The organism is Salinivibrio sp. ML323, from assembly GCF_001995745.1.
GTDB lineage: Bacteria > Pseudomonadota > Gammaproteobacteria > Enterobacterales > Vibrionaceae > Salinivibrio > Salinivibrio kushneri.
Genome location: NZ_MUES01000001.1, coordinates 173015 through 230685, shown reverse-complemented (window position 1 = coordinate 230685; position 57671 = coordinate 173015). Strand labels below are relative to the sequence as shown.

Genomic DNA, 57671 nt, shown 5'->3' with positions numbered 1-57671 from the left:
GGTGCCGTTTTCACACCCCTATAGGGTGACAACCACTCACACCAATAAGAAGAGGTTATGCGCGTTTTTAATCGCTATTCCCCCAAGCTTGTCGCCAAACATGTCACACGATTATTCTCGGGTCGCGTCTATATTGCAGGAAGAGGCCGATTTGATTTTGATAATGGTTGGTTAAAAGCACCGGATCACGCTACCATCTGTCACTACCGAACCGTGAAGGAAGTTAACGGGTTGATTCGAGATGTGTATCAGGACGGGCTTCGAGAGCCAGAACAATCGGGCTCATTGCCGACCGCTTACTGACTTCGCCGTACCATACAAATAGGGGCTCGTCAGACGGGCCCCTGTTTGTTATTTAGATAAAAAGGACAGGCATAGCATACGTGCTTCCCCCTGACCCTTTAGTCTGCGTCTTGATCGCCTAACGTTTCTTCATAGCTTTGCGCATCGAGCAGGCTATCGATTTCAGACTCATCTGTCGCTTGAATCTGGAACAACCAACCATCGCCGTATGGGTCGCTGTTAACCAGTTCAGGGGCGCTATCTAGCTCTTCATTGACAGCCACGACTTGACCAGAAATGGGCGCATAGATATCCGACGCCGCCTTTACCGACTCTGCAACCGCACAATCGTCACCCGCATCAAAAGTGTCATCTTCATCAGGCAAATCGATAAACACCATATCCCCCAGCAGGGCCTGGGCGTGATCAGAAATGCCAATGGTAAATAGGCCTTCCCCTTCAGGGCGAACCCATTCGTGTGTAGCGGTAAATTTTAATTCAGATGGGATATCACTCATAATCTTGTTCCTTGTTACACCCAATGACAACTCACACCGTCAATCGGTACATTCAACATCTCTCACAACCTGATCGCATGCCGACTCGGCAATGGTCTTTGTGCTATTTAGCATATTCTCTGTTTTTCGCCAATTTCAGCCATCACGCAATCATCAAAAAGTGGTCGTGCGCGTCGTAGGCTTTGCCAGATCAGGCAGGTTCCCCTCCAACCCTAACGCCCGCGCCATAAACGGCTGCTTGGCGCCGGGCAAATGATTGACCGCACGCATGCCCACGCCACGGACGAGCTTTTTCATCGGATTATCGCCTGCGAACAAGCTGCGGAATCCTTGCATCGCCGCAATCATCTGCACCGCTTCCGCTTTACGCCAACGCTCATACTGGCGTAAGCCGGCGTAATGGCCAATATCTTTCCCTTTGTCGGCGAGTGACGTCAGTGTTTGCGCCAAAGCGGCCGCGTCGAGCATCCCCAGATTCACCCCTTGCCCAGCCAGAGGATGGATGGTGTGCGCCGCATCACCGACCAGAGCCAGGCGCTGCGCCGCAAAGTGTTGGGCATAACGCATGGTAAGCGGATAGCTAGCCCGCGGTCCCACCACCTCACATAGGCCGAGTTGCACATCAAACGCAGCGGTTAAGGCACGGTTAAAGGACGCTGAGTCCATCGCGACGTAATCCGTCGCTTGTTCTGGGGGAACAGACCAAACAATTGAACATAAATGCGGGTCTGAAAGTGGCAAGAAAGCGAGGGGGCCGTCCGGTGTAAATACTTGTCGTGCAACGCCCTGATGCGGCTCCACCGTGCGCACCGTCGCCACCACTGCATGATGACCATAGTCACGCTGTACTAGGGGGAAGTCGGCTTGCTCACGCACCCAGGATCGCGCTCCATCAGCCCCCACGACCAGTTTCGCCGTCACGCCGCCCCCAGACGCGAGTTGTAACCAGGTTTCGCTCTCTCCTTGCAGCATGGATTGGCATTGCGCTGGCATCAACACAGTCACATTGTCTTGCGTTTGCACTTTATCGAGCAAAGCCAACTGAATCACACGGTTTTCAACAATATGGCCGAGGTTTTGCTGGCCAAACGCCTGCGCATCAAAATGGATGTCGGCAAAACTGTCTTTCTCCCACACCCGCATCTGTTGGTAACTGGCCGCACGCCGTGAGGCGATGCCCGGCCAGACATCCAGGGTGCGCAGTATGTTTTCACTCGCTCGGCTTAAGGCAGAGACACGGTTCTCTGGTACGTCGTTTAAGGTCGTTTCCGGCGCTTTACCTTCTATCACCACCACCCGCAAATCCGTGTCGGCTAGAGAGGCGGCAAGTGTGAGCCCCACCATGCCGCCACCGACAATGGCCACATCGGCATTGATCATTTTCATCTCGGTTCTACCCATCCTATGGTGCGTTGCACAAGCGGTTGTTTCATACTCTCTAATGCTGACATTAATCCTAACCCGGCATTACGTGCCCCCGCCAGAAGCGGGCTATCATTGGAAAAGAGGTGAACCAACCCTGATGTCAATGCCACTGTGGCATCTCGGTCTGGTGTTCGTTGTTTGGCGTACGCCATCAATGTTGGCATCGCACCGATATCATCACCACGCGATGCCGCCTCCGTCAGCGTGTGAGCCAACGTCATCACATCTCGCAAACCAAGGTTAAAGCCTTGTCCGGCAATCGGGTGTAGGCTTTGTGCCGCATTCCCCACCACGGCCACACGATGACTCACCGGGCGAACCACTTGGTTAAGCGTCAATGGATACGCATGACGCTCTCCAACGTGCAGCAACTTGCCTAAACGCCAGCCAAACACCTGCTGCAGGCGATGAAGAAACGCATCATCACTCACTTGCATCAGCCCTTCTGCTTGCTCGGCTGTCATACACCACACCAACGAGCAACGCCCTTGCGACATGGGTAACAGTGCCACAGGGCCGGTTTGAGTAAAGCGTTCAAAGGCGTGGCCTTGATGAGGCAATGCGGTTGATACATTGGCAATCACTGCCACCTGGCCAAAATCGTGTTGCTGACGCGGAATATTAAGCTGCTGGCAACAAGACGAGCGCCCACCGTCAGCCGCAATGAGTAGCGAAGCAGTTAAAGATTGTCCCTGCTTTAATCGCACCGTTACCGCCGCCGGCGTTCGCTCAATCGCCATCACGGCATCCGGGCAAAACACATCGATCGCCTCGCGGTGTTGCAACTTTTGGTGAAGCACCGCTCCGGCATCCGCCAACTCGATAACTTGGCCAAGATAAGGCACGCCCTGCGACTGTGCGTCAATATGGGTTTGTCCGGCGTGACCACGATCAGACACATGAATATGCTGAATCGGCGTGCCAAAGGGGGCGAGTGAGTCCCACAGCCCTAAGCTCGAAAAGGCTGCACAACTGCCTTGTGCTAATGCGATACTGCGTGCATCGTAACCTGGGTGCTCGCGATGATCGGGCACCATCGCCTCGACCACGGCAATACGCAGTGTGCCGCCACTCAATGTGTCTAAGGCCAGTGCGGCAGTCGCCCCGGCCATTGCGCCGCCTGCGATCACTATGTCATAGGCTTTCATCCCACTCTTTCCTCACCCTGAGTCACTGACGCCTCAATCTGAACGCGTCATTGAGATTAATGCAATGTTTTAGGCGTATCGTCACTGTCCGGACGCGCCCCAAGTTCGGCATGCACCACCATGCTGCACACGCGCACATGCTCGACAACCTGCTCAAGCAACTCTGCTTGCTCTTGCATGTCGCCATCTTCATCGACACCCAGCTGCGCCACGTCTTTAAGATCGCCCAACGCTTCTGTCACATCCTTAGATAAGGTGCGACCTTTGGTTCCGATCAATCCCACTCCGGCTAAAAACGCGTTGATCCACTCCACCAGTGCTTCGGCTCGAGCCACGACACCGGATTGTTCGTCGTCAGGGACATAAATCTCTAAATCAAGATCACTGCCGGTAAGCTGTGCTTTTAGCTGGTGATAGCTTTGCATGGCAAGTGTCTTAGACTCTGTTGGCCACCCCATCCCTTGATGGGTGTAATCATAAAGCATGGTTAGCCAGCTACCATCTTCCAGCTCTAACCCGCCACTGAGCATGCCAGCGATTAAACCGTGCATTTCTGCAGGCGTTACCGCCAAACTATCAGCTCTCAGTGTGTCTGCTGTTGTCGCATAAGCGGGTAAACGGGTATCAGTCACAATCTTGCCCCTTGCTGTGCCATCAAAAATAAGAGGCTTAGTTTAGCATTTCACACCACTGGGCTGAATCATTGCGATTAAAAACGATCTCACGCCGATGCAACGGCCACGCGGTACATTGCGTGTTGGGTGGCTGGTTGATAAGCACAGTGTAAAGGCATCAACCAGCCAATCACGATGACAAGGATCAACCCACACCGGCGGGGGGCTTTCCTCTTAGCGAGCCAATTCACAGTTCTGTCTAAAAGCTGAAACACTCAGTGAATGATAGGCACGACTGCCGTCATATTATCGCCCTTAAAGGGTTGTTATTGTTAGACCTATGCGTCGTTTGAATACCACTTTTTGATTAAATTCGCGGCACCAGTGGCGGAGATGGTTTTCGATGTAGTGTATTCACCAGAATAATTGCTAGAATAGCGCCATATTACTGTGTACTGGGCCCTCGACAAATCGGGCCGTATGAGGAGCCAGCGTRGGACTATGAGCACACAACCGGTTGAAATTAAAATTCTAGATCGTCTTGTTCGCGTCAATTGTCCACCCGGGCAAGAGCAAGCGCTTAAAGATGCAGCAAGCGAGTTCGATCAACGGTTGCATCGGCTGGCTGAGCGCACTAAAGTAAGCAATACAGAACAGCTAATTGCCATTGCCGCTCTCAATGTTTGCCACGAATTAAATGATGCCAAACAGTCATTAGAGACACTGCAAGATCAGGTAACGCAACGGACCGCCCTGATGACATCACAACTCGATAAAGCAATGGCAGCGCAAGGATCGCAAGAATAACCCAATTCCCTGGGGTGTTTGTCAGCGGATCTACGTCCCTGAGCCGATAAGCAAAACTAAGGGTGCGTTGTTATAAGCTACTGAGCAAGCTCGGCATGCACCGAGAAGCCTACGGTTTATACTACCCACCCGCCTTGAACCAGCGGGTTCAAGGGCCATCGATCCCAACGGCACCCCGGGGTCCTCTTCACTACCCTTTGGCTAGCATCAAGGACAGTTATGCAGCCTAGACAACACATACGACACGCCATCCGTGACGCACGTCGTCAGCTCTCTCCTGAGCAACAAACGTTCGCCGCAGAGGCGGTGACCAAACGATTTATCGCACTGGCTGATGTTGAACAATCTACAAACGTTGCTCTGTACCTCTCTTTCGATGGCGAGCTAGATACAACGCCTGTCATTGAGGCGTGCTGGAGGGCGAACAAAAATGTCTACTTGCCCGTCATTCATCCCTTTAGCCGTGGTCACTTACTGTTTCTCCACTACACCCCGACCACCCCAATGCGGATTAATGGTTATGGGATTGCTGAGCCCCAGCTCGACATTCGCACCTTGATACCGAGTAGAAAACTCGACGTGATTGCCACGCCTTTGGTGGCGTTTGACGCAAAAGGACAACGCCTTGGCATGGGAGGAGGCTACTACGATCGTACACTCGGGTTATGTGCACCGGATGCGGTCGCGGTTGGGCTCGCGCATGATTGCCAGCAATGGCCCGCGTTACCGACCGAGCAATGGGATGTGCCTTTACCCCATATATTGACCCCCAGCCAACATTGGCAATGGCCAACGCGTATTTCGCGACCTAAACCCTGACGCCATCGATTGGCTTCGCTATAATCACGCCCAATCCCCCTAGATTCAGGAGTTAGCATGACCCAAGACGAAAAGAAAAAAGCCACGGGCGAAGCCGCGGTGGAATATGTCAAACCCGGCAGCATCATTGGTGTGGGAACGGGGTCGACCGTGAACTACTTTATTGATGCCCTCGAGCCAATTAAAGAGCAAATAAAAGGCGCGGTGTCTAGCTCAGAAGCCTCGACCGAGCGACTAAAAGCCTTGGGCATTGAGGTACTCGACGCCAATGAAGTGGCGAGTTTAGATATCTATGTTGATGGTGCAGATGAGATCAATGCACGCAATCATATGATTAAAGGCGGTGGTGCTGCCTTGACGCGTGAGAAAATCGTCGCGGCAATCGCAGACAAGTTTGTTTGTATTATCGACGACACCAAACATGTGGATGTGTTGGGTGAGTTTCCACTTCCCGTTGAAGTGATCCCTATGGCACGCTCTTATGTCGCGCGTGAATTGCTCAAGCTAGGGGGCGACCCGTGTTACCGTCAAGGTGTGATCACGGACAATGGCAACGTGATCCTCGACGTACACAATATGAAAATCCAAGATCCCAAAGGGTTAGAGGACGCCATCAATGCGATTCCTGGTGTGGTGACGGTTGGCCTGTTTGCCAATCGCGGCGCAGACATAGTGTTAACCGGTACCGACACTGGCGTGAAAAAAGTGGCAAACTGAGTGCATAACACAGCAAATCAAATGCTTACACCCCACGGGGAATAACAAAAAAGCCAAACGTTTGCGCTCAATGTAATCAATAAGTTAAAAGCACCTTTTTCAAGGTGCTTTTTTTATGGTCTAGAACGGATAATTCTTACCCCTTATGGGAATTTTTGTTATCTTGGTCACTGTTCTGATACCGGCACATCGCCTGCCCTGCGGTCTTTTGACGTAAAAGATCACGCTAATGACCAGGTCAATCAACCGCCACTCCTCTTCGCCACCCACGCGAGGGAATAAGGTACGATGCGCCCCGGCACTCAGGCGCAACATTGCTACCATTATTGTTTCTAAGGAAGAGAACAGCCCGCATGTCACACTATTCACTGGACAAGAATAAAATCAAAATCCTATTACTCGAAGGCGTCCATCCTACTGCTGTTGAAGCGTTCAAGCAGGCCGGATATACCAACATCGAGTACCACAAAGGCTCACTCACTGGTGAGGATCTCGAACAAGCTATCCAAGATGCACACTTTGTAGGGCTACGCTCTCGCACCCAATTAACGGAAGCTGTCTTTGCAAAAGCGAAGAAGCTGGTCGCGGTTGGCTGCTTTTGTATCGGCACCAACCAAGTCGATCTTGATGCAGCGGCCAAGCGCGGGATCCCCGTATTTAACGCGCCTTTCTCCAACACCCGCAGTGTCGCAGAGCTGGTTTTAGGTGAGATCCTGCTGCTCCTACGCGGGATCCCCGAAAAGAATGCTAAAGCGCATCGCGGCGAGTGGCAAAAGTCTGCTGACCGCTCTTTTGAAGCGCGCGGTAAGGTACTGGGCATTATTGGCTATGGCCATATCGGTACCCAGCTGAGCATCTTGGCGGAAAACTTAGGGATGCGCGTGTATTACTATGATGTCGACAACAAACTCTCGTTAGGCAACGCGATTCAAGTTAACTCGCTCACAGAGCTGCTTAATCGCAGTGATATTGTCTCGCTCCATGTCCCCGAGACGCCAAGTACGCAGAATATGATTGATGCCGAGGCCTTTGCCCGCATGAAACCAGGGGCAATCTTTATAAATGCCTCACGCGGCACCGTGGTCGATATCGATGCCCTATGCGGGGCGCTAGAAAGCAAGCATTTGGCCGGTGCGGCGATCGATGTTTTCCCAGTTGAGCCAAAAACCAACAAAGACGCATTCAGCTCTCCGCTACAAGCGTTTGATAATGCGCTACTCACACCGCATATCGGTGGCTCAACGCAGGAAGCACAGGAAAATATAGGCTTGGAAGTCGCCAGTAAGTTGGTTAAGTATTCTGACAATGGCTCGACTCTGTCGTGCGTCAACTTCCCTGAAGTATCACTGCCAGAGCATCAAGGCCGCTCGCGCTTACTGCATATACACGCCAACCGTCCCGGGGTGCTGACCAAAATCAATACAACGTTCGCGGACGAAAACGTTAATATCGCGGCACAGTACTTACAAACATCGTCGCAAATTGGTTATGTGGTGATTGATGTCGAAGACAGTGACCATGCCTACAAAGCACTGAAAAAGCTAAAAGCTATCGAAGGCACCATACGCGCGCGGATCCTGCACTGATTCGTGCCAGAAACGAAAAAAGCCCCGACTGGGGCTTTTTGGATGCTTGCTTGTTATACCTGGCAACACTTATTGCTCGTCGCGCAGAAATACCAACTCGTTGCCTTTTGAGTCCGCTTCACTGAAATAATAGCCTGCCACATTAAACTCTTTAATGTCTGCCACTGAACTCGCGCGCTGATCAATCAAATAACGCGCCATCATGCCACGTGCTTTTTTGGCATAGAAGCTGATCACCTTGTATTGACCGTTTTTATAATCTTTAAACACCGGGGTGATGATGTCGCCGTTAAGCACTTTCTTGTTAACCGCTTTAAAGTATTCATTAGAGGCAAGGTTCACCAATAGCTCACTGCCTTGCGCTGCCAAGTCATCATTCAGTGCCTCTGTGATGATATCTCCCCAGAACTGATAGAGGTTATCACCGCGTGGCGTCGACAACTTGGTGCCCATCTCTAAGCGGTAGGGCTGCATCAAGTCGAGCGGCCGCAACAGTCCATACAAGCCGGATAACATACGAAAATGATCTTGTGCCCAATCGAGGTCTTGCTCAGACATTGAATTGGCATCTAGCCCTGTATACACATCCCCTTTAAAGGCAAGCGCGGCGGGTCGTGCATTATTTGGGGTAAAAGAGGGAGACCATTCAGAAAAACGCACAGCATTAAGACTGGCGATTTTATCACTGACTTTCATCAGCGAGGCAATGTCTGCCGGCGTCAGCTGGCGGCAAACCTCAATCAACGCCTCTGAGTGTTCAGTCAGCTGAGGTTGGGTATAACGGTCTGTCGGCAATGGCGTTTCATAATCCAAGGTTTTTGCAGGAGAAACCACTATCAGCATGTTGCTCGCCCTTTTATTAAATATCTTTGCTAAGCCTATCATTCCCGCATAAAAAAACCACCGCCCGCCACCGCACATCGCACTGACCGATGGCTAACGTTTGGGGAGTGGCCATGCCTTATCATCAAGCTGACTGTGCAGATCAGGAAAACGACGACTGTCAAACACAGGCAGTCGCCCCAATGAACGTTGAGTGTGATAATCCTTTGCCAAACGCTTGACGATGCCCGATAACAAAAAAATCGCAATCATGTTTACCAGTGCCATCATCCCCATAGACGCATCCGCGAGGGTCCATACCAGCGGCAGTTCCGCCAGTGCCCCAAACATGACCATGCCCAGGACTAAAGCACGGAAGTACGGCAACGCCGGACGGCAACGATGATTGATAAACAACAGGTTAGTTTCTGCATACGAATAATTGGCAATAATAGAGGTAAAGGCGAAGAAGAAAATCGCGACGGCCACAAACTGCTCCCCCCAGTCACCCACTTGTGCGCTTAACGCCCGCTGAGTCAACTCGACTCCCGTGATTTCGCCGCCGGGAATGTACTCACCTGATAGCAGAATAATCGCTACGGTAGCGGTGCAGATCACCAAGGTATCGACAAACACGCCGAGCATTTGCACATAGCCTTGCGAAACAGGATGAGGCGGATAAGGCGTCGCCGAAGCGGCAGCATTGGGCGCTGACCCCATGCCAGCTTCATTCGAAAACAAGCCGCGCTTGATGCCTTGAATCATGCCCTGTGCCAAGGTGTAACCCAATGCCCCCGATGCCGCTTCGTGAAGGCCAAATGCGCTCTTTACCACCAGCATGAATACCGCAGGTACCTGCTCAAGATGGGTGACGACCACATACACGGATAACGACAAATACAGGAGTGCCATCACGGGCACAATCACTTCGGCCGTGCGCGCGATTTGGCGTAGCCCGCCATATATGATCAATCCGCTGACCAGCACCAATCCCGCACCAACATAGGCCGGCGGCCATGAAAATGCCACCTGTGCCGCTTGTGAGATAGAGTTAGCTTGCACCGAATTAAACACCAAGCCAAACGCCAGGATCAGCAATATCGAGAAAAGCACGCCCATCCAACGCATGCCTAACCCATATTCCATGTAATAGGCTGGACCACCGCGAAAATAGCCGTCGGGATCCCGCACTTTATACACTTGTGCCAGCGTGCTCTCGGCAAACGCTGTGGCCATGCCGAGGAATGCCATTAGCCACATCCAAAAAATCGCCCCCGGGCCACCCAATGACAGGGCAACCGCCACCCCAGCCATATTGCCCGTCCCAACACGCGCGGCAAGCCCGGTACACAAGGCTTGGAAAGACGAAATACTGCTCCCCTCACGACGTCGACTATGACGCATAACCGAAAACATATGAGAAAAGTGACGAAACTGAATCCCCCCTAATTTTAAGGTAAAAAAGATCCCGCCACCGATGAGCACATAAATGAGCACCGAGCCCCAAATCAGATCATTAATAAAAGTGAGTAGGCTCAATGGACTGTCCCTCGTCGTGATTCAGTAAGGATAATAGCGATGCGGCGCAATCTTCGCGTGAACCACCGCCTAGGTCAATTCAAACCCATCACGGCTGGGGCAACAGTCACTGATTTTAAAAATCAGTGATTGCAGTCTCATAAAAACTTCATCTGACTGCCACAAATGAGAAATACTTCAATTTTACGTTAGGGGGAGCTGTGGTATTTAGAAACTGACCGCAAGGTGAAAAAGAGGTGACTATGGAAAACATTGCCTTTAACGATCTATTCGAGCAAGACAAGCCACAACGCAACGGACGCGCAAAACCAGTCAAACGTAAATGGAGAGAAATTGAAGCGCTGAAAGACAAACAGCGGCTAAAAAAAGAATTGGAAGAAATCGATATTTTTGGCGATTTCTCTCAACTGGACCTCGATTAACTCACCCTCAACATAGGATTGTTAAAAGGTGCTCATCGAGCACCTTTTTTATCCCCCATCAGCGACTTCGCCTACTCCGTCTCGAGATAAGGCTGCCAATCAATGGGCATTTTCCCCTGCGCTTGCAACAGCGCATTGGTTTGTGAAAAGTGCTGACAACCAAAAAAGCCACGATGCGCTGACAGTGGCGACGGATGAGGCGCGGTGAGTACATGATRGCGCTGACGATCAATCGCTTTGCCTTTTTTCTGGGCGTGCGCGCCCCATAATAAGAACACCACACCTTGGCATTGTTGGTTTACCGCCTCAATGACACGATCCGTGAAGGTTTCCCATCCCAGTTTGGCGTGGGAGTGTGCCTTCCCTTGCTCCACGGTGAGCACGGTATTAAGCAACAACACACCTTGCTCTGCCCAGCTTTTTAAATACCCGTGAGAAGGTGGCGTAAAGCCTTCAATATCGGTGGCAAGCTCTTTGTAGATATTGACCAATGACGGTGGTGTTTTCACGCCTGGACGCACAGAAAAACACAGCCCGTGAGCTTGGTTCGGCCCGTGATACGGGTCTTGGCCCAGAATCACCACCTTGACGTCGCCCAGCTCAGTATAGCGAAAGGCGTTAAACACATCTTCTTTCGGTGGAAAAACCGTCACGCCATTGGCACGTGTTTGTTCAACATAGGCGAGGGTTTCGCGAAAGTAAGCTTGTTGTTTCTCATCAGCCAGCACTTGCTGCCACGTTTGCGCCTGAGTCATGGTTGCTCCTTTTGATCACATTGGCGCTATTCTAACGAGGCAGCTTGGCAAAATCAGTGTGTAGAACGATCTTTTGTTCGTTCGGTATGAGCGTGGTAATGACGCTGACAGCGGCCTTGTACCGCGCGGTTGGGGGCCGGTAAGCTCGCGCGAGTCATGGTTGGCTTAATCATGGTGCTTTCCTCATCATTATGGATTCATCGTAGACAATGAAATTTTAATGCCAACTTTACAAACGCAATAAAATCATACCATTAGCCAACATCCCGAACAGTATGAGCCGCAAAATGAGCACAAGTGGTGCAAATTTGCCTCTTTTTTGCGCACACACGCCGCTTTCTTTTGTAATTTTATTACTACAATTTTCATCAAAGTATTGCGCAAGTGCTAGTCGGGAGGAAGGGCGCGTGCTACAGTAACCGCATTAGATAAACAAAGATTGATATAAGATAAATATCATAACGTTAAGAACACAATAAACTTGATTTAGGTCAATAAAACCCCGCTCTAAAAAGGGTATATATAGACACTCAAAATGATGAAATCTTACATCATAAAAAGTCAATATCATAAAAGGGGATAGGCCATGATCACGGGTATTCAAGTAACCTCAGCAGCCAATGATGAACTCGTTAATTCTATTTGGTTGATCGATAAAGACACCGATCAAGCACGCTGTGTCTGTGCCAAACAAGGCTTTGAAGCGGATCAGGAAGTTGCCCTATCTTCTTTGGGTGAATTCGATTACCGCGAAGTAAATATCGAAACACAAGCGGTCAACGAAGGCGGTCAGCACCTTAATGTCAACGTACTCAAGCGTGAGACACTGGAAGATGCGGCTAAGCACCCAGAGAAGTACCCACAGCTAACGATTCGTGTCTCTGGCTATGCGGTACGCTTTAACTCACTGACGCCTGAGCAGCAGCGTGACGTAATCACCCGCACCTTTACCAGCTCCCTATAAGAAGCGGTTCAAGGCAAACCTGAGTGTGTGTCAAATAAAACAGCCCGCAATCGCGGGCTGTTGTTGTATTAATAATCGCGATAACTGGCTAAGCCTTAACCATTCACTTCAAGCAAGTAGTCTCGTAGCGTTTGGAAATCAGGCTCTTGCTCGCGTGAAAGCAACGTCATTTGCGCATGCTTCGCCAGCGGCCCAGGTAGGGGAATATCTTTACCGAGGATCGCGTCAACCGATTCTTTAAATTTGGCCGGATGGGCGGTGCACAAGAAGATCCCCTCTTCTCCTTCTTCAAGCTGTTCCGCCAGCAATCGGTATGCAATCGCACCATGAGGCTCGCACAAGTAACCGGCCTGAGAGAGCGACTTTAAGCTCTCAGCCGTTTCTTCATCGTCAGCACGCCCTGAGGCAAGTTCACTCAGCCTCCACTGCTCACGGCGGAAAAGCTCTTCGATACGTGGCCAGTTGTTGGGCTGACTCACATCCATCGCGTTGGACAAGGTGGCGACCGTTTGCTGCGGTGCCCACTCGCCTGAATCGAGATACCGTGGCACCGTATCATTAGCATTGGTACCCGCAATAAAGCGCTTAATCGGCAGTCCCATCGCTTTAGCAAGCAACCCTGCGGTAAGGTTACCAAAGTTACCACTGGGCACCGATATCACCACCTGATCGCGTTTATGCGCAGGGAGCTGCGCCACCGCCTCGAAGTAGTAACAAATCTGGGCCATTAAGCGGCTAATGTTAATGGAGTTCGCTGAATTAAGGCCAATGGCCTGACGCAGCTCGCTATCATCAAAGGCTTGCTTGACCATGCTTTGGCAATCATCAAAAGTGCCATTGATCGCGACCGTATGAATATTGCCGCCAAGTGTACAAAAGAGTTTTTCCTGCAGCGGACTGATTTTGCCTTTCGGGTACAAGATGACCACGTCGATATTATCAATACCGTAGAAGGCGTGGGCAACCGCCGCCCCGGTATCCCCAGATGTCGCCGTGAGGATGGTGATCTTTTTACCATCCGATACCGCTGCCAGCGACTGCGCCATAAAACGGCCACCAAAGTCTTTAAAGGCCAATGTCGGACCATGGAAAAGCTCTAGCGCATGAATATGGTCATCCACTTGTTTAAGTGGCGCAGCAAAGCTAAACGCATTGCTAACCAGTTCACTCACTTGGCTTTTTGGCAGCTCATCACCAATTAATGCAGATAAAATCTTGCTACTGCGCGCCACCAAAGGCATGGCCAGTAATGCCTCGATATCGTCAAAGTAGGGCAAGCTCTCAGGAAAAAATAACCCTTGCCCGCGACCGAGCCCTTGCTGGACAGCTTGCGAGAATGACACAGTTTCACTGTGATCTTTGATGTTGTATAGCTTCATGCCTGACTTCCTATTTCTTTTGCGCCCTGTCCATCAATGCGACATACATGAACAAAGCCATCATTATTTTGTACATAGTGCTCTCGCAACCACTGCGCTAACCGCTCTGCCACCTGTCGATCATCACAAATGCTAAACAGCGTCGGTCCTGACCCCGAAATCCCTGTGGCTAATGCACCACAACTGGCGGCATAGTCGCGAGCGTCCGCAAATCCCGGTAACAGTTTTTGCCGATACGGCTCGGCAATCACGTCGCAAATTAAACTCGCCGCCAATTTAGGCTGTTGTGTGTGGCACGCGTGAATAAAGCCGCCGATATAGCGACCATGAGCGATCACATCTTGCCGACGGTACTGGGCGGGCAAGATGGTACGTGCTTCTGCCGTCGACACCTTGATGCCCGGATACGCCATCACCCAATACCAGTTTTCAAAGTGCGGCACCGCTTGACTGATCACCCCTTGGCTTTCCAGCATGAGCTGAACGCCACCCAAATAACACGGCGCGACATTGTCATAATGTAAGCTACCGGAAATGGACGCTTCCATCTCTCCCATCAGCGCTAACATGCGGCTCTCATCGAGCGCATGGTCATGAAAGCGATTTAACGCATCGAGCGCGGCGACAATCGAGCATGCACTGGAGCCAAGTCCTGATCCAATCGGCATATTCTTTTCAAGCACCATCGCCACCGGCTTCACCGCCAAGTCACGGGTTTTAAGTACCTCGGCATAGGCCAAGTACGCTTGATAAACGATATTATCCTGCTCGTTCGCAGGCAGCTTATCGATAAATCGGCCTTGGCAGCGCAATGAAAACGCCTGGTTTCCACCGTCTGCCACTTCTACCACATCACCCAATAAACTGCCGTCGATAGGGCTCACCGCTGCCCCCAAAACATCAAACCCGACACTCACGTTACCAATCGATGCGGGTGCATAAACACGGACTGCCATGACTAGACTCCTAACTTCCAACCTAGGGTGCGCATTAAGTCCGCAAACACCCCAGCCGCGGTCACGGCGGTTCCCGCGCCATAGCCTCGCAGCACCAAAGGAATCGGCTGATAATAACGGCTATAGAAGGCCAACGCGTTCTCACCCTCTTTGATTTTATTCATCGGATCATCATCGGATACGGCTTGGATTTTGACAAAGCAACGTCCGTCTTCAATACCACCAATATACCGCAAGACTTTGCCTTCTTTGGCGGCTTCCTCTGACCATTGTTTAAAATAGTCATCGGCTTGCGGCAAACGTGCCATGAAACTTTCGACATCGCCAGATTGATCAAAGCCAGGCGGAAGCGCAGGTTCAACCTCAACATCGTCAAGCTCAAGTTCCATGCCGGCTTCACGTGCCAGAATCAAGAGCTTACGTGCTACGTCCATGCCCGACAGATCGTCACGCGGATCCGGCTCGGTAAAACCGTTTTCACGTGCGACCTGGGTCGCCTCGCTAAAGCTGGCGCCATCATCTAACTTGCCGAAAATGTGGGAAAGCGATCCTGATAAAATCCCAGAAAAGCGTGACAGCTCATCCCCGGCCGCAATCAAGTTTTGTAGATTTTCAATCACCGGTAAACCTGCACCCACCGTGGTCTCATACATAAATTTGCGGTGAGTCGCGCGAGCCGCCTGACGCAACTGGTGATAGTAAGCCATGCTACTGGTATTGGCTTTCTTGTTGGGGGTGATCACGTGAAAGCCTGCACGCAAGAAATCAGCATATTGATCGGCGACCTGCTGATCGGCGGTGCAATCGATCAACACGGGGTTAATGATGTGATTGCGCTGAACCAGCTGGATCATCCCCGCGAGGCTAAATGTCGATAGGTGGTTGGGAAGTTCATCGCGCCAGCTATTCAAATCAATGCCTTGGCTATTCAGCCACATCCCTTTGCTGTTCGCTAAACCACAGACCCGCATCACAATGCCTTGTTGCTGGAGCTTGGCTTGCTGACGACGGATTTGCTCAATCAGCTCACCGCCCACGCCACCGACACCGACGATAAATACATCCAAGTGATGTTGGCTATTAAATAAGTTTTCATGACAGGCTTTAACCGCTTCAGAGACCCGCTCTGAAGGAACAACCGCAGAGATAGCACGCTCCGATGAACCTTGAGCAATCGCAACGATATTGACGTTTACTTCCGCCAACGAGGTGAAAAAGCGAGAGGCAACACCTTTCGAGGTGCGCATACCATCGCCTACCAAGGAGACAATCGACAAGTTATCCATAAACTCGACAGGCTCGAGCAGACCATCTTTCAGTTCAAGCTCAAAATGGTTACTCAGCACCTTATCGGCTTTTTCTTTGTCCCGGCTTTGAATACAAAAACTGATGCTGTATTCAGAAGAAGATTGGGTAATCAACACAATTGACACCCCCGCCGATGACATCGCACCAAACACGCGTGATGCCATCCCTACCATGCCTTTCATACCAGGGCCTGATAGGTTGACCATGCTCAGATCGCTCAACGTAGTGACCCCTTTAATGGCCAGCTTATCCTCACCACTGTCTTCGCCAATTAAGGTGCCTTCGGCTTGCGGGTTGGCGGTATTTTTGATTAAACAAGGGATGTGGAAGCGTGCGATGGGCGCAATGGTTTTGGGATGTAATACTTTGGCGCCAAAGTAAGACAGCTCCATCGCTTCTTGATAGCTCAGTGATTTAAGCAAGCGCGCATCCGGTACAAGGCGAGGATCACAGTTGTAGACACCGTCGACATCTGTCCAAATCTCGCAACACTCGGCACGTACACACGCGGCGAGTACCGCCGCCGAGTAGTCAGAGCCATTGCGTCCAAGGGTCACCAGCTCGCCGTGTTCGTTTCCCGCCATAAACCCTGGCATCAGGCCAATGTGCTTAGCTGGAACGGGTGATTGTTTGAAACGTTGCGATGAGGCTTCGATGTCCACTTCAGCACTGAGATGGCTCCCGGAAGCGGCAAAGTATGCCACTGGGTCGATATCAAATACCGCATAGCCACGCGCTTCGAGCAACGCATGCATTGCGGCGACTGATAAACGCTCGCCTTTGCTGACCACGCGCGCATAAGTGCTATCGGGACAAAGGCCCAACAAACTCATGCCATGCACATATTGACGAAGTTGGCCGAGACTACGCGTTAATTTATCGAAAAGTGGCTGGGTATCAAGGTTGGGTTGCCGCTCAGCAAGACCATGGAACAAATCGGCGAAAAGCTGCTCGAGCTCTTTAAGCGGCAACTCCGCTTCACCATGTTTGACCGTATTATCGACCACAGAAACGAGAATGTTTGTGACTTTCGCGGGGGCGGATAACACGGCAGACACATCGCTCTGCCCTTGGTTACTGACAATGATATCGGCAGCGCGACCGAAGCGCTCAGCATCGGCAAGCGACGTGCCACCAAATTTTAAAACTCGCATCCGTTTGGAACCTCTCTCTAAGATAAAAAAAAGCCCGTACCTGAGAAGGTACGGGCTTTTTTGGAAATTCTGTGCGTATCAGCCCGCACCAACACACGTTGTGCCAGTAATAATAATGGTGGTTGTGGTGGTCTGGGTGCTGATCGTTAGTTGCATGTGTGTTGCGCTTATCATTTGTTTTGTTTGATTCTCTCTAGGTGTATCGAATCATGTTGCTTAGGTCAACAAAAAAGTGATCCTGATTGCTTTTTCAACAAAACTCTGCGAGCTTGAACAAGGGAGCAACCTGATCGCAAGGAGCGCGAATGACCCAAGAAGCGATGGCTCAGTTAGTCGCCAATACCATTCTACAAGGCTCGGATGCTATGTATGGCCGGTTTCTCGATGTCACCTCCGGTGCGCAAGAGCGCTTTGAGCAACAAGACTGGAAAAGTGTTCAACAAGCGCTTAAAACGCGTATCCAGTTCTATGACCATCATGTTGGCCTTGTCAGTCAGCAGCTAGGTGCCATGCTGGGAAAAGAACATGCCACACGCTCCTTTCTAATGGCAGTCAAAGCCGCTTACGTCACCTTGCTTGATGACTACCCGCGATACGATATCGCCGAGAGCTTTTTTAACTCGGTTTATTGCCGGATCTTTGAACACCGCAACATCCGCCGCGATAAGCTATTCGTGCAAAGCTCCCAAGGGGGACGGATCCCTAAATACCCCACTCCCTTGTTAAGGCGCTTTCAATCGCAAGCAGGCATTTACGCCACTTTAGAGCGGATGCTCGATAGCACGCCGTTTACCCTCCCTTGGCGGGATAAAAGTGGCGATCTCAAGCGTATCACCCAAATACTGCAAGCACGGTTTGGTCCGCAGCTTACCATGAGCTTTACCCTCGAGATGGTGCGTCAGCCYTTTTTCCGCAACAAAGGCGCTTACCTTATCGGTCGACTCGATATGGCTAACCAACGTCGACCTTTAGTGCTGCCGCTGGCGATTTCCGAGCAAGGGGAGCTGTACATCGACGCCTGTCTTACCGACAGTGATGATGTCAGCATCGTGTTTGGTTTTGCCCGCTCGTACTTCATGGTGTATGCCCCTGTCCCGGCGGCATTGGTAGACTTTCTTAACCAGTTGATGCCCAATAAAACCCCCGCTGAGCTTTACACGGCGATCGGCTGCCAAAAACACGGTAAAACCGAGCTATATCGCGAATTTCTTTACCACCTGGATAACTCAGATGATTTATTTGATATTGCGCCTGGGGTTAAAGGGATGGTGATGTCAGTGTTTACCCTGCCTTCCTATGGGTTCGTGTTTAAAATCATCAAAGACAAATTCGCGCCACAAAAACAAATGACTCATGCCCAAGTCAGGGAAAAATACCGCTTGGTAAAAGAGCACGACCGAGTAGGGCGCATGGCCGACACCCAAGAGTATCGCAACTTCATTTTTCCGCGAGACCGTTTTAGCGATGCCTTGATTGACGAACTCCTCGAGGTGGCCCCCTCCTGCGTCAACGTCACCGACAACGAAGTGCGCATTCGTCACCTCTACATGGAACGACGGATGATCCCGTTAAATATTTATCTCGAGCAAGCCGAGCCGGACGCCATCACCCAAGCCGTACAAGAATATGGTGACGCGCTTAAAGAACTGGCCGCCGCTAATATCTTTGCTGGCGATATGCTGTTTAAAAACTTTGGCGTCAGTCGTCACAACCGAGTCATTTTCTATGATTATGATGAAATTTCTTACCTCACAGAGGTGAACTTTCGCCGTATTCCGCCGCCTCGCTACCCAGAAGATGAGCTGGCTGCAGAGCCTTGGTACAGTGTGGGCGACAATGACGTGTTCCCGGAAGAATTTCGCACGTTCTTACTGGTTAATCGCACCGTTGCCGACGAGTTTGACCGACTTCACCCAGAGCTGTTCGAAGCCAGTTATTGGCAGCAACTGCAAAGCCAGGTAAAGGCCGGGCATTTTCATGATGTTCGCCCCTACAGCGAAGAAAACCGATTAGGACATACGACGCTCTCAGCAAAAATGGCCTAATCGTTGCTTAGTCATCATGTGTTAACCGCACACTGGCGATTTACCGCCTTTGTGCGCCAATACAATGGCGAATCGTCAATACATTGACATATTAAACTATCGACCTTCTTCGTGAGGCGTGAGGCGTGAGGCGTGAGGCGTGAGGCAAAATTCGGCAGCAGTCTCTATTTTTTGTCTACACTGATCGCAGCGAATCAGCATCTTCGTAAACTGCGCTACGCCTAAAAAGAACAATGAGGCACAAGATTTGAGTATAAAACAATTAGGACTGTTGACCCTCGTCTTGCAAGCTGTGGCAGCACCTGCATGGGGCCATCCGTTCACTTGGCAAACGCTGCCGACAGGGATGTCTGATCACTTCTTTATTCAGTCTATCCCATCGGCGACACAAGGCTTTGACAGTTGGACCATTCAATCAGGTTATCGTTACCCACTCAGCAATGTGTCTGTTTATATGGGCACGCAACTGAAAAGCGAAAACGATCAACACACCACGCAACAGGGGTTATTAAGTGGGATTGAATACCGTTTTACCGACAAGCTGCGCCTTTCGAGCCAAATTAGCCGTGATAATGACGATACGCTGATCAACCAGTGGGGCGTAAGCAGTCGCTACCAGTTGAGTGAATCGATTGATGTCAATGCCGGGCTCGATGTCGAGTTTCGTCCCGAAACCTCCCCCGAATCGATTTACCAACTCGGGGTTGGATTGCACTTTTAGCTCGCGGCTCAGATTAGCCGGTCAGTGGCTCTGCACACACCACCACGCCATTAGCATCGGCGTATAGGTAATGCCCTGCCATCACTGATACCCCTTCAAGTGCCAACGCCACATCGACCTCACCTTGATCCCGTTTTTGTGTTTTAATTGGGCAGACACCCAAGGCTTTAATGCCAATCGGCAAGGTCGCTAACGTCGCCGCATCGCGAACCGGCCCAGCAATCACCACCCCTGCCCAGCCATTATCTACCGCACTTTGCGCGATAAGATCGCCCAGCAAAGCTCTATCCATCGCACCAGAGCCATCCACCACCAGCACTTGCCCTTCACCGCGGGTTGCCAGCATCGCTTTCACTTTGGAATTATCGTGATGGCAACGTACCGTGCGCACCCGCCCTTCAAAACAGCGCTTGCCACCATAGTCTTGCCACTGCACAGGTAGCCATTGCACCGCCTCTGGGTGGTTATCACATAAGTCCGGCAATTTATCGTCCATGATTCCTTTCTCCTTTTTTCGTCGTGAGGAAAATTTAGCGAGTGGGGGCCGTCAACAAGGATGAAAAACGCACGTTCAGTGATTGCGGTGTAAACGTATCCATCAAAACAGGCAACAACCACAAGCTATCATTCTCTATCCAATAGATAGCATTTTGCTGCCATTGTTGCGCCAATAACATCGCTTCGTGCTTATCTAAAGCAACCGCAAAACCCGGTTCATACCAACTCCCATCTGGCGCACCGCCATTCATTGGCCAATAGCGTATCCCTTGTTGCACCATGGCACTTTCCAGCTGATCATTACGCGATTGATTCTCTTTCTCAGATAAAGGTTGGCTACGCGGATTAAATGCGGTAAGAATAGCAAATACGTCGGCATCTGGCGCTTGAGGGGCGTGAAACGCGATCGATTGGTAAGTTTTCCACAATTCTTGCTGGTTATCAGGATCACACATTGTTTACACCTGCTCGTGACTCGTACTATGCTTAATGACTAATTATGCGCGAATATTCATAAAGTTAAGTTAAAACGCGTCGCTAACTGACACTTAACATGCTTTTGATTGGGGTCAATAAAGGATGAAAAAAATCATCAACCCTTATCCTAATATATTGTTAGCGTGCTGTTAAATGAATACAATTGGCGATAATTAATGGATATCAGAGTGATTGGCTTGGTGGTCAACGAACGCCGCCACGCCCCGTCTTAAGCTGGAACTCACGGTGCGTTGTCTAGCATCGACGAACACTTCTCTATGGATGGCGTGCCATATGTTAGTTGCGAGGTTCGCGGTAGACACTCCTCGCATTTTTGTAAATTTTTTTCACAGGCTAGGCGGTCTAGACTGTGAAGTGCAACCGGATTCTATTTAGATATTAGGTATCGCCAATGCAAACCCCGCAAATTCTGATTGTAGAAGATGAACAGGTCACACGTAACACGCTGAAAAGTATCTTTGAAGCGGAAGGTTACAATGTGTTTGAAGCCAGCGATGGCGACGAAATGCATCAAGTCCTGTCTAACCACCATGTTCACCTAGTGATCATGGATATTAACTTGCCAGGCAAAAACGGCTTGCTGCTCGCACGTGAGCTGCGTGAACAAGGCGACATGGCGTTGATGTTCCTCACTGGACGTGACAATGAAGTTGATAAGATCCTCGGACTCGAAATCGGTGCCGATGATTACATTACCAAGCCGTTCAATCCACGCGAACTCACCATCCGTGCGCGTAACCTGCTCACGCGTGCCATGAGCAGTGTCACCGACAGCGACGAGAAGCGTAATGTCGATGTGTATATCTTTAACGGCTGGACACTCGATATCAACAGTCGCTCGCTCATTAACCCGGAAGGGGAAACCTTTAAGCTGCCTCGCTCTGAGTTCCGTGCCCTGCTTCACTTCTGTGAAAACCCAGGCAAAATTCAGACGCGTGCCGAGCTGCTGAAGAAAATGACGGGCCGTGAACTAAAACCGCACGATCGTACCGTGGATGTCACGATCCGCCGGATCCGCAAACATTTCGAATCGCACAATGACACACCTGAAATTATTGCGACCATCCATGGTGAAGGTTATCGCTTCTGCGGTGAAATTGAAGAGCAATAACTTGCTTGAAAACGTGCGGTGAACGTCCCGCAGGATGCAAATAGAGAGCGAAAAGGCGCCTATCCAGCGCCTTTTCTCTTTTTAGACGGGTGAGTGTATCCACCTCAATCCCGGTTACTCTTGCTCATCTAACCAGGCTTTAAGCACATCCAGATCGTGCTGATAACCATCTTTGATTTCATCAATCCAATCAGCAATGTTTTCCCACCAAGCAGGTAATTCGGGGGATTGTGCTTTCTGCGCCACTTTTTGAATATGCTTGAGCCCCACTGATCCCGCGGCACCTTTTATCTTATGCGCCTCAGAGACAATGCCCTCTTGATCTCTTGCCGTCATATTCGAGTCGAGAATGGCGATGTACTCTGGCATGGTTGACTCAAACATTTCAATGCTTTGCTTCACAGGGTCTACCCCTACTAACGCCACGTAACCGGTAAGCATGTCCATATCGAGCAGTCGCTCTGCTTGTTCATTCGCAATAGGACGACTGGGCACAGGATCACTCGCTGTCTCGACATCCGTCATCGTAGTGGATGATAGCGCATGCTGTTCAATCACCTGATTAAGTGCACTCACACTAATGGGTTTACTGATCGCATCGTCCATTCCGTTGGCGAGATAGCTATTTTTATCATTGATAACATTGGCAGTCAGTGCAACTAAAGGGGGCAATTGTACGTACTGCTCACGCCAAGTGGCCGCGATATCAAACCCGGTCATATCGGGCAATTGAATATCGAGCAACGCCAGATCGAACGCGTCAGGCGAGAACACATCTAACGCCGATTGCCCATCACGGGCGACGGTCACCTGATGCCCCAGACTTTCCAGTAAACTGGTGGCAACGGTAACATTGAGTTCAATATCTTCTACCAATAAGATGCGTAGCGTATTCTCCACAGGTGCCAATGCCGGGGTCTCCGCTTCCCCAGGCTCGCTCAGTGGTACACGGAGTGTGACCGTAAAGGTACTCCCCTCGCCTTCTTCACTGTCGAGGGTAATATCTCCCCCCATCAAACGTGCTAATTTGCGCGAGACCGCCAAGCCAATCCCTGTACCAACGGCATGCAGGTTTTCTCCCGCCTGTTTGACTTGGTAATACATGGCAAAAATCTTGTCTTGTTCATCCGCGGGGATCCCGATGCCACTGTCTTCGACTTCGAAACATAAGTCGGCATGGTCCCCTGTCACGTCAGCGCTGACTGTCACGATCACACAGCCTTGCTTGGTAAATTTGACCGCGTTACCGACGAGGTTCCATAGGATTTGTCGCAGCCGCGTGGTATCAACCGCCACATAGTCAGGCAACTCAGTGACCCGTTCAAGTTCAAAGCGTAAGCCCTTTTGCTCGGCCATTAACTCGGAAATATTGTCGATTTCGGTGACAAATTCATTGAAGTCCACGCTGGTGGGATGCAGAGACAGGCGCTTGCGATCGGATTTATCTAAATCAATGATATCGTTAAAAATATTTCCCAGCGTGATCGCACTGACATAAATCGTCCGCAGATAATTACGTTGCTTATCATCCAGGTTTGACTCCAGCAACATGCGACTTAGACCAACAATCCCGTTAAGCGGGGTACGTAATTCATGACTAATGGTGGAAATAAACGCGGTTTTTTCTCGGCTCGCTTTTTCCAGTGCATCTTGGTAGCGCTTACGCTCGGTAATTTCTCGCCCAAACCCAAGCAGCCCAAGGTGCCGGCCATCTCGAGCAAAGAAAGGCACTTTACGTAATTCAAAATAGGCTTTACGCCCGTCTTGATATTCAAGCCATTGCTCATAGGTTATCGACACATTGGCATCAAACACTTGCTGATCGGTTTCTACCACTTTTTCAGCAATATCTTCGCGATAAACGTCCCAAGGTGTCAGCCCTTTGAGTGTTTTCTCGTCATAACCGGTTAGCTCTTCCATCGCTCGGTTACAGCCCGAGAACTGGCCATCAGCATTGCGGTAATAAATCAAATCCGGAGACGCATCGATAAAAGAGCGTAGTAACGCGGTTTGCTCTGCTAGCTCAAGCTGTGCTTTTTCACGCTGATAGACTTCGTTTTCTAGATCTTTAATCGCCTGCTGGCGCGCACTTTCTGCTTTCTCTCGTTCTTCAATTTCCGAGTTGAGTTGCTCAATATTTTCGGTCAGTTGGCGGTTGAGGCGCATATCACGCGCGCGCATCTCTTCCAACTTGGAGACCAGTTTTGATAACCGCTGACGAGACTCTTCCAGCTGATCGACCACCACCGACAAAAAGTAGACTGCCCACGGCGTGATCACTAGGCCAAAGAAAACCGAGCGGATGATATCAATATTTTGAACCGTGCCCTCAAGGACTAAGGTGATCCCCACTTGCACCACCACCGCCAGCGCCACAAGCGCTAAAGCCAGTAGCATGCTAAAACGTACAATCCCTAATTTGACCAGTAAGTCGACGTAATATTGGGCAAGGACTTTAAGTTGTTTCATATAGGCTTATTAACCGCCAGGTTCGAAGTGAATAGATTCAGCCACCGAGGCTCGTTGCGTGGTTGATGGGCGTGAATGAGACGCACCTTGCCGCACACTCACACGATTGCGGCCATGTCGTTTGGCTTGATATAACGCGCGATCAGCAAATTGTACCAAGTCACCATAATCTTGTTCCGGCGCTGGGATCATACAGGCCGCCCCCAGGCTCATCGTTAATTGCTGGGTTGATGCCGCATCCAAGTGCTCGATGTTCGCCGCCAATATCGCTTGCCTCGCCCTTTCGGCCACATCCATCGCGCCATTTAGCCCTGTTTGTGGTAAGACAATCGCAAATTCTTCCCCCCCATAGCGGGCAACCATATCCATCGGGCGATGAACGGACGATTTGAGCGCCTTAGCCACTTGCTGTAAGGCCCAGTCACCTTGCTGGTGGCCATAGTGATCGTTGTAAAGCTTAAAATGATCAATATCGCAGAGAATAAACGCAAGCGGTGTCTGCTCTCTGGCGTGTGAGCGCCAGAGTGTGCTTAATTGCTCGTCAAGACTGCGTCGGTTAGCCACTTGCGTGAGACTATCAACAAAGCTGAGATCTTGCAGTGCCATGATGGCATCGGCTAATTGTTGTTGTGTCTCTTTCCGTTCGGTAATGTCTCGTGCCATCAGCAGCACAGCCGGAGCCAAGGTCACCGGATCTTGAATGCGTGATTTGGTCACCTCATACCAAGTTTGCTCGCCCGTACCGGTTAAAATGACATCTTCATAGGTAATGGTTCCACCCGTTTCCAGCACCTGCTTATCGCGCGCTTTGTGCTGATCAAATATCTCCGGATCCACCACATGTTGCGCGGGAGCATTCTCGAGTGCGTCAATGGTGGTGCCAAGCGCATCCGCATACGCTTGATTGCAAGCAAGGTGGTAATAGTCTTGATCAAAAATGCCGATAGGGTCGACACTGGCTTGGAAAATCGCACTGAGCAAGTTACTTCGCTGCTCCAGCACTTGCTCAACCGAGTGACGTCGTTGTGCTTCTTTTTGTAACCGCTCCTGCATCTGATGCCAATTGGTCACATCATGGCTGATACTCAATGTGCCTATCACTTCCTGCTTGTCATTTTTTAGCGTCGTAATATTGGTTTCCAACAAGCAGCTTTCATCGTGAGGTTGTGTCGCCCAGGTACGCACGGTTCGCGGCTCAGAGAGCGGTTCACCGGCTTGCCAAAGCACAGCCTCCTGCTCACGTCCTTGCCAGAAACGATCAAAGGCGGCGTTCGTGCCTACCACATTGCCCTCCACATCCTGAAAACAGACAAGCTCCGCCAAGGAATTAATCACGCTTAAAAGCACACCTTGTTCTTGTTGCTGCAGGTGCCATTGCGTGTTGGGTTCAGAGGCAGAAAGTGAAATGAGCCAGGCACGCTTACCACAACAGCGGATCGGCAAGCCAGATAAGGTCACCTCAACCCGCACCCGATTTGCGCCCGGGGCGCTTACCTTGGCTTCAACATTAGAAAACGGCTGAGGCCAGCGCTGCGCCACAATAAAGGCGCGCACCGCTTGCTGCTGCTTTTCATTGGCGGTTTTAAATCGGTTATGGCTGCCTACCAGTGAAAAAGAGGCCACACAAGAAGCGTTGGCGTACAAGATATCACCATCATCGGCCGCGACAATCGCATGCGGCGTGTCTAACCCAGCCATGTACACCCGCCAATCGGATAACGCCAGTGTCGATCGACGCGCGCGCCACCCGTAACCGAGCAACACGCCTAACACTAGAACCAAGCTAAAACTAAAAAACCCCATGCCACTCCTGTCTGCCTAATGACTGTCCTTGATCGTATTGACGTAACGCCTCACCGGCGACGTATTTTGCCACAATTTTGATAGAACGCGTGATTGTCCTGTTCACAGCTTTGTGAATATCATTTGTTATTTTATTACATCAATCGACAGTGCTTTTTGCTATGAAAGAGAAGGCATATAACGCACCCTTCTTTATTTCTGCTCAAAGCTAGAATATCTACTCGAATTCACCTTTTATTTAATAATTATTTAACAAAATAGCATAATTGCGAATAGATATTATTTGGCATAATTTCGACAAAAAGAAGAATAATATCAGCAATTTACAATCAAGATGGACGTTGATTACTATGCATAAAGAATGCATATAAAAATTTGACCTTTGCAAGGTTTGCCGTTAATTTGGAAGGTCGCTGAATAGCGCTTTGCCCGTGCACTCTCTGTCAATCCATCGATAAAACAGTGAGTTAGGGAGTAAATGACCGACTTTTCTCGTTAAAAAATCACAACATAACGAGCGCAGAGTCACAAAGCGAAGCTGTTCAGAGTGGTCAGGAGGATCACGACAATAAATGCAATCACTGCGCGTAACGCAGTAGCAAGGGAGAATTGCAATGTCGCTGTACAACCCAATGTTGGAAAAAGATAACTGTGGTTTTGGCCTTATCGCCCATCAAGAGGGGGAGCCCAGCCACAAGCTGGTTCGTACTGCCATCGCTGCACTTGACCGCATGACCCACCGAGGTGGCATCAACTCTGACGGCAAGACAGGCGATGGTTGTGGGCTACTGCTGCAAAAGCCCGACCGCTTTTTCCGCCTTATTGCCGAACAAAATCAATGGAAGCTAAGCCGCCTGTATGCGGTCGGTATGATTTTTCTCAGTGCCGATCCGGCAAAAGCCCAACAAGCCAAACAACGCTTCGAGCAAGAAATCAACGCTGAAACACTCTCAGTGGTGGGATGGCGGACCGTACCGACCAACCCAGATGTACTCGGAGACATCGCCAAACAGTCTCAGCCTGTCATTGAACAAGTGTTTGTTAATGGTCCAGCAGGCTGGCGCGCACGCGATTTAGAGCGACGCCTGTATATTGCGCGCCGCCGTGCAGAAAAAGCCCTGGCAGACGATGCAGACTTTTATGTCACCAGCCTATCCACACAAACCATTGTTTACAAAGGGTTGTGTATGCCAGCGGATCTACCACGCTTTTACACCGATCTCGCGGATCTGCGCTTAGAGTCATCCATCTGTTTGTTCCACCAGCGTTTCAGTACCAATACCCAGCCACGCTGGCCGCTCGCCCAACCCTTTAGATACCTTGCCCACAACGGCGAGATCAACACCATTGAGGGGAACCGTCAGTGGGCGCGTACCCGTGCATACAAGTTTAACTCCCCTCTGTTGCCTGACTTACATCAAGCCGCCCCGTTTGTGAATGAATCAGGCTCTGATTCCTCAAGCCTCGACAACATGATGGAAGTTTTTCTCGCCGGCGGGATGGACTTATTCCGGGCGATGCGCTTACTGGTGCCGCCCGCATGGCAAAATCATCCAGACATGGATGATGAGCTGCGTGCGTTTTACGACTTTAACTCCATGCATATGGAGCCTTGGGACGGGCCAGCCGGTATTGTCATGTCAGACGGCCGCTATGCCGCCTGTAACCTTGATCGCAATGGCTTGCGTCCAGCGCGCTATGTGGTCACCAAAGATAAATTTATTACTCTCGCCTCCGAGATTGGGATTTGGGATTACGCGCCTGATGAGGTGTCAGAAAAAGGCCGCGTGGGGCCCGGTGAGCTTTTAGTGATCGACACCCGCGAAGGGAAGATTTGGCACTCGGGTGAAATCGATGATGAGCTAAAAAGCCGTCACCCGTATCGCGAGTGGTTAGATCAACATGTCCGTCGTCTTACCCCATTCGAAAACTTGGATCCTGATACCAGTGAACGCAGCCGAAACCTTAAAGATGCCCAGCTTAAGACCTATCAAAAGCTGTTTGGGATGTCGAATGAGGAAGTGGACCAGGTCGTCAAAGTGCTGGGCGATATTGGCCAAGAAGCCACTGGCTCCATGGGGGATGATACGCCCATGGCTGTGTTGTCGTCGCGTCCACGCTGTGTCAGCGATTACTTCCGGCAAAAATTTGCCCAGGTGACTAACCCACCGATTGATCCTTTACGTGAAAACCACGTGATGTCTCTGGCCACCTGTATTGGCCGTGAAATGAATGTGTTCTGCGAAACCGATGGCCACGCCGAGCGGGTCGCGTTTAAGTCTCCGGTGCTTTTGTTCTCGGATCTGGTGCAACTGCTCGAGCTAGACGATACCTATTATCGCAACACCATTTTAGATATCAATTACGATCCGAGTGAGAAAGATCTTCACCAAGCCATCCTCGATTTATGCGATCAGGCCGAGCGCTGTGTCCGTGATGGGACGGTTTTGGTGGTGCTTTCTGACCGCAGCATCAATAAAGAGACACTTCCGATCCCTGCCGCCATGGCCGTCGGTGCGGTGCAAAAGCGCTTGGTTAACCAAAACCTGCGCTGTGATGCCAATATCATTATCGAAACCGGCAGCGCCCGTGACCCGCATCAGTTTGCGGTGTTGCTCGGGTTTGGTGCCACGGCGGTTTATCCTTACTTAGCCTATGAAACACTGGCGAATTTGGTCGATATTGGTGCCGTCGATAAGCCTTATCGCGATGTGATGGTCAACTTCCGTAATGGCATCAATAAAGGCCTGTACAAGATCATGTCAAAAATGGGGATTTCAACCATTGCCTCTTATCGTTGCTCACAGCTGTTTGAGGCGGTTGGCTTGCACCAGGATGTGATTGAGCTTTGCTTTAAAGGCGTGGCTAGCCGCATTCAAGGGGCCAACTTTGATGATTTCCAACAAGATTTGATCAACCTATCTCGCCGAGCGTGGATCAAGCGCAAACCGCTTGAGCACGGTGGTTTACTCAAGTATGTCCACGATGGCGAATACCACGCGTACAATCCAGACGTGGTCACCAACTTGCAAAGCGCGGTGCGTTCTGGCGAGACCATGGACTACAAGACCTACGCCAACACCGTGAACCAGCGCCCTGTGGCGACCTTGCGCGATTTAATGCAACTGAAAAAAACCGCCTCACCGCTCGCGCTCGAGCGCGTAGAGCCAGCCACGGAGCTGTTCAAACGGTTTGACTCGGCGGCGATGTCTATCGGTGCCTTAAGCCCGGAAGCGCACGAAGCGCTGGCTATTGCGATGAACCGTCTTGGTGGCCACTCTAACTCGGGCGAAGGGGGGGAAGATCCACGTCGTTTCAATAGCGAGCGCAATTCACGCATCAAACAGATTGCATCGGGGCGCTTTGGCGTCACCCCCCATTACTTGACCAATGCGGATGTGCTGCAAATCAAGGTCGCGCAAGGTGCCAAACCGGGTGAAGGCGGACAACTGCCTGGCCATAAGGTCACCGCAGAAATTGCTAAACTGCGTTTCTCCGTCCCCGGCGTGACCTTGATTTCGCCCCCACCACACCATGATATTTACTCGATTGAGGATTTGGCCCAGCTGATCTTCGATTTAAAACAAGTGAACCCACAAGCACTCGTGTCAGTCAAGCTGGTTTCAGAACCCGGTGTTGGCACCATTGCCACTGGGGTCGCCAAAGCATATGCCGACCTGATTACTATCTCAGGGTATGACGGTGGAACAGGCGCAAGCCCGCTCACCTCGGTGAAATATGCCGGCAGCCCATGGGAATTGGGTCTCGCTGAAACCCAGCAAGCACTGGTTGAAAACGGCTTACGCCATAAGATCCGTTTACAAGTCGATGGGGGACTAAAAACCGGTTTAGACATCGTCAAAGCGGCTATCTTAGGCGCAGAAAGCTTTGGCTTTGGGACTGCCCCTATGGTGGCACTTGGCTGTAAATATCTTCGTATTTGCCACCTCAATAACTGTGCCACCGGGGTCGCGACCCAGGATGAAACCTTGCGTAGTGAGCACTTCAAAGGCCTTCCCGAGCAAGTGATGAACTTCTTCAAAGGCCTAGGGGAAGAAGTGCGCGAGCTACTGGCCGAACTGGGCGTGGAAAAGCTCACCGATCTGATTGGCCGTACCGACCTCCTGGAAGCCGTCGATGGCTTTACCGCCAAGCAACTGAAGCTTGATTTGAGCCATATTCTCGATGCGCCGACGCCATGGCCCGGTAAGACCTTGTATTGCAGTGAGCCTAACACACCATTTGATAAAGCCGAGCTGAACCAAGCACTACTTGGTGAACTGGGTGAAGCCATTGCCGCTAACCACAGTGCCAGCATCTACAAATCGGTTCGTAATACCGACCGTTCAGTCGGTGCCAGCTTGTCTGGCGCAATTGCCAAACGTTACGGCAATACCGGGATGGCTGCCAACCCACTGGATGTGCAGCTGCAAGGGACCGCCGGCCAGTCTCTCGGGGTATGGAATGCCGCGGGGGTGAACATCACCCTTATCGGGGATGCCAACGACTACGTCGGAAAAGGCATGAGCGGCGGACAAATAGTGATCCGCCCCCCTGTCGGCTCAGCATTTGCCAGCCACGAGTCCACCATCATGGGTAACACCTGCTTATACGGTGCGACGGGGGGTAAATTGTTTGCAGCGGGTAAAGCCGGTGAGCGCTTTGCGGTGCGTAACTCTGGCGTCCATGCCATCGTGGAAGGCGCGGGCGACAATGCGTGTGAATACATGACGGGGGGTGTAGTGGCCATTCTCGGTCGCACTGGGGTCAACTTTGGCGCCGGGATGACCGGTGGTTTTGCCTATGTACTGGATGAGCAGGGCGACTTCCATGCCCATATCAATCCTGAATTAGTCGAGGCACTGTCACTTGAGACACTCACTATCCATCAAGAGCATTTACGTGGATTGATTGCGCAACATCTTGAGCTGACCGGCTCGGATCGTGCACAACAGCTGCTGGATGCGTTCGATCATTGGGTTCACCGCTTCTACTTGGTTAAACCCAAGGCGGCAGATGTGAATACGCTGTTAGGCCATCAAAGTCGCAGCGCGACCGAGTTGCGCGTTCAGGCGCAGTAAAAAGGAGGGACCCATGAGCCAGAACATCTATCAGTTTATTGATGTACAACGCATTGACCCGCGTAAGAAAGCGATTGAAACGCGCAAAATTGAGTTCGTCGAAATCTACGAACCCTTCACCGAAAAGGAAGTATCAGCACAAGCCGATCGCTGCCTTGATTGCGGTAACCCGTATTGCGAATGGAAGTGCCCGGTACATAACTATATCCCTCAATGGCTGGAACTTGCCAACCAAGGGCGGATAATTGAAGCGGTAGAGTTATCACACCAAACCAATAGCTTGCCCGAGGTATGTGGCCGTGTCTGTCCACAAGACCGTCTGTGCGAGGGTGACTGCACCCTCAACGACGACTTTGGCGCCGTCACCATCGGCAATGTCGAAAAGTACATCACGGACAAAGCCTTTGAAATGGGCTGGAAGCCTGACATGTCACACGTCGAGTGGACAGACAAAAAGGTCGCCGTGATTGGTGCCGGCCCAGCGGGGCTCGCCTGCGCTGATGTGCTGGTCCGCAACGGGGTCAAACCCGTGGTCTTTGACCGCTACCCAGAAATTGGAGGCTTGCTCACTTTTGGCATTCCATCGTTTAAGCTCGAAAAAGATGTGATGCGACATCGCCAGCGCGTCTTTACCGAGATGGGCGTTAAGTTTCGCCTTAACACCGAAGTGGGCAAAGATATTGACATGCAAACCTTGGTTAACGACTACGATGCCGTTTTCTTAGGGGTAGGTACCTACAAGTACATGCGTGCAGGGCTGGCTAATGAAGATGCACCTGGCGTCTTTGATGCGCTGCCCTTCTTAGTCTCCAATACTTACAAGGTGATGGCACTGGATAACGCCCCACCGTTCATCGATATGGCCGGTAAACGTGTGGTGGTACTCGGCGGCGGGGATACAGCGATGGACTGTGTTCGGACCTCTATTCGCCAACAAGCCGCCAGTGTCACCTGTGCCTACCGTCGGGATGAGGAAAACATGCCTGGCTCGCGCCGTGAGGTGAAAAATGCCCGCGAAGAAGGGGTGAACTTTATGTTCAACCTGCAACCGCTGGGGATTGAAGTTGACGGTAACGGCAATGTGAGTGGGGTTACTGTGGTAAAAACCCAGCTCGGAGCGCCTGATGCCGCGGGTCGCCGCCGCCCAGAGCCGATTGAAGGCAGTGAGCATGTGCTGGAAGCGGATGCGGTGATCATGGCCTTCGGTTTCCAGCCGCACGCAATGGAATGGCTAGAACCCTACGACGTCGCTCTTGATGAGCGCGGGCGAATCCAAGCGCCCGCCAAAGGGGATATCTTATACCAAACCACGAACCCCAAAATTTTTGCCGGGGGCGATGCGGTGCGCGGCTCCGATTTGGTGGTAACGGCTATTGATGAAGGTCGCAAAGCCGCGGACGGCATCATGGACTACTTAGAAGTATAACGCGGGCGACATCCCGTTTGATATCCTTCACGTAGACATCGATGTTATCGATCCAGAAGTGCCTCGAAGGAGGCACTTTTTTATTGCCTCATGTACACTAACGGCATTTACACCAACAGGGTTATCAGCATGAAAATCGGTATTATTGGCGCCATGGAGCAAGAAGTCACTCTACTGCGCGACAAGCTGGAAAATAGCGCCACTCATCAAGAAGGCGGCTGCACCTTTTATACGGGCACTTTGCAAGGCCATGATATCGTGTTACTTCAGTCTGGCATCGGTAAAGTTGCCGCTGCCGTTGGTACCAGTTTGCTGCTATCACAATTCAAGCCCGATTGGGTGATCAACACAGGGTCGGCCGGTGCGTTTGAGCCTTCACTCAATCTGGGTGATGTGGTGGTGTCTTCAAAAGTCTGTTATCACGATGCAGATGCCACTGCATTCGGCTATCAAATGGGACAAGTGCCGCAGCAACCAGCAGTCTTCGAGTCCGATGAAGCGTTAATGCAACTCGCGGAAAAAGCCGTGGACAGCCAAACACATGTGGTGCGCGGCTTGATCTGTACCGCCGATACCTTTGTCCACACCGAGGCCCACCGCCAACATATCCATACCCACTTCCCAGATGCGGTGGCCGCCGAAATGGAAGCGGCAGCGATCGCGCAAGTGTGTGCCCAGTTTGCCACGCCTTTTGTGGTGGTGCGTGCTATCTCGGATGTGGTCGCCGAAAAAGAGTCACCCATGACCTTTGAAGAGTTTCTGCCGTTAGCGGCCAAAAGCTCATCGGCCATGGTGGAAAACATGGTCACAATGATCGACGCCTAATCGCACGCCCCCATGGATGATTTGCTCAATCCGCAACAATGGATGATCTACGCCGCCGACCAAGGACGCTTATGGGCACTGTGGTTGGCGGTATTCGTGCACTGGCTACTCCCATTGCCCGGTCAATACTCCCCGTTTCAATACTGGCGGCAGTATGCCGACTTGCTCGCGAGCCAAGTCAACAAAGACACAGACCCTAAGCGCCAGCGTAAGCTTGCCGGTGCGCTCGCCTTAATCTTGATGGGTGGCACCCTCGCGATTTTTTTAATCGCCACCCGCGAGCTGGTGTGGTCACGCCCCCTGTTCGATGCCATATTGCTCTGGCTCGCACTTGATTGGCGACCGATCGATAAGTTTGGCCATGCCATCGCCCATGCAATAGACCAACATGACAAAGGCGCAGCGCGCGCGTTGCTCGCCACCCGCGTCAACCGTGAAACCGAGTCTCTGTCATTGATTGGAATAGGGAAAGCGGCAGCGGAAACACTGCTTCTCGGCACCGCGCGACACTGTGTTTGCGTGATATTTTATTATTTGCTGGCAGGCGGCGTAGGTGCCTTGCTGTACACCAGCTTGGTACACCTTCACCGCGTTTGGACCCCAAGCCGCTTAAGCTACTACCCATTTGGCTTGGCCAGTGCCCGCTTATTGAACCTGTTGGATATAGTGCCAATGGGGCTGTTTGCGATGATCGTGGCAATGAGCCGTCAACCTTGGTCACACCTGAAAACCGGCTGGCAGCAGGGCAGACGCTGGCGAACGCTTGGATCAGGTTGGCTACTCGCCTGCGCGGGCAGTCGCTTCCAGCTCTCTCTAGGCGGCCCAGCCGTCTATCAAGGCACCAAGACCTTGAGAACCAAAATTGGCTATGGGGTCACCCCTGCTTGTTATCACCTTTTATTGCTGCGCTTGAAGTTAACCCACAGTGTTTTAATCTGGCTCGGGTTATGCTCTTTGGTTTTAATCGTTTAAGGACACTGATTGATGCCGCGTTTTCGTGCCCTTTTTACCCTTTTTCGCTTGCAAGCTTGGTGGCTTGTCTTGGCTTTAATATGGATGCCTTTTGCACACGCCACCCCGCTGCGAGTGATTAGCCTCGCTCCCCACGCCACCGAGCTAGCTTATGCCGCTGGGCTGGGTCCTAATATGGTCGCCGCCAGTGCTTACAGTGATTATCCGCAGCCAGCGCAATCGCTTGAACGCGTGGCCAACTATCGGGGCGTCAAACTCGAGCGCATTATCGCCCTGCAACCCGATCTTATTTTAGCTTGGCGCGGCGGGAACCCACCCAAACCTCTGGAAGCACTGGCGGAATTAGGCTTTACCATCCGTTACCTCAACCCCAACACGCTCAGTGATATTAGTCAGTTTATTCGCGAGCTTGGCGATTACAGCGAGAGCCCAGACATTGCCACGCGCAATGCCAACGCCTTTGATCAAAAACTGGCGCAATTAAACGCCCAATACCGCGATGCAGAGCCCGTTCCCTACTTTTATTTGCTCAGTGACACGCCTCTGATGACCGCCAGTAACCGCGCTTGGCCGAGTCAGTTATTTCGCTTGTGTGGCGGGAAAAATATCTTCGCCGATAGCGCCGCCGCCTATCCACAAGTCAATATGGAGCAAGTCATCACACGTACCCCCAAGGTGCTTTTCCACACGGGCGAGCAGCCACCAGACAGTTGGGATTCGATGGCCGACTTTCTGCCTAATACGACGCACCAGTTTACTTGGCCACTTAACCCGGATTGGCTCACTCGCGCGACCCCTCGCGCATTAAACGCGGCCGAGCAAATTTGTACCGCCCTCGATAAAGTCCGTCAGGCGCAATAGGATTTAGCATGACTCAGACCATGATTTTGTATTTATTCGACTTATTCGGTACGGCCGTGTTCGCGATTTCCGGTGTGCTGGTGGCGGGTCGTTTACGTATGGATCCCTTTGGTGTAGTGGTTCTCGCCTGTGCCACCGCTATAGGCGGCGGGACAGTCCGAGATATGGCAATCGGTGCCACACCGGCATTTTGGATTACCGACACCACCTATATTTGGGTGATATTGGCCACCTGTGTCGCCACTATGCTACTTATTCGTCACCCTCGCCGTCTTCCCTGGTACGTGTTGCCTTGCGCCGATGCTGTTGGGCTGGCGGTCTTTGTGGGTATCGGCGTCGACAAGGCCCTCAGTTATGGCGCATCTCCTTTGGTGGCGGTGATCATGGGCGTGATTACCGCCTGTGGTGGCGGCATTATTCGTGATGTGCTCGCGCGCGAAGTGCCTATGGTGCTGAGAACAGAAGTCTATGCCACCGCCTGTATTGCCGGCGGTATCGTTCACACCCTCGTCGTTCAAGTCAGCCCAGACACTGTCACGGCCTCTATTGTCGGTATGGTCACCACACTATTGATTCGCTTAGCGGCGATCCGCTGGCATTTATCGTTACCGCCGTTCGCACTAGACCGCTAAATAAAAAGCCCTTGCGTCATGGCAAGGGCTTTCTTAGTTGACGCATACAAGGTATTTAGCTGAGCGTCACCCGAGCAAACTTGCGCTTGCCCACTTGGTAAACGGCTTCACCGGCGGCTGGCACAAGCTTGGTATCTTCAACCTTTTCACCATCAATTTTCACCGCGCCTTGGCGAACCATACGCAGTGCATCAGAGGTGGAATTAACCAGCCCAGCTTCTTTTAACAGATTAGCAATTGCCATACCTTGCTCGAAGGTAAAGCTTGGCATCTCATCCGGCATTGCGCCTTTTTGGAAACGATTGACGAACGTTTGTTCAGCGGCATCAGCATCGGCGTCGGAGTGGAAGCGCGCGATGATTTCTTTGGCTAGCAAGATCTTAATATCACGCGGGTTTTTCCCGGCTTGTACGTCTTGCTTAAACTGCGCTACCTCCTCAAGTGGGCGGAAAGACAGCAGCTCATAGTAATCCCACATCAGATCGTCAGAAATCGACATGATCTTACCGAACATGTCATCCGGGCGCTCGCTTACACCAATGTAGTTATGTGCTGACTTAGACATCTTTTTCACACCGTCTAATCCAACCAGTAGTGGCATGGTCATCACCACTTGCGGGCTTTGTCCTGCTTGTTTTTGCAGCTCACGCCCCATCAGCAAGTTGAATTTTTGATCGGTGCCGCCCAACTCAACATCCGCTTCTAGCGCGACGGAGTCGTGCCCTTGAAGCAGTGGGTAGATGAACTCATGGATAGCAATGGCTTGGTTGCTGGTATAGCGCTTTTTAAAGTCATCACGCTCAAGCATACGAGCCACGGTAGAGCTTGCTGCCAAACGGATCATGCCATCTGTGCCCAGCTCTCCTAGCCATTTCGAGTTAAATTCGATACGCGTTTTCGCCGGATCCAGAATTTTGAACACCTGCTCTTTGTAGGTCTCTGCGTTTTGCAGCACCTGCTCACGCGTCAAAGGCGGACGGGTTGTATTTTTACCACTTGGGTCACCTACCATACCGGTATAGTCGCCAATCAAGAAGATCACTTCGTGGCCAAGCGCTTGAAAAGCTCGCAGCTTATTAAGGATCACTGTGTGACCCAGGTGGATATCGGGTGCGGTGGGATCCGCGCCAAGTTTGATGCGAAGAGGACGATCCTCTTTCAGCTTCGCCACCAGCTCGTCTTCCGGGATTACTTCATCTACGCCACGTTTTAGCTCTGCTAGCGCGGCTTCCAGGCTCGCCATAGTCTCTTGCTCCTACCCAATAGGCAAAAATGTGATAAACCGACATATTACTCGAATAGCGACAGTTTTTGAAACCAGTTAAACTGATAGAGTGTGTACAAGGTGCGCGCAGCGGCTGCCGTCAAAAGATGTATGTGGTCTTTGTGTCAGCCGTGTCAAATCTACTTCAGGGCATCATCCCCAATAAAACCGATTGGGTGTCTGACTGTCATAACTTTATTCGTAGTGATTCAACATAGTCTTCATGCCGTTAAATAAACTCGCAGCCTTACCCAAGTTACATAAACTCGTTATCGGTGCATTAAGCGCATTCATTGTCTTGTTAATGTTGGTACCAGACGGCGCCGATACGCCGCGCCCTAAACCTAATTTCGAACCGGGAAAGCATTACCCTTTACCGGTTGAGGCCGTCTCACTCCTGCCTCCCAAAGATGAGATGCCCGCGCAGTTTAAGCGCAATATCCACTGGCAAACCTATGAAGTACAGCCTGGCGAGAGCATGGCGCTATTGTTTAGCCGTGCGGGGTTAAGCCCCACCACTCTCTATCGTCTCGTCAATGCCGACGAAAGAACGCAAAGTCTCGCTTACTTAAATCCAGGCGATGAAGTACGTCTAGGGGTCGATGATGACGGCGAGCTGGTGCAGCTCATTCAACCACGAGGCAGTAACGAAACCCTGATCGTGAATAAAATTGATGAGAGCTATCAATCACGGCTGGAAACCAAGCACGTTGATACGCAGCTAAACTTTGCCCGTGCGACCATCAAGTCAAACTTTTGGCAAGCTGCTTCTGATGCTGGATTAAACCCAAATCAGATCATGCAACTCGCGGGGATTTTTGGCTGGGATGTGGATTTTGCCCTTGATATTCGCAATGGTGATAGCTTTTCAGTGCTGTACGAGGAAGAGTTTGTCGAAGGAGAGCATATAGGCAGTGGCAATATCCTCGCCGCCACCTTCACCAACCGAGGCGATACCTTCACGGCAGTACGCGCCAAAAATGGCAAGTACTACACACCGAGCGGCAAGGCGATGAAAAAGGCGTTTTTGCGCTCACCGGTTAACTTCCGCTATGTCAGCTCAAACTTCAACCCACGTCGTTTGCACCCGGTCACTGGCCGTGTAAAGCCGCACCGTGGCACCGATTATGTTGCGCCAGTGGGAACCCCAATCAAAGCCGCCGGGGACGGCGTGGTGATGAAAGCCTCATACAACCGCTTCAACGGCAACTATGTGTTTATCCGCCACAGCTCGACCTATATCACCAAGTATTTGCACCTGACCAAGCGTAAAGTGAAAACCGGTCAGCGCGTCAAACAAGGGGATATTATCGGTACGCTAGGCTCAACAGGGCGCGTGACGGGTGCACACTTGCACTATGAGTTTCTCGTTCACGGTGTCCATAAAAACCCGCGGACGGTAAAACTGCCTGAAGCCAAGTCTCTTCAAGGTGAACAAAAGAAGGCGTTTGTGCGTTTGGCTGAGTCACGCATGGCTCAGTTGAGTAAGTTTAACCAGCTGTTGGCCACAGTTGGCAGCCTTAACCACTATAACCGTGGCGGCTAATCAGCTCTGCGGATCAAAGACGGCGCCTGCAGGCGCCGTTTTTGATTGTCGTCAGCGGTATCGCCACAACACGATTAAACGCTAAATGACGCACCACAACCACAAGTCGTTGTGGCATTAGGGTTATCAATGAAAAAGCGCGATCCTTCAAGGCCCTCGGTGTAGTCGACCTTCCCGCCCATCAGATACTGTAAGCTCATAGGGTCAACCACCAGCATCACGCCGCTTTTCTCGATCTCCATATCTCCTTCGTTGACGTTTTCATCGAAGGTAAAACCATATTGGAAGCCGCTACAGCCACCACCGGTGATATAGACGCGCAACTTCAGGTTGGGGTTTTCTTCTTCCTGAATCAGCGTCTTTACCTTGGTTGCCGCGGCCTCAGAAAACTCTAACGGCAAAGGTGCTTCGCTCATTGTTACCTCACATGCTCTTTGTGCTAATTATTCGATTATCCAATACCTGAGTAAAGTGTTCAAGTATTGCGCGTTTGATCGCAACTGTGATCAGTACGTATTAATTGCCAATCTTGTCTTAACGAAATCATACTCTACCTCGCCAGTGTTCCGTATCTTTGGTTAAAATACGCCAACGCAATTTAGGCCAAGCCTTACCAAACAGGATATGTCATGACCAAATCAGCACAACTTTTTCAACAAGCTCGACGCACCATTCCCGGTGGCGTGAATTCTCCCGTGCGTGCTTTTGCCGGTGTCGGCGGCGACCCTGTCTTCATGGAGCGTGCTGACGGCGCGTACATTTTTGATGCCGACGGCAAAGCTTATATCGATTTTGTTGGCTCTTGGGGGCCGATGATCTTAGGCCATAATCACAGCGCAATCCGCGAAGCCGTGGTGGATGCTGCTCAGCGTGGCCTCAGCTTTGGTGCGCCAACTGAGAGTGAAACAACCTTATCGGAGCTGGTAGCAGAGTTAGTGCCTTCGATGGAAATGGTACGCATGGTGAACTCAGGCACTGAAGCGACCATGAGCGCCATTCGCCTTGCGCGCGGATTTACTAAACGCGATAAATTCATCAAATTTGAGGGCAACTATCACGGCCATGGCGATTGTTTGCTGGTCAAAGCGGGGTCTGGTGCCCTCACCCTCGGTGAACCCAACTCTCCAGGGGTGCCGGCCGACTTTGCCAAGCACACTCTGACCTGCACCTATAACGACCTAGACTCGGTGCGCCAAACGTTTGAGACCTATCCTGACGAGGTGGCGTGTATCATTGTTGAGCCGGTATCCGGCAACATGAACTGTGTGCCGCCGCAACCCGGCTTCTTACAAGGTCTGCGCGAACTGTGTGATGAGTTCGGTGCCTTACTGATTTTTGATGAGGTCATGACTGGCTTTCGCGTGGCATTAGGTGGCGCGCAAGCTTACTACGACGTCAAACCTGACTTAACCACATTAGGCAAAATTGTCGGTGGTGGTATGCCAGTGGGGGCATTCGGGGGACGTCGTGAGGTAATGGAATACTTGGCTCCGACAGGGCCAGTATACCAAGCGGGAACACTCGCCGGGAATCCCGTCGCCATGGCGGCCGGTCACGCCTGTTTGTCTGAGCTTCGCCAGCCAGGTAACCACGATTACTTGGCCCATGTGACCCATCAGCTCGCAGAAGGGTTCAAATCCTTAGCTGACAAACACGGTATTGCGCTGACCACGAACCAAGCAGGCGCGATGTTTGGCTTCTTCTTCACCGAGCAAGAAACCGTCACCTGCTTTACAGATGTGCAACAGTGTGACACCGAGCGCTTCAAGCGTTTCTTCCACTTGATGCTCGAGCAAGGCGTGTACTTGGCCCCTTCTGCGTTTGAGGCTTGCTTTACCTGCTTAGCACATGGGCAAAAAGAAATTGATGCCACGCTCGCGGCCGCTGACCATGCTTTCGCCACATTGGCCGCTGACGCCTAGCTCCTTGATGTTATCGCGGTATCGCCGTGATGCTAAAAAGCCCCACAGATGACTGCGGGGCTTTTTGTACTCAAAGGTATGCATATTGCCCTCATCGTGGGCGCAATATCGAGGTTGACACTAAAATATCGAGCGGCCAATTCGAGCCGATAATAGCTCCAACGCAGCCGTTCCCGCTAAGGAATTGCCCGAAGGGTCTAGCTCCGGCGACCAGACGGCAATCGACATCTCACCAGGCACAACGGCAATAATACCCCCGCCTACCCCGGATTTACCTGGCATGCCTACGCGATAAGCAAATTCACCCGCACCATCGTACAAGCCACAAGTCGCCAATAAGGCGTTCATCTGTTTGCTTTGTGTCGGGCTCAAGATAGCGGTGTCATCACTTAGCGGTGTCCCTTTATTGGCCAGGTAGAAAAACGCCTTTGCCAAGTCGACACAGCTCATCTCTAACGCACAATAATGAAAATAGTTGGTTAATACTGGCACCACATCATTATCAAAATTGCCAAACGCACGCATCAGATAGGCAATCGCTGCATTTCTGTCGCTGTGCAGCATTTCTGAATCCGCCACCGCCTTGTCGTAACACAAATGTGGATTACCCGCGAGGTGACGTACAAATTCAAGCATCCGTTGACGAGGCGCAGACTGGCGTGTGTGTAGCATGTCGCTGACGACCAATGCACCAGCGTTAATAAAGGGATTACGCGGGATCCCTTGCTCCATCTCAAGCTGGATTAACGAATTAAACGCTTGTCCAGAGGGCTCTTTGCCCACACGCGTCCAGATTTCCTCTGCTTGATAGTTTTGCATCGCCAGAGTCAGGCTCAACACCTTGGAGATCGATTGAATAGAGAATGCCTCATCAGCATCGCCAGCACGGATCACATCGCCATCTTTATAACATACTGCGATCCCGAGTTTGTGATTGGCCACATCGGCTAATGCGGGAATATAGTCAGCCACCTTGCCTTGTCCAATTAATGGCCGAACATCGTCAAGAATTTGCTCGAGTAATTGCGCACTGGGTTTCAAGGGCAGCTTCCTTCTACAACATAGGACAAAAAAGCCAACCTCAGGTTGGCTTTAAGTGCGTAACAGATGCTGAGTGATACACGCGTCTTTTAGGCGGTGCGCGTGTATTTGATATCCCAAACACCGTGGCCAAGGCGCTGTCCACGCTGCTCAAATTTAGTCAGAGGACGATCGTCAGGGCGTGGGACATAAAGCCCCTCTTGCGCCACGTTCTGATAGTGAGGCGCGGCCTCCATCACGTCAATCATATGTTCGGCATAGTTTTCCCAGTCCGTCGCCATGTGGAATACGCCACCCACTTTCAGCTTGTCACGTACCATTCCAGCAAACGGTAGTTGGACAATGCGCCGCTTATGGTGACGTTTTTTATGCCAAGGATCAGGGAAGAACAGTTGCACGGTGTCGAGGCTGTCTTTTGGCAGCATTTGCTCAAACACCTCAACCGCATCGTGACACATCACACGTAGGTTGGTGACACCGGCTTCGCGCGCGGCCATCAAACAAGCACCCACGCCTGGGGTGTGGACTTCAATACCCACAAAGTTTTTCTCGGGGGCATTTTTTGCCATTTCAACCAAAGAGGCGCCCATGCCAAAACCGATTTCCAGCACCACCGGATTGTCGTTGCCAAACACCTGCAGCCAGTCCAGTTCGCTCGCCTCGAAGTCAATGCCCATGGTCGGCCAAGATTCGTTGAGCGCTTGCTCTTGGCCTTTGGTTAAACGGCCTTCGCGACGCACAAAGCTGCGTACTTTACGAATAACTTTGCCATCCTCGGTCAGTTCGGTTTTAGTGACTTCAGTCATGATTGAGTGCCTGTGATGCAGTGTTAGTGATGGTGGTGAAAAAGACCATCGATTGTTGGAAATCTAAACGGACTGCGCATTATGCAAAGTTTTCGCCATTGCGCAAGTTGGCCGCACTGATCCTATTAGTGTGCCTGCTCGTTAGTGTACCCTGTGACCTGCCTTTGTGCACGTGTGAGCAAAACAATAAGAGAGAGCACAGTGAGTCAATCTTTTTCCGACGCCATTTTAAACTGGTACGAGCAATATGGCCGTAAAACCCTGCCTTGGCAACAAAACAAAACCCCGTATAAGGTCTGGCTCAGCGAGATCATGCTGCAGCAAACCCAAGTGAGTACGGTGATCCCATACTTTGAGCGCTTTATGACGCGCTTTCCAACAGTCACCGATCTCGCCAATGCCGAACAAGACGAAGTGTTGCACCTATGGACAGGACTTGGCTATTACGCCCGCGCCCGCAACCTACACAAAGCCGCACAAGTGATCGCCCGCGAGCACAACGGCGTGTTTCCTACCACACTCGAGCAAGTCATGGCGCTACCTGGTGTCGGGCGCTCAACTGCCGGCGCAGTGCTATCGCTATCGCTTAATCAGCCCCACCCTATTTTGGATGGCAACGTCAAACGCACCTTGGCACGCTGCTATGCCGTCGAGGGCTGGCCGGGAAAAAAGCCGGTAGAAAACAAGCTTTGGGAAATCGCTGAGGCACTCACGCCCGCCACGGATACCGATAAATACAACCAAGCGATGATGGATATGGGTGCCATGGTGTGTACTCGCAGCAAGCCTAAGTGCGAGCTTTGCCCGGTCGCAGACCGCTGTGAAGCGCGCGCGCAAGGCCGTCAGCTTGATTTTCCCGGTAAAAAGCCCAAAAAAACTCTGCCCGTAAAGCAAGTCAGCTTTTTACTCATTCAATATCAAGACGATATCTGGTTAGAACAGCGTCCGCCCAGTGGGCTATGGGGCGGGCTATGGTGCTTACCGGAAGCATCAGAGCAGACACTTGATGTCGATATTGCCGACAAATTACAAGGGGTCAAACCGACTCACACTGAGGTGCTCACCGCGTTTAGACACACATTTAGCCACTTCCACCTAGACATTGTCCCCGTCAAGGTGTGTGTGAATCAGCGACCGCAAATCATCATGGAAGCGAACCAAGGGCTTTGGTATAACTTGTCGCAACCAGCAAAAGTTGGGTTAGCCGCACCCGTGAAAAAGCTGTTAACCTTATTAGAACACGAGCGCCAACAACACCTCACAGGCGATGACAAGGAGCCTAGATTATGAGCCGTACCGTATTTTGCCAACGTCTACAAAAAGAAGCCGACGGGCTAGATTTCCAGCTTTATCCCGGCGAGCTGGGCAAACGCATTTATGACAACATTTCCAAAGAAGCCTGGGCTGAGTGGCAGAAAAAACAGACCATGCTCATCAACGAGAAGAAACTCAACATGATGGATCCTGAGCACCGCAAGGTGATCGAAGAAGAAATGGTCAAGTTTTTATTCGAAGGCCAAGATGTGCACATCGACGGCTATGTGCCACCCGAGGCCTAATTAACGCGGTCCCGCCCACACTCGGGCATCGTCAAGGCTACAAAACACCCGCATTGTGTTAGTCTCAGTGCGGGTGTTTTTTATACTAATGCAATAAACGATGACGCGAATACTTTGCTTGTTGGTGTGCTGCTTTAGCACCTTGCTGTCCGGTTGTAGCCGCGAAAGCGTAGAAAAATATGTGGGCGTGGATTATCAAACCACTAATCGATTTGCCAAAAATCTAGCGCCCATCCCCGGCCAGTTCGAAAAAGACATCGACGCCCTTAATCAACTGATTAGCCAATTTACCGGCAACATTGAGGTGCGCTGGGGCGAAAACCAAGTGTTCGTATCAGGCAAACGGGATTACGTCAAATACACAGACAATTACAAAAGCCGGGCGCGCATTGATTTTGAACGCGGCGTTATCCGCGTGGAAACCGTCGCCACCGATGCACCGAAGTCCCACCTCAAACAAGCCATTGTCACCACCTTGCTTACGCCAAGAGATCCGGCCTCCGTCGATCTCTATTCTGCGGCGAAAGTACCACTCAATGGGCGTCCGTTTCTCGAAGGCCAAGTGGTGGATCATGAAGGAAAAACCATTACTTGGGAGTGGCGCGCCAATCGCTTTGCGAATTACCTGATTGATAAGCGCTTAAAAAAGAAAAGAGTACGTTTTCAAAACATGTATTACGTCACCATTCCCATGGTCAAGGATCATGCCGCCAAGCGCAGCTATCAATATGCCGATATCGTCCGCCGTGCGTCCAAGCGTTATGGCATCTCGGAAAAGCTGATTTATGCGATCATCAAAACCGAAAGCAGTTTTAACCCTTATGCGGTGAGCTGGGCCAATGCCTATGGCCTAATGCAAGTGGTACCCAAGACGGCCGGACGTGATGTGTTCAAATTAGTCAAAAAACGCAGTGGCCAACCCACCCCCAAGTATCTTTTTGATCCAGAGAGGAATATAGATACAGGCACCGCCTATTTTTATATTCTCAAAAACCGCTACCTTAAAGCGGTGCGCGATCCACTGTCTCTGCACTACAGCATGATTTCAGCCTATAACGGCGGGACAGGCAATGTGCTGCGCACATTTGATACGAATAGACGTCGGGCCATGCAGGATTTAAACAAGCTGCGCCCGAACCAAGTCTATTGGGCACTGACCCATCGCCATCCTTCTTCGGAGTCACGGCGCTACTTACAAAAGGTCACCCGCTATCAAAAAGCGTTTTCTAAACTCCCCCAATAAAGGGTGGTCAGCGCCGATTTTTGCCTGTTTTTGTCGCACTTCGCTGGGTTTTTATTCAAACAATGCGATATCAGCACTTTTTTCAAAAAAACAGTTGACGGTGAGACGGAAAATCCGTTTAATAGCGCCCCGTTGGCCCGGATAGCTCAGTCGGTAGAGCAGGGGATTGAAAATCCCCGTGTCGGTGGTTCGATTCCGCCTCCGGGCACCATATAATGAAATAATGGTGTGACACACAGTATTTCGCGATTTGTGTGCCGGCTTAGCTCAGTTGGTAGAGCAACTGACTTGTAATCAGTAGGTCGCCAGTTCGACTCCGGCAGCCGGCACCATTGCCTCGATAGCTCAGTTGGTAGAGCAGGGGATTGAAAATCCCCGTGTCGGTGGTTCGATTCCGCCTCGAGGCACCATTATTCCCCCATAGTTCAGTTGGTAGAACGCCGGACTGTTAATCCGTATGTCACTGGTTCGAGTCCAGTTGGGGGAGCCACTTTTAAAGAAACGCTAGCCGAAAGGTTAGCGTTTTTTTTGTTTGACTATCGCCATGCCGTATTACTCGCCCACACTCTAAGTCGCGATAACGCACTTAGTCCCCATAAATGGCCTCTACTAAAAAATTCGCGACTTCCGTTAAACACAGGGTCTTTGCCGCTCCCCCTCGTTCAATTGCCACGCGAGGCATTCCCCATATTACAGAGCTGGCTTGGTCTTGCGCGGCAGTCAGCGCCCCCGCTTGGCGCATTTTCAATAGCCCAGTGGCGCCATCTCTTCCCATTCCGGTCAATATCACGCCAATCGACTGTCTGCCGACAGAACCTGCGATGGATGAAAACATCACATCCACGGAAGGGCGATGGCGCTCAACGGGAGCACTATCGGAGAGCTGACAGTACAAATGTCCTTGCCGGTTGACCACGGTGAGGTGTCGATCGCCAGGCGCGACATACACGCGCCCTTGCGCCAACAGCACTGTGTCCGATGTGACGGCTTCAACTTGCAATCGACATACGCGGTCTAATCGCTCGGCAAAAGGGCCACAAAACGCTGCTTTGATATGCTGTGTGACCACAATAGGTGGCATGTGCTTGGGTAAGCGCTCGAGGATACCACGTAGTGCCTCTGTCCCGCCCGTCGATGCCCCTAGCCCAATCACTTGATAGCCACTACGGTTGAAATGCTGACGGTCGATGGTGACGTTCGGCGGTTTATTCCAAAGGTTTGTGTGGCCAACACTCGCCTGCGCCGCCATCTTCACTTTGCTGATCAGCTCCTCACGCTCACGGATCATGGCAGTGGCAAGATTCAATGATGGTTTTGGTACATAATCCACCGCCCCAACCTCCAGTGCTGTCAGGGTGACATCTGCGCCATGCTGGGTCAGGGTCGACACCATGATCACTGGCATCGGTCGTAAACGCATCAGGTTTTTAAGAAACTGGATGCCATCCATTTTGGGCATTTCAACATCGAGCGTGATCACATCCGGGTTAAACTTTTTTATTTTTTCACGCGCCTCGTAAGGGTCGGCAGCCAAGCCAACGACCTCTAACTCGCTGTCACTGTCTAAGCATTCCCTGATTAGGGTGCGATAGAGCAAAGAATCATCAACCACCAATACTTTGTAACGATATGGGCTCATCAGAATAGCTCCACGTCTTGCTCATCGGTGCCATCCTTATAAGACTCTCGCAGCAAGCGCTGATTGTACTGGTTCTCTTCCGCCACCAATTGCTGACTCAGTGACTGGATTTTCTTCACCCAAGCCTTACCCGTGCGAGGATCGAAGAGCACTTGGCGCGGAAAGACCTGTCCAAGATCTTCCGACACCAAAAGAAGCTGCTCATTGGTGACATATTGACGAACAAAGTCGATATTTTTGCGGCCAATGGCAATATTTTGCCTCATAATGTTACCACCACCGAATAACTTCACTCTTAGCCGACTTTTTACCGCCCCTTGTTGAAGCAAAGAATTAATCAGTATTTCCATGGCGTAATTACCGTAACGGGCAGCATGAGACAAATACGGCTCCGCTGTCCAAGCACTCTCTGCCTCTTCGCACTTAAGAGGCAACATAAAATGGTTCATACCGCCCACTTGGGACTCGGGATCCCAAATACACGCAGCAATGCATGAGCCCAAGCCAGTGGCAATCAACTCATCATTAGCGCTGACATAAACATCGCCCGGTTGTAGCTTCACCATGTGCTTGTCGTGCTCAGGACTAAAAAAACGGGTGAGTGTTTTCTCTTGAGCATGCCGGTGTAATTCCAGGGCTTGGCGCATATCACTCCCGTTTACGGTATATGGTGTGACCTAAATTATCGAACTTCTCCGCCATCTTTCCGAGTCCTTCAGAATGGCCGATAAAAAGTACCCCCGCCGGTACTAACTGGTGCCAGAACCGCTCAAGCAGCCGTTGCTGTGTGGCGCGATCAAAATAAATCATCACGTTACGACAAAAAATCGCATCCATCGCTTGCTTATGAGGCCACTCTCCTTTCAGGTTAAGTGGCTCGAAACGGATCGCATCCCGAAGCTGGCGCTTGGCCTTGAATAGATCTTTCTTGACGCCTTTTCCTTTTAAGAACCCGTTTTGCAAATAAATTTCTGGAATCGAGTGGACAGCATCCAAACTGTAAAAGCCTTTGCGAGCCGTATTGAGTACATGGGTGTCTAAATCAGTGGCGAGGATTTGTACATCCCATTGCCTCTCTAACAACCCATGCCCTGCAAGTACAGCGGCAATGGTGTAAGGCTCTTCCCCCGTCGAGCAGCCCGCAGACCAAATCCGAATACGCTTTTGCTTAGCCGCTCGCCAATAGGGGATCAATTCGCGGGCTAAAAACTCGAAATGGTGGCGCTCACGAAAAAACTGGGTTTTATTGGTGGTCAGTGCATTAACAAACGCGACTCGCTCGTCTTTACTCTGCTCAACCAACGTGAAATAGTCATCAAATGTCGCCATGCCTGTTCTACGTAGGCAACGCACCAGACGGCCATACACCATATTTTTCTTTTTATCCGTAAGAAAAATTCCCGTCTCATTCGCCATAAACACTTGTACATATTTAAAATGACGCTGACTAAAATCGTAAGCACCAGATGACGCATTCACTGGCGCAGTCATGGTTAAAATTCCTCCCACTCATCGCTGACCTCATCACTCGAAGGCCTTTGATGACTGCTCACTTGGCGAGGCTCGTAGGCGGCTTCTCCATTGCGGTAATGTTTCCCTCTTGCCTTGGAAACGGCTTTATTGGCGTGCTTGGGCGCGCTTTTACGTTGAGTGTGAGGAGGGTGAAGATCCGCTAACTTTTCAGCATCGATGTCAACTTGAAAGAAACCAACCAGGTTGATTAACTCGGCACCTTCTTCCCGCATCGCCTGACTAGAAGCTGCAGCCTCTTCGACTAAGGCCGCGTTTTGTTGCGTCATTTGATCCATCCGAGCCACGGAACGGGTGATTTCATCAATACCTGTGGCTTGCTCTTGACTTGCCACATTGATCCTATCAATGAGCTGAGAGACCTCAGACACAGAGGCGACAATCTCTCCAAGCATCGCGCCTGAATCATCCACCAGCTTCGAGCCTTGCGCGACTTTTTCCACACTGTCCTTGATTAAGTCTTTGATCTCTTTCGCTGCGCCCGCACTGCGTTGTGCCAAGCTACGCACTTCACCCGCCACAACGGCAAAGCCACGTCCTTGCTCCCCCGCACGCGCCGCTTCCACCGCCGCATTCAAGGCAAGCAAATTGGTCTGGAAGGCGATTTCATCAATCACCCCAATAATATCGGCAATTTTCTTGCTGGCATCATTGATTTCCGCCATCGCTTCAATGGTTTCTTTGACTACATCACCGCCCTTGCTCGCTTTTTCACTGGCCTTACTCGACGCCAAATTCGCCGATGATGCGCTCTCGGCATTTTGCTTCACCGTCGCGGTCATTTGCTCCATGCTCGCCGCAGTTTCTTGTAAGTTAGCTGCCTGCTCTTCGGTGCGCTCACTGAGATCATTATTACCCTCAGCAATTTCGGCTGACGCTGACGCCACCCTTGCCGACGAGTGCGTGATCTTTTCAACCATATTACGAACATTGTTGATCGAGGTATTAATCGCTCGGCTGAGAACGTCAAAGTCGCCTTTGTAGTCTTCCGACATGGTCATTTTCAGGTCGCCTTTAGATACGCCCTGCATGACGCGAATAGACTCGTTCACCGGATCAATAAAGCTATCCAATAATTGATTGATACCGTTGCCGAGTTTCGCCATAGAGCCACGGTATTGACTAGTGTTCATTCTTGCAGTGAGGTTGCCTTCCGCAGCACTCGCAATCAGTCGCTCAACCTGGCGCTGACCATCCAGCTGCTCAGTAATATCTTCCCATTGCAACCCTGGCCCGATGTATTCGCCATCATCGTCATAAAGCGCAATACAACTCAGCGCAAATTCGAGTTTCCCCACCGTAATTTCCGCTCGGTAAGGCATACAGTCAGGGTTGGCAATCACAGACTGTTGGTGCGCAGGATTTTTATGGAATTGATCAATACTGGACCCCACCAGCTTATCCACTGAGAAGTTGGGGAAGATTTCACGCATTTCACTCTCACGACTTTTGAATAATTTGGTCACAGCCGGATTGAGGTAACGAATAATGCCGTCTTTATCGGCCAGCATGACATTGGTGGTCATTCCTTCCACAATGGCAGCAAGCAACGAGTGCTCTGACTCTTTTTTGCGCTTTATCGTGACATCACGCCACTCAATCGTCGTGCCGATATGCTTTCCATGACGGTCGTAGTTGGCGGTAGCATGAAACTCAAAACGCGCCTCTTTAAGGCGGATATCCCGGTTAATGGGCATTTTCTCAGGATTCAGAAAGGTTTCGCGCTGCAGTTGAGGGAATAAGTAGTCAATGTATTTGCCAAGAATGTCGTCACGGCTGGCGGCAAAGGCACTATTTTTCGCGCAGAAGGCTTTCTCATACTGTTTGCACAATGTCACTGCCTGCTCATTCACATGCGTGATCTCACCGTGTGCTCCGAGTAAGACAAAGGCACTGTGGGTATGGTCCAGCGCTGCTTTAAGGCGTTTATGTTCTTCGGTTTGGTGGGCACGTGCCGTCACATCACACAGCTCAACACTGTAGCCGTCTCCATCAGCGACTTTACTGGCAGACACCCGCAACTTACCCACGCCTAACTCGATGGTTTGGACTGATGGTTTGTCGTCGATAAGCGGCTGCCACTGTTGGTAGTCGACTAAGTCAGTCGCGAGTATGCGGCTCATGGGTTGACCAACGAGTACCTCACTTTTCGCGATAAAATCCTCGTTGCCACGTTCGCGAATCGCAGCCTGGTAACATTGCAACAGTTGCAGCGCACGTCGATTAATTAAGGTGACGTGCTGCTGACTATCAAGCATCACAAGTGCAGCAGGCGAGACATTCAGTGCCGCGAGAAGCTGCACATTCTGTTTGGTCTGTTGGTTGTCTTGCTTTGCTTCCCTTTTAAACCACGCCATATTCTAGTCCTCGTTTGCACTTTCTGGTTGTGCGCTTTGTTGTAACTGATCAAAGTCGAACAACTGCTCCAAATTAATTAATACCAGGTGTCTGTCATTCACCGCCGCAATGCCTTCCATATACCACTCATCCTGATGATGAAGCCCCGGAGGATCCTTAATTTGCTGCTCTTCCAAATTGTGTACTTCTGCTACCGCATCCACCACGATGCCAAGCGACACCCCTTGTTGGCTACGCACGATAATAATGACGCTCGTGGCGCTGATCGTTGCGGGGGGCATGTCAAAGCACTGACGAATATCCATAATCGGAATGTATTCTCCCCGTCGCTCCAGCACCCCTAACATATGCGGCAGGGTGTTAGGGATACGGCGAACGTCCGACCACCCTCTTACTTCTTTCACATCGAGTATATGGACGCCGTATTCTTCATCTTCGAGTAAGAAACTTAAGTATTCTCGCGATTGCGTCATGCTCTCTCCTATATCCATCGCTCGATACGCAACAGCTCATCAACATTCACCAATGACATCACCCGTTCGCCAACATTGAGTAAGCCGCTGACATAAGCAATCACTTGAGAATCACCGAGTGGAGGCATAATTTGTCCCTCCCCTTGGTCAACCACATCCGAGACGGCATCAACCACGACGCCCATAATTTTGCCATTGGCCATCTCGCTGGCTCGCAGAATCAGCACCACCGTCTCTCGATGATAGTCCACTTGAGAGGCTTGAAAGCGGATGCGTAGATCCATCACCGGCACGATCATCCCACGCAAGTTGATCACGCCAAGAATAAATGCCGGTGAGCGTGGGATAAGCGTGGGAGGCGACCAAACACGGATCTCTTCCACCATTTGAATGTCCACGCCATACAGCTCGCCATCGAGTTCGAAGCTTAGATAATCACTGCCTTGCAGTTGCTCAACACGGTCATCAATATCAAGCACAGTGTCTGATTCCACTCCCGTCTGCATATCATCTCCTTATGCCGCGGCAATATGGCCGCTCGCATCACTGACACGGGCTAAAAACTGCGTGATCAAGCCTTGAATATCTAAGATGAGAGATACAGAGCCATCGCCTAAAATGGTCGCGCCAGAAATACCCGGTACGCGAGCGTAATTGGACTCCAAGCTTTTAATCACCACTTGCTGCTGACCAAGTAGATCATCAAGTAACAGACCGACCTTTTTATCTCCCGCTTCCACCAAACACAGCAGTTGTTTATCGAGATCATCGTCAGTGCTGCCCAAGCCAAACTCTTCTTTGAGTCGAAGAATGGGAATATTTTCTTCTCTCAAGCGATAGAGCTGCACACCGGATGCGGTCTTAATTTGGCGACTATCCACCTGAAGCGATTCAATGATAGAAATCAAAGGCACTACGTAGACTTCTTCAGCGATTTTCACCAGTTGACCGTCCAAAATCGCCAGTGTCAGCGGCAAGCTGATTTTGAAGGAACAGCCTTGATCTACCGTTGAGTGCACATCAATATTGCCACCTAACTGCTCGATATTGCGCCGTACCACATCCATGCCCACCCCACGTCCAGAAACATCAGACACCTGTTCTACGGTTGAAAAGCCTGGGGAAAAAACCAGGTTAAATACATGGCTATCCGTCAATTCACAGAGCGGGATATCATCAGAAATCAGCCCTTTATCAAGTGCTTTTCGCCAAACCCTTTCTTTATCTAGACCTGAGCCATCGTCACTGACTTCAATGACAATCGAGCCACCTTGGTGATAAGCATTCAGATGCACCATCCCAGTTTCTGGCTTGCCTTTTTCCACGCGTACTGCCGGGGTTTCTAAGCCATGATCAACCGCGTTGCGAACCAAGTGAACCAGCGGATCAGAAATGCGCTCAAGCACGGTTTTATCTAGCTCGGTATTCTCTCCCTCAATCACCAACTCCACTCGCTTTCCCAATTGCAAGGATAGGTCGCGAATCAAGCGAGGGAAGCGGTTAAAAGCAAAACTGATGGGCAACATACGGATATTGAGCACGCTTTCTTGCAGCTCTTTGGTATTGAGCATCAGTTGCTCAAGGCCAGATTGCAATTGCTCAAGCCGCTCAGGGGAGAAGTCACTACTTAACTCTGCCAGCATCGACTGCGTAATCACTAGCTCGCCCACGAGGTTGATTAGGTTATCGACTTTATCGATGTCCACGCGGATCGAGGAGACACTGGCATCACTTTTCACCGCGGGTTTGTTAGCTTTCTTGACAGCGGGGGTTGGCTCGGAAGATGAGGCATTTTCCGACGTTTGTGGCTCAGTGACAGGCGCTTCCGCCGCAGTAGACGCGGTATCCATATCACTGGGCACGCTACGATGAATGGGGTTAATGGTGAGATCGCATTCGTCTTCAACCCATTCGAAAATCGCTTCGATTTCATCGCGTGGGACATGACCATCAACCTGAATATCCCACCGTAAATACAGCTTTTCTGGGTCTAGCTGCGCAAAGTTTGGTAGGTGGGTAGGGTCACAACGAACCTCCGCCCCACCAGGTAATGCATGTAACTCACGCAAAATCCGCACAGGATCATTGCCTGAAAATAACATCGCTGGATCCGGCACAAAGCAGATTGCCCACTTTTCGATATCTGAGCCGGCCGGCTCTTGCGGGGCCAGGTCAGTCGACAACGGCGCCGAGGAGAGATCGCTTGATGAGGAAGAGGCAGAATCATCACTATCCATGATCGCATTGAGGGCGGCATTGACTGCATCGGGTTCGCTTTTGTCGTACTCAGCGTCATTTTCGTAAGCCTCAAGCATCGCGAGAATGCAATCCACACCACGCAGAAGAATATCAATGGTTTGCCTATCGAGTTGTCGGTTGCCCTCGCGTGCCTCATCAAGCAAGGTTTCCATCACATGGGTGAAGCGGCTGATATCATCAAGATTAAAAGTCGCCGCGCCACCTTTAATCGAGTGCGCGGCACGGAAAATGGTATTCATGGATTCAAAATTTGCTGCACCGAGGTCGAGTGCGAGCAGGCCTCTTTCGAGCACTTCAAGGTTCTCGCGACATTCCTCGTAGAAAATGCGTCGCAATTGATCCATATCCATGGCCATATCCCCCTCCGTTGATGTGCCTTACAGCACACGCTTGAGTGTTTTCAATAAGGTATCGGGATTAAAGGGTTTGACGATCCATCCAGTCGCGCCCACCGCCTTCCCCGCCGACTTTTTCTCAGCAGAGCCTTCGGTGGTCAGCATCAAGATAGGCGTAAACTTATATTGCTGCACCTCTCTCACTTGTTTAACAAATTCAATGCCATCCATTACTGGCATATTGACGTCGGAGATGATCAAATCAAACGTTTTAGACTTTGCTTTTCGCAATGCATCGGCCCCGTCGTTGGCCGTCTCAACGTGATAACCTGCCTCCTTTAATGTGTGGCTCACCATTTGCCGAATGGATACCGAATCATCCGCTGCGAGTATATTTGCCATCCTCTTACTCCAACTCCGTCGATCAACTATGTAGTTTCAATAAGGTGGTCATGCCAGTCTGTTGCGCTGAGATAAACAGGCAGTCAGGGACGTTCAACCACTCAACATCATCACAAGTCAGTACCCACGCCAATAACAACTGCAGGCCAGCACCATCGATTCGGCTCAGTTGGCTCGCGTCAATCACACATGAAGAGGCGTCCGCGACTTTCGCCTCCCAGTCCGCTTTGGCTTGCTGTACGTGAGAAACGTCGAGAGATTCTCCGAGTTCTATTTGCATGGCTGAACCGCCCTAAACGGTTGTCAAAAAAGACATCTCATTGGCTTGTTGAATAAGTGTAGCAATAATCAATCGAACAACTTATATAAGGCCTTATTTTTGCTGAGGAGGTTTTGGTCAATGCCTTGTTTATGAATCAGCACCATCAAAAATAAAAATTAAAAAACAATAAGATAAGAAAATCAGGTGGGATAAATGACAAAGCAAAGACACCTTTATGTGGCTTTTTGTCAATGCAAATTAATGAATAAGATCACAAAAAATCGATATGCCAGGCAGGAATTCAGGTTTATACCCATGGAATGCGTCAGTTAAATAGACTTTGACATTCTTAGGTTAATGCTATTAAATAGAGCACCTTAGCCCGGATAGCTCAGTCGGTAGAGCAGGGGATTGAAAATCCCCGTGTCGGTGGTTCGATTCCGCCTCCGGGCACCATATTTAAGAAAAATCCCTGCTCAAACGAGTGGGGATTTTTTTATGCCGACACCGTGTCGGTGACCTTGCAGGCCGCACCTTGCAGGCCGCACCTTACTGCGACAGCGAATCCCCCCTACTCTGACACTTTTTGCTACCCTTTAAGTCAATTTTCGTTCAGTGCGATAGCGATTAGGCTTTTTACTCAATAGCGCCTGTTTATGGTAGTCTGTTGAGGGTTATTCTTGTCTTTTACCTCATGGATCGAGTGTCATTAACGCATGTCAGCCAATAGCATTAAACTCTCAACAGAGCGACTTCAAGCCGGTCTTTATATCAAACTGCCGCTAAAATGGCGCGATCATCCGTTTATGCTTAATCGTTTTCAAATAGAAAGCGAGGCACAAGCGAAGGTAATACGCTCGCTCCCAACAAGCTTTGTCTACTACTACCCAGATAAAAGTACGACGGTCCCCTTACCCGCGCTGACAGAAAAAAAAGAAAACCCGGATGAAGTCGATCCACATGCAGTCAGCCGAGAAAAAGCGGCGATGGAGCAGGAAAAACAACAGCGAATAGAAGAGCAACGCCGCTTTCGTGCACGCATTCAAAAAGTGCAGAAGCACTATCAACGTTCAATGGCACAACTGCGGGCGATCAATATGAAAGCGGCCAACCGTCCTCAAGCGGCGAACGAGGATGTCCGCATGCTCGTCGATAGCATGATGGTCTTTGGTAGCGAGTCGAATGTCACCCTGCACCTGATGGACGATCCGAGTTTGGCAGAAGACATGTATGCGCACTCACTGAATGTGGCCGTTCTCGCGCTGATGTTGGCACGCAGTAACGGGTACGACAATGACCAGCTTCGCTCGCTGATCACCGGCGCAGTGCTGCATGATATCGGTACCAAGAAGGTGCCGTCGGCCATCGTGCGAAAAAAGGAGCGACTGACAGAGCCGGAAATGAATTACTACCGTCAACATGTTAATTATGGGGCGGAGCTGGTAGCAGAAATGGAAGAGTGTACCCCTGAAGTCGAAACCATCATTGCCCAGCACCACGAGTTTGCTAACGGCAGTGGCTTCCCCAAAGGCCTATTGGGTGATGACATCGACGAAGCGGCGCAGATTGTCAGTATGGTGAACTTTTTTGACCGCTTATGTCGTCCTCAGTTTGGCGCATCCGCACGGATGCCTTTTGCCGCCTTGTCTCATCTTTTTAAAGACAATAAAGCCAAATTCAACCCGCGTCTGTTGGCACTATTTGTCAAGATGATGGGCGTTTATCCGCCAGGAACGGTGGTAAAGTTGTCGAATGACGATCTCGGCATGATTATCTCGGTGAACAGCTCTGCCCTACTTAAACCCAATGTGATGATTTATGACCCGGATATTCCTTCTGATCAAGCCACCATCATTGACATGCGTGACAGTGAACTAGAGATAGACACGGCTGTGCCTATCTCTAAACTGCCAGACGCGGTAAAAGAATACCTGAAGCCGCGCACCCGGATTTCGTATTTTATGGACGCTGACGGCTAAGCGACGACACATTAATCGCCACTAGGATCAGCTTTTTCCGCTTTCTCGACGGCTCGATGCAGCTCCACCGTCAGGTTATCAATAAGGCGTGTCGTACCAAGATAGGCGGCGACGAGAATCACCGCTTGTCGGCTGTTTTCATGCAATTGCGCAAGAGACGTGGCGTCACGAATATAAAATTCATCAGGCTGTAACCCCGCCGCACGCAGTTGATCGTGAGCATCTTCAATCAGATCATCGAGATCACGACGCCCATTACGCATTTGTGCACTCATCCAGCGCATGGTTTTCGCCAGCACTGGTGCACGTTGACGCTCATCGACGGTTAGGTTGTTATTACGGGAGCTCATCGCCAACCCATCGCTTTCACGCACGGTAGGCACACCAATAATTTCAATCGACATAGCCATGTCTGCCACCAATTTGCGGATCACCGCCAATTGCTGAAAGTCTTTTTCGCCAAAACAGGCCACCGCCGGCTGCACCAAATTAAAGAGTTTGCTCACCACGGTGGCGACACCACGGAAATGACCGGGGCGCGATGCCCCTTCTAACATGGTTGAAAGTCCTGGCACCTCAACTCTAGTGTGTGCATCCAATCCGTGTGGATAGAGGGTATCGGCCGTTGGTGTAAACACCAACTCCACGCCCTCCTCACGCAACTTGGTCAAATCATCATCCAATGTACGCGGGTAGTTGGTTAAGTCGTCCGCGCGATCAAATTGCATCGGATTAACAAAAATGCTGACCACCACCACATCGCCTTGCTCCCGGGCTTTGCGCACCAAGGTTAAATGCCCTTGATGGAGATTCCCCATGGTCGGCACAAAGGCGATGCGCTTGGCCGCTTTTTGCCACTGATTAATGTGATCGCGCAGTGGCGCCACCTCAGAAAT

Annotated in this window: 50 protein-coding genes, 5 tRNA genes, 1 other RNA gene and 1 other annotated feature (1 of these 57 cut by a window edge); of the genes, 28 read left to right on the top strand and 28 right to left on the bottom strand. The window is 51.0% G+C overall.

Annotated elements, in window-relative coordinates; translation table 11 throughout:
- Positions 1 to 57 precede the first annotated feature (57 nt).
- Positions 58 to 303, top strand: coding sequence for a DUF1107 domain-containing protein (locus BZG13_RS01060; protein ID WP_077458833.1), 246 nt, complete (start codon positions 58 to 60; stop codon positions 301 to 303).
- A gap of 98 nt (positions 304 to 401) precedes the next feature.
- Here the strand turns inward: BZG13_RS01060 and gcvH are convergent, their stop codons facing one another.
- From gcvH to BZG13_RS01040, 4 genes are all read right to left on the bottom strand, one after another.
- A complete protein-coding gene (gcvH, locus tag BZG13_RS01055) occupies positions 402 to 791 on the bottom strand; it encodes a glycine cleavage system protein GcvH (protein ID WP_321166657.1) in 390 nt (129 codons plus the stop codon).
- 162 nt (positions 792 to 953) lie between these two features.
- On the bottom strand, positions 954 to 2186 hold the full coding sequence (locus BZG13_RS01050) for an FAD-dependent 2-octaprenylphenol hydroxylase (protein WP_077484366.1): 1233 nt from the start codon (positions 2184 to 2186) through the stop codon (positions 954 to 956).
- Entirely contained in the window at positions 2183 to 3373 is a 1191-nt protein-coding gene (ubiH, locus tag BZG13_RS01045) for a 2-octaprenyl-6-methoxyphenyl hydroxylase (protein WP_077484364.1), read from the bottom strand. Before ubiH ends, BZG13_RS01050 begins: the two co-directional genes overlap by 4 nt.
- A gap of 56 nt (positions 3374 to 3429) precedes the next feature.
- Positions 3430 to 4005: a UPF0149 family protein gene (locus BZG13_RS01040; RefSeq protein ID WP_069363437.1), complete on the bottom strand. Its 576-nt coding sequence runs from the start codon at positions 4003 to 4005 to the stop codon at positions 3430 to 3432.
- 483 nt (positions 4006 to 4488) lie between these two features.
- On the opposite strand from BZG13_RS01040, the gene zapA reads away from it, so the two are divergent.
- The 5 genes from zapA (at position 4489) to serA (ending at position 7916) form a co-directional block, all read left to right on the top strand.
- The gene (zapA, locus tag BZG13_RS01035) at positions 4489 to 4794 is read left to right on the top strand and encodes a cell division protein ZapA (protein WP_046074068.1); all 306 of its coding nucleotides are present in this window, start codon (positions 4489 to 4491) and stop codon (positions 4792 to 4794) included.
- Positions 4795 to 4797: 3 nt separating this feature from the next.
- A non-coding RNA gene (gene ssrS, locus BZG13_RS01030) (6S RNA) lies at positions 4798 to 4980 on the top strand.
- Between the two features lie 33 nt (positions 4981 to 5013).
- Complete coding sequence (locus tag BZG13_RS01025) at positions 5014 to 5613, top strand: 5-formyltetrahydrofolate cyclo-ligase (protein WP_077484362.1); 600 nt, start codon at positions 5014 to 5016, stop codon at positions 5611 to 5613.
- A 57-nt stretch (positions 5614 to 5670) separates the two neighbouring features.
- Positions 5671 to 6330 (top strand): ribose-5-phosphate isomerase RpiA, encoded by a 660-nt coding sequence (rpiA, locus tag BZG13_RS01020; protein WP_077458839.1) that lies wholly within the window; start codon positions 5671 to 5673, stop codon positions 6328 to 6330.
- 353 nt (positions 6331 to 6683) lie between these two features.
- Positions 6684 to 7916: a phosphoglycerate dehydrogenase gene (gene serA, locus BZG13_RS01015; protein WP_069363433.1), complete on the top strand. Its 1233-nt coding sequence runs from the start codon at positions 6684 to 6686 to the stop codon at positions 7914 to 7916.
- A gap of 69 nt (positions 7917 to 7985) precedes the next feature.
- On the opposite strand, the gene yaaA is transcribed toward serA, so the two are convergent.
- Positions 7986 to 8759 carry a peroxide stress protein YaaA gene (gene yaaA, locus BZG13_RS01010; protein WP_077484360.1) on the bottom strand — a complete coding sequence of 258 codons (774 nt, stop codon included), beginning with the start codon at positions 8757 to 8759 and terminating at the stop codon, positions 7986 to 7988.
- 93 nt (positions 8760 to 8852) lie between these two features.
- Positions 8853 to 10277: an alanine/glycine:cation symporter family protein gene (locus BZG13_RS01005; RefSeq protein ID WP_158011724.1), complete on the bottom strand. Its 1425-nt coding sequence runs from the start codon at positions 10275 to 10277 to the stop codon at positions 8853 to 8855.
- Positions 10278 to 10519: 242 nt separating this feature from the next.
- Between BZG13_RS01005 and BZG13_RS01000 the strand changes: the two genes are divergently transcribed.
- Positions 10520 to 10699 (top strand): DUF3545 family protein, encoded by a 180-nt coding sequence (locus BZG13_RS01000; protein WP_046074061.1) that lies wholly within the window; start codon positions 10520 to 10522, stop codon positions 10697 to 10699.
- 71 nt (positions 10700 to 10770) lie between these two features.
- Here BZG13_RS01000 and ung read toward each other — a convergent pair whose 3' ends face one another.
- Positions 10771 to 11454, bottom strand: coding sequence for a uracil-DNA glycosylase (gene ung, locus BZG13_RS00995; protein ID WP_077484358.1), 684 nt, complete (start codon positions 11452 to 11454; stop codon positions 10771 to 10773).
- A gap of 586 nt (positions 11455 to 12040) precedes the next feature.
- Between ung and grcA the strand changes: the two genes are divergently transcribed.
- Complete coding sequence (gene grcA / locus BZG13_RS00990) at positions 12041 to 12418, top strand: autonomous glycyl radical cofactor GrcA (RefSeq protein ID WP_046074059.1); 378 nt, start codon at positions 12041 to 12043, stop codon at positions 12416 to 12418.
- A gap of 95 nt (positions 12419 to 12513) precedes the next feature.
- Here the strand turns inward: grcA and thrC are convergent, their stop codons facing one another.
- Genes thrC through thrA form a run of 3 tightly spaced genes read right to left on the bottom strand, consistent with a single transcriptional unit; the run spans position 12514 to position 17215 of the window.
- On the bottom strand, positions 12514 to 13797 hold the full coding sequence (gene thrC / locus BZG13_RS00985; protein ID WP_077484356.1) for a threonine synthase: 1284 nt from the start codon (positions 13795 to 13797) through the stop codon (positions 12514 to 12516).
- Complete coding sequence (gene thrB, locus BZG13_RS00980) at positions 13794 to 14753, bottom strand: homoserine kinase (RefSeq protein WP_077456580.1); 960 nt, start codon at positions 14751 to 14753, stop codon at positions 13794 to 13796. The genes thrC and thrB overlap by 4 nt, the downstream gene beginning before the upstream one ends.
- A 2-nt stretch (positions 14754 to 14755) precedes the next feature.
- The gene (thrA, locus tag BZG13_RS00975) at positions 14756 to 17215 is read right to left on the bottom strand and encodes a bifunctional aspartate kinase/homoserine dehydrogenase I (RefSeq protein WP_077484354.1); all 2460 of its coding nucleotides are present in this window, start codon (positions 17213 to 17215) and stop codon (positions 14756 to 14758) included.
- Positions 17216 to 17238: 23 nt separating this feature from the next.
- Positions 17239 to 17355: a sequence feature (Thr leader region), on the bottom strand.
- Positions 17356 to 17520: 165 nt separating this feature from the next.
- Here thrA and aceK point away from each other — a divergent pair.
- Entirely contained in the window at positions 17521 to 19260 is a 1740-nt protein-coding gene (gene aceK / locus BZG13_RS00970; RefSeq protein ID WP_077484352.1) for a bifunctional isocitrate dehydrogenase kinase/phosphatase, read from the top strand.
- 247 nt (positions 19261 to 19507) lie between these two features.
- On the top strand, positions 19508 to 19981 hold the full coding sequence (locus BZG13_RS00965) for a hypothetical protein (protein ID WP_077456574.1): 474 nt from the start codon (positions 19508 to 19510) through the stop codon (positions 19979 to 19981).
- 13 nt (positions 19982 to 19994) lie between these two features.
- On the opposite strand, the gene BZG13_RS00960 is transcribed toward BZG13_RS00965, so the two are convergent.
- A complete protein-coding gene (locus tag BZG13_RS00960; RefSeq protein WP_069363425.1) occupies positions 19995 to 20477 on the bottom strand; it encodes a putative 4-hydroxy-4-methyl-2-oxoglutarate aldolase in 483 nt (160 codons plus the stop codon).
- Positions 20478 to 20511: 34 nt separating this feature from the next.
- Positions 20512 to 20934, bottom strand: coding sequence for a DUF3293 domain-containing protein (locus BZG13_RS00955; RefSeq protein WP_077484349.1), 423 nt, complete (start codon positions 20932 to 20934; stop codon positions 20512 to 20514).
- Positions 20935 to 21368: 434 nt separating this feature from the next.
- Here BZG13_RS00955 and arcA point away from each other — a divergent pair, with 434 nt between their 5' ends.
- Complete coding sequence (gene arcA, locus BZG13_RS00950) at positions 21369 to 22088, top strand: two-component system response regulator ArcA (RefSeq protein WP_077484346.1); 720 nt, start codon at positions 21369 to 21371, stop codon at positions 22086 to 22088.
- 114 nt (positions 22089 to 22202) lie between these two features.
- Here the strand turns inward: arcA and arcB are convergent, their stop codons facing one another.
- Both arcB and BZG13_RS00940 read right to left on the bottom strand, forming a co-directional pair.
- Positions 22203 to 24557 (bottom strand): aerobic respiration two-component sensor histidine kinase ArcB, encoded by a 2355-nt coding sequence (gene arcB / locus BZG13_RS00945; protein WP_077484344.1) that lies wholly within the window; start codon positions 24555 to 24557, stop codon positions 22203 to 22205.
- 9 nt (positions 24558 to 24566) lie between these two features.
- On the bottom strand, positions 24567 to 26360 hold the full coding sequence (locus BZG13_RS00940) for a diguanylate cyclase domain-containing protein (RefSeq protein WP_077484341.1): 1794 nt from the start codon (positions 26358 to 26360) through the stop codon (positions 24567 to 24569).
- 614 nt (positions 26361 to 26974) lie between these two features.
- Between BZG13_RS00940 and gltB the strand changes: the two genes are divergently transcribed.
- From gltB to BZG13_RS00910, 6 genes are all read left to right on the top strand, one after another.
- Entirely contained in the window at positions 26975 to 31441 is a 4467-nt protein-coding gene (gene gltB, locus BZG13_RS00935) for a glutamate synthase large subunit (RefSeq protein WP_077484339.1), read from the top strand.
- Positions 31442 to 31454: 13 nt separating this feature from the next.
- Entirely contained in the window at positions 31455 to 32867 is a 1413-nt protein-coding gene (locus BZG13_RS00930; RefSeq protein ID WP_077484337.1) for an FAD-dependent oxidoreductase, read from the top strand.
- Between the two features lie 129 nt (positions 32868 to 32996).
- Complete coding sequence (gene mtnN, locus BZG13_RS00925) at positions 32997 to 33692, top strand: 5'-methylthioadenosine/S-adenosylhomocysteine nucleosidase (RefSeq protein WP_069363570.1); 696 nt, start codon at positions 32997 to 32999, stop codon at positions 33690 to 33692.
- Between the two features lie 12 nt (positions 33693 to 33704).
- Entirely contained in the window at positions 33705 to 34664 is a 960-nt protein-coding gene (locus BZG13_RS00920; RefSeq protein ID WP_077456566.1) for a cobalamin biosynthesis protein, read from the top strand.
- A 12-nt stretch (positions 34665 to 34676) separates the two neighbouring features.
- Positions 34677 to 35525, top strand: a complete 849-nt coding sequence (gene btuF / locus BZG13_RS00915; RefSeq protein WP_077484335.1) for a vitamin B12 ABC transporter substrate-binding protein BtuF — start codon at positions 34677 to 34679, stop codon at positions 35523 to 35525.
- Positions 35526 to 35545: 20 nt separating this feature from the next.
- A complete protein-coding gene (locus BZG13_RS00910; RefSeq protein WP_077484497.1) occupies positions 35546 to 36157 on the top strand; it encodes a TRIC cation channel family protein in 612 nt (203 codons plus the stop codon).
- A 55-nt stretch (positions 36158 to 36212) separates the two neighbouring features.
- On the opposite strand, the gene tyrS is transcribed toward BZG13_RS00910, so the two are convergent.
- The gene (gene tyrS / locus BZG13_RS00905) at positions 36213 to 37400 is read right to left on the bottom strand and encodes a tyrosine--tRNA ligase (RefSeq protein WP_069363416.1); all 1188 of its coding nucleotides are present in this window, start codon (positions 37398 to 37400) and stop codon (positions 36213 to 36215) included.
- A gap of 244 nt (positions 37401 to 37644) precedes the next feature.
- Between tyrS and BZG13_RS00900 the strand changes: the two genes are divergently transcribed.
- Positions 37645 to 38967 carry a peptidoglycan DD-metalloendopeptidase family protein gene (locus tag BZG13_RS00900; protein ID WP_077456562.1) on the top strand — a complete coding sequence of 441 codons (1323 nt, stop codon included), beginning with the start codon at positions 37645 to 37647 and terminating at the stop codon, positions 38965 to 38967.
- Positions 38968 to 39041: 74 nt separating this feature from the next.
- Here BZG13_RS00900 and erpA read toward each other — a convergent pair whose 3' ends face one another.
- Positions 39042 to 39383 (bottom strand): iron-sulfur cluster insertion protein ErpA, encoded by a 342-nt coding sequence (erpA, locus tag BZG13_RS00895; protein WP_021022145.1) that lies wholly within the window; start codon positions 39381 to 39383, stop codon positions 39042 to 39044.
- Between the two features lie 213 nt (positions 39384 to 39596).
- On the opposite strand from erpA, the gene hemL reads away from it, so the two are divergent.
- The gene (hemL, locus tag BZG13_RS00890; RefSeq protein ID WP_077484333.1) at positions 39597 to 40889 is read left to right on the top strand and encodes a glutamate-1-semialdehyde 2,1-aminomutase; all 1293 of its coding nucleotides are present in this window, start codon (positions 39597 to 39599) and stop codon (positions 40887 to 40889) included.
- Positions 40890 to 41009: 120 nt separating this feature from the next.
- Here hemL and glsB read toward each other — a convergent pair whose 3' ends face one another.
- Both glsB and trmB read right to left on the bottom strand, forming a co-directional pair.
- Entirely contained in the window at positions 41010 to 41930 is a 921-nt protein-coding gene (gene glsB, locus BZG13_RS00885; RefSeq protein ID WP_077484331.1) for a glutaminase B, read from the bottom strand.
- Positions 41931 to 42019: 89 nt separating this feature from the next.
- Positions 42020 to 42736: a tRNA (guanosine(46)-N7)-methyltransferase TrmB gene (gene trmB, locus BZG13_RS00880; protein ID WP_077484329.1), complete on the bottom strand. Its 717-nt coding sequence runs from the start codon at positions 42734 to 42736 to the stop codon at positions 42020 to 42022.
- A gap of 201 nt (positions 42737 to 42937) precedes the next feature.
- Between trmB and mutY the strand changes: the two genes are divergently transcribed.
- The 7 genes from mutY to BZG13_RS00845 all read left to right on the top strand — a co-directional run bounded on the left by mutY (position 42938) and on the right by BZG13_RS00845 (position 46028).
- Positions 42938 to 44026, top strand: a complete 1089-nt coding sequence (gene mutY, locus BZG13_RS00875; protein ID WP_077484327.1) for an A/G-specific adenine glycosylase — start codon at positions 42938 to 42940, stop codon at positions 44024 to 44026.
- A complete protein-coding gene (locus BZG13_RS00870) occupies positions 44023 to 44295 on the top strand; it encodes an oxidative damage protection protein (protein WP_046074030.1) in 273 nt (90 codons plus the stop codon). The genes mutY and BZG13_RS00870 overlap by 4 nt, the downstream gene beginning before the upstream one ends.
- A gap of 100 nt (positions 44296 to 44395) precedes the next feature.
- Positions 44396 to 45538: a membrane-bound lytic murein transglycosylase MltC gene (mltC, locus tag BZG13_RS00865; RefSeq protein WP_077484325.1), complete on the top strand. Its 1143-nt coding sequence runs from the start codon at positions 44396 to 44398 to the stop codon at positions 45536 to 45538.
- 135 nt (positions 45539 to 45673) lie between these two features.
- Positions 45674 to 45749: transfer RNA gene (locus BZG13_RS00860), tRNA-Phe, on the top strand.
- Between the two features lie 45 nt (positions 45750 to 45794).
- Positions 45795 to 45870 (top strand) — tRNA-Thr (locus tag BZG13_RS00855).
- A gap of 2 nt (positions 45871 to 45872) precedes the next feature.
- Positions 45873 to 45948: transfer RNA gene (locus tag BZG13_RS00850), tRNA-Phe, on the top strand.
- 4 nt (positions 45949 to 45952) lie between these two features.
- Positions 45953 to 46028, top strand: a tRNA-Asn gene (locus tag BZG13_RS00845).
- Between the two features lie 96 nt (positions 46029 to 46124).
- Here the strand turns inward: BZG13_RS00845 and BZG13_RS00840 are convergent.
- From BZG13_RS00840 to BZG13_RS00800, 9 genes are read right to left on the bottom strand one after another with little or no spacing between them, the layout of a single operon-like run.
- Positions 46125 to 47177 (bottom strand): protein-glutamate methylesterase/protein-glutamine glutaminase, encoded by a 1053-nt coding sequence (locus BZG13_RS00840; RefSeq protein WP_077484323.1) that lies wholly within the window; start codon positions 47175 to 47177, stop codon positions 46125 to 46127.
- Positions 47177 to 47824: a chemotaxis protein CheD gene (locus BZG13_RS00835; protein ID WP_077484321.1), complete on the bottom strand. Its 648-nt coding sequence runs from the start codon at positions 47822 to 47824 to the stop codon at positions 47177 to 47179. Before BZG13_RS00835 ends, BZG13_RS00840 begins: the two co-directional genes overlap by 1 nt.
- 1 nt (position 47825) lies before the next feature.
- A complete protein-coding gene (locus tag BZG13_RS00830) occupies positions 47826 to 48668 on the bottom strand; it encodes a CheR family methyltransferase (protein WP_077484320.1) in 843 nt (280 codons plus the stop codon).
- Between the two features lie 2 nt (positions 48669 to 48670).
- Positions 48671 to 51064, bottom strand: a complete 2394-nt coding sequence (locus BZG13_RS00825) for a methyl-accepting chemotaxis protein (RefSeq protein ID WP_077484317.1) — start codon at positions 51062 to 51064, stop codon at positions 48671 to 48673.
- Between the two features lie 3 nt (positions 51065 to 51067).
- On the bottom strand, positions 51068 to 51538 hold the full coding sequence (locus BZG13_RS00820) for a chemotaxis protein CheW (protein ID WP_077484315.1): 471 nt from the start codon (positions 51536 to 51538) through the stop codon (positions 51068 to 51070).
- An 8-nt stretch (positions 51539 to 51546) separates the two neighbouring features.
- Positions 51547 to 52044: a chemotaxis protein CheW gene (locus BZG13_RS00815; protein ID WP_069363404.1), complete on the bottom strand. Its 498-nt coding sequence runs from the start codon at positions 52042 to 52044 to the stop codon at positions 51547 to 51549.
- Between the two features lie 9 nt (positions 52045 to 52053).
- A complete protein-coding gene (locus tag BZG13_RS00810; protein ID WP_077484313.1) occupies positions 52054 to 54153 on the bottom strand; it encodes a chemotaxis protein CheA in 2100 nt (699 codons plus the stop codon).
- A gap of 21 nt (positions 54154 to 54174) precedes the next feature.
- Positions 54175 to 54534: a response regulator gene (locus tag BZG13_RS00805; protein ID WP_069363402.1), complete on the bottom strand. Its 360-nt coding sequence runs from the start codon at positions 54532 to 54534 to the stop codon at positions 54175 to 54177.
- Between the two features lie 22 nt (positions 54535 to 54556).
- Complete coding sequence (locus BZG13_RS00800) at positions 54557 to 54814, bottom strand: STAS domain-containing protein (protein ID WP_077456543.1); 258 nt, start codon at positions 54812 to 54814, stop codon at positions 54557 to 54559.
- A 362-nt stretch (positions 54815 to 55176) separates the two neighbouring features.
- Between BZG13_RS00800 and BZG13_RS00795 the strand changes: the two genes are divergently transcribed.
- Both BZG13_RS00795 and BZG13_RS00790 read left to right on the top strand, forming a co-directional pair.
- Positions 55177 to 55252: transfer RNA gene (locus tag BZG13_RS00795), tRNA-Phe, on the top strand.
- A gap of 260 nt (positions 55253 to 55512) precedes the next feature.
- A complete protein-coding gene (locus BZG13_RS00790) occupies positions 55513 to 56775 on the top strand; it encodes an HD-GYP domain-containing protein (RefSeq protein ID WP_077484311.1) in 1263 nt (420 codons plus the stop codon).
- Between the two features lie 11 nt (positions 56776 to 56786).
- Here the strand turns inward: BZG13_RS00790 and panC are convergent, their stop codons facing one another.
- Positions 56787 to 57671, bottom strand: the 3' portion of a protein-coding gene (gene panC, locus BZG13_RS00785) for a pantoate--beta-alanine ligase (RefSeq protein WP_077484309.1). Its footprint extends 9 nt past the window's final position; 885 of the gene's 894 nt are visible here — the last part of the coding sequence; the start codon falls outside the window, past its right edge — the gene reads right to left on this strand; the stop codon is at positions 56787 to 56789.

What these genes read in the sequence shown, in the direction of transcription:
- BZG13_RS01060 (WP_077458833.1), top strand. Translation starts at nt 58, where the DNA reads ATGCGCGTTTTTAATCGCTATTCCCCCAAGCTTGTCGCCAAACATGTC.
- BZG13_RS01050 (WP_077484366.1), bottom strand. Translation starts at nt 2,186, where the DNA reads ATGAAAATGATCAATGCCGATGTGGCCATTGTCGGTGGCGGCATGGTG.
- ubiH (WP_077484364.1), bottom strand. Translation starts at nt 3,373, where the DNA reads ATGAAAGCCTATGACATAGTGATCGCAGGCGGCGCAATGGCCGGGGCG.
- zapA (WP_046074068.1), top strand. Translation starts at nt 4,489, where the DNA reads ATGAGCACACAACCGGTTGAAATTAAAATTCTAGATCGTCTTGTTCGC.
- BZG13_RS01025 (WP_077484362.1), top strand. Translation starts at nt 5,014, where the DNA reads ATGCAGCCTAGACAACACATACGACACGCCATCCGTGACGCACGTCGT.
- rpiA (WP_077458839.1), top strand. Translation starts at nt 5,671, where the DNA reads ATGACCCAAGACGAAAAGAAAAAAGCCACGGGCGAAGCCGCGGTGGAA.
- serA (WP_069363433.1), top strand. Translation starts at nt 6,684, where the DNA reads ATGTCACACTATTCACTGGACAAGAATAAAATCAAAATCCTATTACTC.
- yaaA (WP_077484360.1), bottom strand. Translation starts at nt 8,759, where the DNA reads ATGCTGATAGTGGTTTCTCCTGCAAAAACCTTGGATTATGAAACGCCA.
- BZG13_RS01000 (WP_046074061.1), top strand. Translation starts at nt 10,520, where the DNA reads ATGGAAAACATTGCCTTTAACGATCTATTCGAGCAAGACAAGCCACAA.
- grcA (WP_046074059.1), top strand. Translation starts at nt 12,041, where the DNA reads ATGATCACGGGTATTCAAGTAACCTCAGCAGCCAATGATGAACTCGTT.
- thrC (WP_077484356.1), bottom strand. Translation starts at nt 13,797, where the DNA reads ATGAAGCTATACAACATCAAAGATCACAGTGAAACTGTGTCATTCTCG.
- thrB (WP_077456580.1), bottom strand. Translation starts at nt 14,753, where the DNA reads ATGGCAGTCCGTGTTTATGCACCCGCATCGATTGGTAACGTGAGTGTC.
- thrA (WP_077484354.1), bottom strand. Translation starts at nt 17,215, where the DNA reads ATGCGAGTTTTAAAATTTGGTGGCACGTCGCTTGCCGATGCTGAGCGC.
- BZG13_RS00960 (WP_069363425.1), bottom strand. Translation starts at nt 20,477, where the DNA reads ATGGACGATAAATTGCCGGACTTATGTGATAACCACCCAGAGGCGGTG.
- BZG13_RS00955 (WP_077484349.1), bottom strand. Translation starts at nt 20,934, where the DNA reads ATGTGTGATCCTGATAACCAGCAAGAATTGTGGAAAACTTACCAATCG.
- arcA (WP_077484346.1), top strand. Translation starts at nt 21,369, where the DNA reads ATGCAAACCCCGCAAATTCTGATTGTAGAAGATGAACAGGTCACACGT.
- arcB (WP_077484344.1), bottom strand. Translation starts at nt 24,557, where the DNA reads ATGAAACAACTTAAAGTCCTTGCCCAATATTACGTCGACTTACTGGTC.
- BZG13_RS00940 (WP_077484341.1), bottom strand. Translation starts at nt 26,360, where the DNA reads ATGGGGTTTTTTAGTTTTAGCTTGGTTCTAGTGTTAGGCGTGTTGCTC.
- gltB (WP_077484339.1), top strand. Translation starts at nt 26,975, where the DNA reads ATGTCGCTGTACAACCCAATGTTGGAAAAAGATAACTGTGGTTTTGGC.
- BZG13_RS00930 (WP_077484337.1), top strand. Translation starts at nt 31,455, where the DNA reads ATGAGCCAGAACATCTATCAGTTTATTGATGTACAACGCATTGACCCG.
- mtnN (WP_069363570.1), top strand. Translation starts at nt 32,997, where the DNA reads ATGAAAATCGGTATTATTGGCGCCATGGAGCAAGAAGTCACTCTACTG.
- BZG13_RS00920 (WP_077456566.1), top strand. Translation starts at nt 33,705, where the DNA reads ATGGATGATTTGCTCAATCCGCAACAATGGATGATCTACGCCGCCGAC.
- btuF (WP_077484335.1), top strand. Translation starts at nt 34,677, where the DNA reads ATGCCGCGTTTTCGTGCCCTTTTTACCCTTTTTCGCTTGCAAGCTTGG.
- BZG13_RS00910 (WP_077484497.1), top strand. Translation starts at nt 35,546, where the DNA reads ATGATTTTGTATTTATTCGACTTATTCGGTACGGCCGTGTTCGCGATT.
- tyrS (WP_069363416.1), bottom strand. Translation starts at nt 37,400, where the DNA reads ATGGCGAGCCTGGAAGCCGCGCTAGCAGAGCTAAAACGTGGCGTAGAT.
- BZG13_RS00900 (WP_077456562.1), top strand. Translation starts at nt 37,645, where the DNA reads ATGCCGTTAAATAAACTCGCAGCCTTACCCAAGTTACATAAACTCGTT.
- erpA (WP_021022145.1), bottom strand. Translation starts at nt 39,383, where the DNA reads ATGAGCGAAGCACCTTTGCCGTTAGAGTTTTCTGAGGCCGCGGCAACC.
- hemL (WP_077484333.1), top strand. Translation starts at nt 39,597, where the DNA reads ATGACCAAATCAGCACAACTTTTTCAACAAGCTCGACGCACCATTCCC.
- trmB (WP_077484329.1), bottom strand. Translation starts at nt 42,736, where the DNA reads ATGACTGAAGTCACTAAAACCGAACTGACCGAGGATGGCAAAGTTATT.
- BZG13_RS00870 (WP_046074030.1), top strand. Translation starts at nt 44,023, where the DNA reads ATGAGCCGTACCGTATTTTGCCAACGTCTACAAAAAGAAGCCGACGGG.
- mltC (WP_077484325.1), top strand. Translation starts at nt 44,396, where the DNA reads ATGACGCGAATACTTTGCTTGTTGGTGTGCTGCTTTAGCACCTTGCTG.
- BZG13_RS00840 (WP_077484323.1), bottom strand. Translation starts at nt 47,177, where the DNA reads ATGAGCCCATATCGTTACAAAGTATTGGTGGTTGATGATTCTTTGCTC.
- BZG13_RS00835 (WP_077484321.1), bottom strand. Translation starts at nt 47,824, where the DNA reads ATGCGCCAAGCCCTGGAATTACACCGGCATGCTCAAGAGAAAACACTC.
- BZG13_RS00830 (WP_077484320.1), bottom strand. Translation starts at nt 48,668, where the DNA reads ATGACTGCGCCAGTGAATGCGTCATCTGGTGCTTACGATTTTAGTCAG.
- BZG13_RS00825 (WP_077484317.1), bottom strand. Translation starts at nt 51,064, where the DNA reads ATGGCGTGGTTTAAAAGGGAAGCAAAGCAAGACAACCAACAGACCAAA.
- BZG13_RS00820 (WP_077484315.1), bottom strand. Translation starts at nt 51,538, where the DNA reads ATGACGCAATCGCGAGAATACTTAAGTTTCTTACTCGAAGATGAAGAA.
- BZG13_RS00815 (WP_069363404.1), bottom strand. Translation starts at nt 52,044, where the DNA reads ATGCAGACGGGAGTGGAATCAGACACTGTGCTTGATATTGATGACCGT.
- BZG13_RS00810 (WP_077484313.1), bottom strand. Translation starts at nt 54,153, where the DNA reads ATGGCCATGGATATGGATCAATTGCGACGCATTTTCTACGAGGAATGT.
- BZG13_RS00805 (WP_069363402.1), bottom strand. Translation starts at nt 54,534, where the DNA reads ATGGCAAATATACTCGCAGCGGATGATTCGGTATCCATTCGGCAAATG.
- BZG13_RS00800 (WP_077456543.1), bottom strand. Translation starts at nt 54,814, where the DNA reads ATGCAAATAGAACTCGGAGAATCTCTCGACGTTTCTCACGTACAGCAA.
- BZG13_RS00790 (WP_077484311.1), top strand. Translation starts at nt 55,513, where the DNA reads ATGTCAGCCAATAGCATTAAACTCTCAACAGAGCGACTTCAAGCCGGT.